The 55,566-nt window shown below is 68.4% G+C and carries 55 protein-coding genes, 1 tRNA gene and 1 riboswitch (2 of these 57 cut by a window edge); of the genes, 21 read left to right on the top strand and 35 right to left on the bottom strand.

The window, feature by feature from the left end; genetic code table 11:
* On the top strand, position 1 holds a 1-nt sliver of the coding sequence (gene dxs, locus ACFXN1_RS04070; RefSeq protein WP_379444803.1) for a 1-deoxy-D-xylulose-5-phosphate synthase. The gene continues 1,952 nt to the left of window position 1, outside the view; a 1-nt sliver of its 1,953-nt coding sequence is all that appears in the window; the start codon falls outside the window, past its left edge; its stop codon straddles the left edge of the window (only 1 of its three bases is visible, at position 1).
* Between the two features lie 127 nt (positions 2–128).
* Positions 129–932, top strand: coding sequence for an enoyl-CoA hydratase (locus ACFXN1_RS04065; RefSeq protein WP_379444802.1), 804 nt, complete (start codon positions 129–131; stop codon positions 930–932).
* A gap of 30 nt (positions 933–962) precedes the next feature.
* Here the strand turns inward: ACFXN1_RS04065 and ACFXN1_RS04060 are convergent, their stop codons facing one another.
* The 4 genes from ACFXN1_RS04060 to ACFXN1_RS04045 all read right to left on the bottom strand — a co-directional run bounded on the left by ACFXN1_RS04060 (position 963) and on the right by ACFXN1_RS04045 (position 4,186).
* Complete coding sequence (locus tag ACFXN1_RS04060) at positions 963–1,475, bottom strand: hypothetical protein (RefSeq protein ID WP_379463486.1); 513 nt, start codon at positions 1,473–1,475, stop codon at positions 963–965.
* A 28-nt stretch (positions 1,476–1,503) separates the two neighbouring features.
* The gene (locus tag ACFXN1_RS04055) at positions 1,504–1,989 is read right to left on the bottom strand and encodes a hypothetical protein (protein WP_379444358.1); all 486 of its coding nucleotides are present in this window, start codon (positions 1,987–1,989) and stop codon (positions 1,504–1,506) included.
* A 123-nt stretch (positions 1,990–2,112) separates the two neighbouring features.
* Positions 2,113–3,357, bottom strand: a complete 1,245-nt coding sequence (locus ACFXN1_RS04050; protein ID WP_379444357.1) for an HRDC domain-containing protein — start codon at positions 3,355–3,357, stop codon at positions 2,113–2,115.
* 202 nt (positions 3,358–3,559) lie between these two features.
* Positions 3,560–4,186 carry a DUF3000 domain-containing protein gene (locus ACFXN1_RS04045; RefSeq protein WP_379395596.1) on the bottom strand — a complete coding sequence of 209 codons (627 nt, stop codon included), beginning with the start codon at positions 4,184–4,186 and terminating at the stop codon, positions 3,560–3,562.
* A 74-nt stretch (positions 4,187–4,260) separates the two neighbouring features.
* On the opposite strand from ACFXN1_RS04045, the gene hemE reads away from it, so the two are divergent.
* The 3 genes from hemE to ACFXN1_RS04030 all read left to right on the top strand — a co-directional run bounded on the left by hemE (position 4,261) and on the right by ACFXN1_RS04030 (position 8,532).
* Positions 4,261–5,328 (top strand): uroporphyrinogen decarboxylase, encoded by a 1,068-nt coding sequence (hemE, locus tag ACFXN1_RS04040; protein WP_379444355.1) that lies wholly within the window; start codon positions 4,261–4,263, stop codon positions 5,326–5,328.
* Between the two features lie 439 nt (positions 5,329–5,767).
* Positions 5,768–7,114, top strand: coding sequence for a protoporphyrinogen oxidase (locus ACFXN1_RS04035; protein ID WP_379444354.1), 1,347 nt, complete (start codon positions 5,768–5,770; stop codon positions 7,112–7,114).
* Positions 7,115–7,275: 161 nt separating this feature from the next.
* The gene (locus ACFXN1_RS04030; protein WP_379444352.1) at positions 7,276–8,532 is read left to right on the top strand and encodes an NADH:flavin oxidoreductase/NADH oxidase family protein; all 1,257 of its coding nucleotides are present in this window, start codon (positions 7,276–7,278) and stop codon (positions 8,530–8,532) included.
* 17 nt (positions 8,533–8,549) lie between these two features.
* On the opposite strand, the gene ACFXN1_RS04025 is transcribed toward ACFXN1_RS04030, so the two are convergent.
* Complete coding sequence (locus tag ACFXN1_RS04025; protein WP_379444351.1) at positions 8,550–9,521, bottom strand: serine/threonine dehydratase; 972 nt, start codon at positions 9,519–9,521, stop codon at positions 8,550–8,552.
* Positions 9,522–9,591: 70 nt separating this feature from the next.
* Between ACFXN1_RS04025 and ACFXN1_RS04020 the strand changes: the two genes are divergently transcribed.
* Complete coding sequence (locus tag ACFXN1_RS04020) at positions 9,592–9,804, top strand: hypothetical protein (RefSeq protein WP_379444349.1); 213 nt, start codon at positions 9,592–9,594, stop codon at positions 9,802–9,804.
* 80 nt (positions 9,805–9,884) lie between these two features.
* Positions 9,885–10,580, top strand: a complete 696-nt coding sequence (hemQ, locus tag ACFXN1_RS04015; RefSeq protein WP_364618971.1) for a hydrogen peroxide-dependent heme synthase — start codon at positions 9,885–9,887, stop codon at positions 10,578–10,580.
* A 135-nt stretch (positions 10,581–10,715) separates the two neighbouring features.
* Here hemQ and msrB read toward each other — a convergent pair whose 3' ends face one another.
* The 4 genes from msrB to ACFXN1_RS03995 form a co-directional block, all read right to left on the bottom strand.
* A complete protein-coding gene (gene msrB / locus ACFXN1_RS04010) occupies positions 10,716–11,174 on the bottom strand; it encodes a peptide-methionine (R)-S-oxide reductase MsrB (RefSeq protein ID WP_379395584.1) in 459 nt (152 codons plus the stop codon).
* A 9-nt stretch (positions 11,175–11,183) separates the two neighbouring features.
* On the bottom strand, positions 11,184–12,470 hold the full coding sequence (locus tag ACFXN1_RS04005; RefSeq protein ID WP_379444348.1) for a glycosyltransferase family 87 protein: 1,287 nt from the start codon (positions 12,468–12,470) through the stop codon (positions 11,184–11,186).
* Between the two features lie 178 nt (positions 12,471–12,648).
* Positions 12,649–14,211 carry an alpha/beta fold hydrolase gene (locus ACFXN1_RS04000; RefSeq protein WP_379444347.1) on the bottom strand — a complete coding sequence of 521 codons (1,563 nt, stop codon included), beginning with the start codon at positions 14,209–14,211 and terminating at the stop codon, positions 12,649–12,651.
* A 32-nt stretch (positions 14,212–14,243) separates the two neighbouring features.
* Positions 14,244–15,017 (bottom strand): pyrimidine reductase family protein, encoded by a 774-nt coding sequence (locus ACFXN1_RS03995; RefSeq protein ID WP_379444345.1) that lies wholly within the window; start codon positions 15,015–15,017, stop codon positions 14,244–14,246.
* A gap of 35 nt (positions 15,018–15,052) precedes the next feature.
* Between ACFXN1_RS03995 and zapE the strand changes: the two genes are divergently transcribed.
* From zapE to ACFXN1_RS03980, 3 genes are all read left to right on the top strand, one after another.
* Complete coding sequence (gene zapE, locus ACFXN1_RS03990) at positions 15,053–16,075, top strand: cell division protein ZapE (protein ID WP_379395576.1); 1,023 nt, start codon at positions 15,053–15,055, stop codon at positions 16,073–16,075.
* A 153-nt stretch (positions 16,076–16,228) separates the two neighbouring features.
* On the top strand, positions 16,229–17,035 hold the full coding sequence (locus ACFXN1_RS03985; RefSeq protein ID WP_379444344.1) for a tyrosine-protein phosphatase: 807 nt from the start codon (positions 16,229–16,231) through the stop codon (positions 17,033–17,035).
* Positions 17,036–17,322: 287 nt separating this feature from the next.
* A complete protein-coding gene (locus ACFXN1_RS03980; RefSeq protein ID WP_379444361.1) occupies positions 17,323–18,525 on the top strand; it encodes an ATP-binding cassette domain-containing protein in 1,203 nt (400 codons plus the stop codon).
* Here the strand turns inward: ACFXN1_RS03980 and ACFXN1_RS03975 are convergent.
* Positions 18,501–19,037, bottom strand: a complete 537-nt coding sequence (locus tag ACFXN1_RS03975) for a GNAT family N-acetyltransferase (RefSeq protein WP_379444343.1) — start codon at positions 19,035–19,037, stop codon at positions 18,501–18,503. The two genes, ACFXN1_RS03980 and ACFXN1_RS03975, sit on opposite strands and share 25 nt — an antisense overlap.
* Positions 19,038–19,045: 8 nt before the next feature.
* Positions 19,046–20,278, bottom strand: coding sequence for an MFS transporter (locus tag ACFXN1_RS03970; protein WP_379444341.1), 1,233 nt, complete (start codon positions 20,276–20,278; stop codon positions 19,046–19,048).
* A 227-nt stretch (positions 20,279–20,505) separates the two neighbouring features.
* Here ACFXN1_RS03970 and ACFXN1_RS03965 point away from each other — a divergent pair, with 227 nt between their 5' ends.
* Positions 20,506–21,537, top strand: a complete 1,032-nt coding sequence (locus tag ACFXN1_RS03965) for a hypothetical protein (protein WP_379444340.1) — start codon at positions 20,506–20,508, stop codon at positions 21,535–21,537.
* Positions 21,538–21,671: 134 nt separating this feature from the next.
* Complete coding sequence (gene rox, locus ACFXN1_RS03960; protein WP_379444338.1) at positions 21,672–23,099, top strand: rifampin monooxygenase; 1,428 nt, start codon at positions 21,672–21,674, stop codon at positions 23,097–23,099.
* Positions 23,100–23,454: 355 nt separating this feature from the next.
* Here rox and ACFXN1_RS03955 read toward each other — a convergent pair whose 3' ends face one another.
* From ACFXN1_RS03955 to ACFXN1_RS03915, 9 genes are all read right to left on the bottom strand, one after another.
* Positions 23,455–24,639: a hypothetical protein gene (locus ACFXN1_RS03955; RefSeq protein WP_379444337.1), complete on the bottom strand. Its 1,185-nt coding sequence runs from the start codon at positions 24,637–24,639 to the stop codon at positions 23,455–23,457.
* A gap of 99 nt (positions 24,640–24,738) precedes the next feature.
* Positions 24,739–25,038, bottom strand: a complete 300-nt coding sequence (locus ACFXN1_RS03950; protein WP_354837076.1) for a hypothetical protein — start codon at positions 25,036–25,038, stop codon at positions 24,739–24,741.
* A gap of 116 nt (positions 25,039–25,154) precedes the next feature.
* Positions 25,155–25,227 (bottom strand) — tRNA-Gly (locus tag ACFXN1_RS03945).
* Positions 25,228–25,377: 150 nt separating this feature from the next.
* A complete protein-coding gene (locus tag ACFXN1_RS03940) occupies positions 25,378–26,574 on the bottom strand; it encodes a hypothetical protein (protein ID WP_379444336.1) in 1,197 nt (398 codons plus the stop codon).
* The gene (locus ACFXN1_RS03935) at positions 26,571–28,205 is read right to left on the bottom strand and encodes a cutinase family protein (protein ID WP_379463485.1); all 1,635 of its coding nucleotides are present in this window, start codon (positions 28,203–28,205) and stop codon (positions 26,571–26,573) included. Before ACFXN1_RS03935 ends, ACFXN1_RS03940 begins: the two co-directional genes overlap by 4 nt.
* A gap of 65 nt (positions 28,206–28,270) precedes the next feature.
* Entirely contained in the window at positions 28,271–29,167 is an 897-nt protein-coding gene (locus ACFXN1_RS03930; protein WP_379463484.1) for a hypothetical protein, read from the bottom strand.
* On the bottom strand, positions 29,164–30,141 hold the full coding sequence (locus ACFXN1_RS03925) for a MinD/ParA family protein (protein WP_379445605.1): 978 nt from the start codon (positions 30,139–30,141) through the stop codon (positions 29,164–29,166). Before ACFXN1_RS03925 ends, ACFXN1_RS03930 begins: the two co-directional genes overlap by 4 nt.
* A gap of 3 nt (positions 30,142–30,144) precedes the next feature.
* Positions 30,145–30,900 (bottom strand): hypothetical protein, encoded by a 756-nt coding sequence (locus ACFXN1_RS03920; RefSeq protein WP_379445604.1) that lies wholly within the window; start codon positions 30,898–30,900, stop codon positions 30,145–30,147.
* Between the two features lie 1,090 nt (positions 30,901–31,990).
* A complete protein-coding gene (locus ACFXN1_RS03915) occupies positions 31,991–33,310 on the bottom strand; it encodes a hypothetical protein (protein ID WP_379445603.1) in 1,320 nt (439 codons plus the stop codon).
* 362 nt (positions 33,311–33,672) lie between these two features.
* Between ACFXN1_RS03915 and ACFXN1_RS03910 the strand changes: the two genes are divergently transcribed.
* Positions 33,673–34,329 carry a hypothetical protein gene (locus ACFXN1_RS03910; protein WP_379445602.1) on the top strand — a complete coding sequence of 219 codons (657 nt, stop codon included), beginning with the start codon at positions 33,673–33,675 and terminating at the stop codon, positions 34,327–34,329.
* 3 nt (positions 34,330–34,332) lie between these two features.
* Here ACFXN1_RS03910 and ACFXN1_RS03905 read toward each other — a convergent pair whose 3' ends face one another.
* From ACFXN1_RS03905 to ACFXN1_RS03895, 3 genes are all read right to left on the bottom strand, one after another.
* Entirely contained in the window at positions 34,333–34,647 is a 315-nt protein-coding gene (locus tag ACFXN1_RS03905; protein ID WP_379385777.1) for a DMT family transporter, read from the bottom strand.
* 9 nt (positions 34,648–34,656) lie between these two features.
* Positions 34,657–34,719, bottom strand: a riboswitch (guanidine-III (ykkC-III) riboswitch).
* Between the two features lie 85 nt (positions 34,720–34,804).
* Entirely contained in the window at positions 34,805–35,002 is a 198-nt protein-coding gene (locus ACFXN1_RS03900; RefSeq protein ID WP_379385775.1) for a DUF397 domain-containing protein, read from the bottom strand.
* Positions 34,999–35,898 (bottom strand): helix-turn-helix domain-containing protein, encoded by a 900-nt coding sequence (locus tag ACFXN1_RS03895; RefSeq protein WP_379445601.1) that lies wholly within the window; start codon positions 35,896–35,898, stop codon positions 34,999–35,001. Before ACFXN1_RS03895 ends, ACFXN1_RS03900 begins: the two co-directional genes overlap by 4 nt.
* A gap of 142 nt (positions 35,899–36,040) precedes the next feature.
* On the opposite strand from ACFXN1_RS03895, the gene ACFXN1_RS03890 reads away from it, so the two are divergent.
* The 3 genes from ACFXN1_RS03890 (at position 36,041) to ACFXN1_RS03880 (ending at position 37,542) form a co-directional block, all read left to right on the top strand.
* A complete protein-coding gene (locus ACFXN1_RS03890; protein ID WP_379445600.1) occupies positions 36,041–36,244 on the top strand; it encodes a hypothetical protein in 204 nt (67 codons plus the stop codon).
* 4 nt (positions 36,245–36,248) lie between these two features.
* A complete protein-coding gene (locus ACFXN1_RS03885) occupies positions 36,249–36,473 on the top strand; it encodes a hypothetical protein (protein WP_379445599.1) in 225 nt (74 codons plus the stop codon).
* A 313-nt stretch (positions 36,474–36,786) separates the two neighbouring features.
* Positions 36,787–37,542, top strand: coding sequence for a type 1 glutamine amidotransferase domain-containing protein (locus ACFXN1_RS03880; protein WP_379445598.1), 756 nt, complete (start codon positions 36,787–36,789; stop codon positions 37,540–37,542).
* 107 nt (positions 37,543–37,649) lie between these two features.
* On the opposite strand, the gene ACFXN1_RS03875 is transcribed toward ACFXN1_RS03880, so the two are convergent.
* Genes ACFXN1_RS03875 through ACFXN1_RS03865 form a run of 3 tightly spaced genes read right to left on the bottom strand, consistent with a single transcriptional unit; the run spans position 37,650 to position 40,564 of the window.
* Positions 37,650–38,663 carry a hypothetical protein gene (locus tag ACFXN1_RS03875; RefSeq protein ID WP_379445597.1) on the bottom strand — a complete coding sequence of 338 codons (1,014 nt, stop codon included), beginning with the start codon at positions 38,661–38,663 and terminating at the stop codon, positions 37,650–37,652.
* Positions 38,660–39,994: a Dyp-type peroxidase gene (locus ACFXN1_RS03870; protein ID WP_379445596.1), complete on the bottom strand. Its 1,335-nt coding sequence runs from the start codon at positions 39,992–39,994 to the stop codon at positions 38,660–38,662. Before ACFXN1_RS03870 ends, ACFXN1_RS03875 begins: the two co-directional genes overlap by 4 nt.
* 9 nt (positions 39,995–40,003) lie before the next feature.
* Complete coding sequence (locus ACFXN1_RS03865) at positions 40,004–40,564, bottom strand: hypothetical protein (RefSeq protein ID WP_379395537.1); 561 nt, start codon at positions 40,562–40,564, stop codon at positions 40,004–40,006.
* Between the two features lie 199 nt (positions 40,565–40,763).
* On the opposite strand from ACFXN1_RS03865, the gene ACFXN1_RS03860 reads away from it, so the two are divergent.
* Both ACFXN1_RS03860 and ACFXN1_RS03855 read left to right on the top strand, forming a co-directional pair.
* On the top strand, positions 40,764–41,471 hold the full coding sequence (locus ACFXN1_RS03860; protein WP_379395720.1) for a hypothetical protein: 708 nt from the start codon (positions 40,764–40,766) through the stop codon (positions 41,469–41,471).
* Positions 41,468–41,941 carry a hypothetical protein gene (locus ACFXN1_RS03855; RefSeq protein WP_379395535.1) on the top strand — a complete coding sequence of 158 codons (474 nt, stop codon included), beginning with the start codon at positions 41,468–41,470 and terminating at the stop codon, positions 41,939–41,941. Before ACFXN1_RS03860 ends, ACFXN1_RS03855 begins: the two co-directional genes overlap by 4 nt.
* 764 nt (positions 41,942–42,705) lie before the next feature.
* Here the strand turns inward: ACFXN1_RS03855 and ACFXN1_RS03850 are convergent.
* The 3 genes from ACFXN1_RS03850 to ACFXN1_RS03840 are packed head-to-tail and all read right to left on the bottom strand — an operon-like array spanning position 42,706 to position 46,735.
* Entirely contained in the window at positions 42,706–43,527 is an 822-nt protein-coding gene (locus ACFXN1_RS03850; RefSeq protein ID WP_379445595.1) for a YceI family protein, read from the bottom strand.
* Entirely contained in the window at positions 43,524–46,214 is a 2,691-nt protein-coding gene (locus tag ACFXN1_RS03845) for an MFS transporter (RefSeq protein WP_379463483.1), read from the bottom strand. The genes ACFXN1_RS03850 and ACFXN1_RS03845 overlap by 4 nt, the downstream gene beginning before the upstream one ends.
* Positions 46,211–46,735 carry a MarR family transcriptional regulator gene (locus ACFXN1_RS03840; RefSeq protein ID WP_364619058.1) on the bottom strand — a complete coding sequence of 175 codons (525 nt, stop codon included), beginning with the start codon at positions 46,733–46,735 and terminating at the stop codon, positions 46,211–46,213. Before ACFXN1_RS03840 ends, ACFXN1_RS03845 begins: the two co-directional genes overlap by 4 nt.
* Before the next feature lie 189 nt (positions 46,736–46,924).
* Here ACFXN1_RS03840 and ACFXN1_RS03835 point away from each other — a divergent pair, with 189 nt between their 5' ends.
* Positions 46,925–47,239: a hypothetical protein gene (locus ACFXN1_RS03835; protein WP_379395529.1), complete on the top strand. Its 315-nt coding sequence runs from the start codon at positions 46,925–46,927 to the stop codon at positions 47,237–47,239.
* Between the two features lie 7 nt (positions 47,240–47,246).
* Here the strand turns inward: ACFXN1_RS03835 and ACFXN1_RS03830 are convergent, their stop codons facing one another.
* Positions 47,247–48,371: a PucR family transcriptional regulator gene (locus ACFXN1_RS03830; RefSeq protein WP_379445770.1), complete on the bottom strand. Its 1,125-nt coding sequence runs from the start codon at positions 48,369–48,371 to the stop codon at positions 47,247–47,249.
* A 141-nt stretch (positions 48,372–48,512) separates the two neighbouring features.
* Between ACFXN1_RS03830 and ACFXN1_RS03825 the strand changes: the two genes are divergently transcribed.
* On the top strand, positions 48,513–50,057 hold the full coding sequence (locus ACFXN1_RS03825; RefSeq protein WP_379445787.1) for a long-chain fatty acid--CoA ligase: 1,545 nt from the start codon (positions 48,513–48,515) through the stop codon (positions 50,055–50,057).
* A 12-nt stretch (positions 50,058–50,069) separates the two neighbouring features.
* Here ACFXN1_RS03825 and ACFXN1_RS03820 read toward each other — a convergent pair whose 3' ends face one another.
* The 4 genes from ACFXN1_RS03820 to ACFXN1_RS03805 all read right to left on the bottom strand — a co-directional run bounded on the left by ACFXN1_RS03820 (position 50,070) and on the right by ACFXN1_RS03805 (position 53,708).
* Positions 50,070–51,581 carry a serine hydrolase domain-containing protein gene (locus ACFXN1_RS03820; protein WP_379445771.1) on the bottom strand — a complete coding sequence of 504 codons (1,512 nt, stop codon included), beginning with the start codon at positions 51,579–51,581 and terminating at the stop codon, positions 50,070–50,072.
* A gap of 207 nt (positions 51,582–51,788) precedes the next feature.
* Entirely contained in the window at positions 51,789–52,100 is a 312-nt protein-coding gene (locus tag ACFXN1_RS03815; protein WP_379445772.1) for a hypothetical protein, read from the bottom strand.
* 68 nt (positions 52,101–52,168) lie between these two features.
* The gene (locus tag ACFXN1_RS03810; RefSeq protein WP_379445774.1) at positions 52,169–52,624 is read right to left on the bottom strand and encodes a hypothetical protein; all 456 of its coding nucleotides are present in this window, start codon (positions 52,622–52,624) and stop codon (positions 52,169–52,171) included.
* Positions 52,625–52,898: 274 nt separating this feature from the next.
* A complete protein-coding gene (locus tag ACFXN1_RS03805; RefSeq protein ID WP_379463482.1) occupies positions 52,899–53,708 on the bottom strand; it encodes a PIG-L family deacetylase in 810 nt (269 codons plus the stop codon).
* A gap of 294 nt (positions 53,709–54,002) precedes the next feature.
* Here ACFXN1_RS03805 and ACFXN1_RS03800 point away from each other — a divergent pair, with 294 nt between their 5' ends.
* A complete protein-coding gene (locus ACFXN1_RS03800) occupies positions 54,003–54,761 on the top strand; it encodes a dienelactone hydrolase family protein (RefSeq protein ID WP_379445776.1) in 759 nt (252 codons plus the stop codon).
* A 341-nt stretch (positions 54,762–55,102) separates the two neighbouring features.
* Here ACFXN1_RS03800 and ACFXN1_RS03795 read toward each other — a convergent pair whose 3' ends face one another.
* Positions 55,103–55,566, bottom strand: the 3' portion of a protein-coding gene (locus ACFXN1_RS03795; protein WP_379445777.1) for a hypothetical protein. Its footprint extends 163 nt past the window's final position; only the last 464 of its 627 coding nucleotides appear in the window; its start codon lies beyond the right edge, outside the window — the gene reads right to left on this strand; its stop codon occupies positions 55,103–55,105.

Raw genomic sequence — 55,566 nt, 5'->3', positions numbered from 1 at the left:
GTACCGCCGAGTGGCACTCCGCTCGTGACGGGCCCGCGATCATCCGATCGCGGGCCCTTCTTTCTATACGGAGCTGGGGTTCTCGCGTAGATTCTGAAACAGGTTACAGTTTCGGGACGGGAGTTCGGATGTCGTTTGTGCTTGTCGAGAAGCCGCGGCCGGGGATCGCGTTGGTCACGTTGAACCGGCCGGACCGGATGAACGCCATGGCGTTCGACGTGATGGTGCCGCTGCGGGAGACCCTCGAGAGCGTGGCGGCCGACAACGAGGTGCGCGTGGTGGTGCTCACGGGCGCCGGGCACGGGTTCTGCTCGGGCGCGGATCTGCAACACGCGGGCAAGGTGCCGGGGGTAGAGGGGTTGACGCGCACCAGCATTGCGCGGCGCTCGATGGAGCTGCTGAACAATGTGATGCTCACGATCAAGCGGATGCACCAGCCGGTGATCAGCGCCATCAACGGCGCGGCCATCGGCGGCGGGTTCTGCCTGGCCATGGGGACCGATATCCGAATCGCCTCGGAGGACGCGTATTTCCGTGCGGCGGGCATCAACAACGGCCTCACCTCCGCCGAACTCGGCATCAGCTACACGCTGCCGCGGGCCATCGGCTCCACCCGCGCCTTCGAGATCATGCTCACCGGCCGCGATGTGGATGCCGCGGAAGCCGAACGCATCGGCATCGTCTCCCGCGTCGTCCCCGGCGACAAACTCCTCGAGGCCGCCTACGACACCGCCGACCAGATCATCCGCTGGAGCCGGGTCGGCGGCGAGCTCACCAAGCGCCTGCTGTGGAGTGGCCTGGAGGCGGGCAGTTTCGAATCCCACATGCAGAACGAGGGCATGGCCCAGCTCTACGTCCGTCTCACCACCGACAACTTCGACGAGGCCATCCGCGCCCGCCGCGACCGCCGCCCACCCGAATTCCAGGACTGAGCGAACGGTCCGCCGCGCGCCCGGCGCGTGCTAACTGCCGGATCCGAGCAAGTTGGAACTGCCGGATCCGAGCAGGTTCGCGCTTCCGGATTGGGTGCAGGTGCCCTGCTGCGGGGGCTGCGGAGTGCCTGATCCCGGTGGCGCGGCGACCACCGACACCGTGAACGTATACGGCTGCATCACCACGAACGGGATCGTGGAGGAGGTCGCAACGGAGAGTTCGTGTGTTCCGGCGGTGGTCGGAACCCATGCGATGGCATTGCGGCCGGTGTGTGGGTACGAGATGCTGCCGATGCATTTCCCGTTGTCGTAGAAGCTCGTGGCGCTCACGTTCGTCAGAAATGGGCCCGCGTAGAACGAGTAGGTCTGTCCGGCGACGTAGGACGATGGCACCGTGCAGGTGCCGGTCGAACAATCGTCGACCTCGGGACCGTCGATGGAGGCAGTGACGGTGGGCGCGGACAGTGCGGCGATGGTCGCGGCCACCGCCAGAGTTGTTGCGCCCCAGCCGATGCGGTGTGTGGTGTGGTGGGTGATAGGCATTTCGTTGCCGTCTCTTCCGTATTCGTGATCAGCGTCCGGCGCTGCCGGATCCGTCGAGGGCGGCGCTGCCGGATCCGATGAGGTTGGCGCTGCCGCCACCGCCGCAGCCGGGTTGCTTCGGCGGCTGACCGCCGCGGCCGCGGTCGCCGCCGCCCTCCGAGATCTCCTTGACGCCGCCGACGATGGTGAGCGTGTGCGATCCGGCGGCGGTGGGAACCCAGGTGATCTGGAGTGCACCCGGACCCGATAGCGGGGCGCTTCCGATGCATTGCCCGTTGTCGTAGAAGTCCGCTGTGCTCGCGAACATGGGCTGGAAGTTGATGCCCGCGTAGTACGTGTATGCGTGTCCGACGACCGCGGACCCCACCTCCGCGCCGGTTGCGGCATCGACGAGCATGGGAAGCCCGAGGGAGGCGGAGGCGGTGGTCGTGGATAGGGCGGTGATGGTCGAGGCTAGTGCCAAAGTGGTTGCAGCCCAGCCGATGTAGTGCAGGGGGCGGCGGGTGACGTGCATTGGTGGACTCCTCTTTCGTGCCCCTTGGTTCGGGGTCGACAGAATCTAACTTTCACCAACTGTGAAATGAGTCCACTTCAGAAAACCCTTGTGCCCCAACTTTCCTGGGCGATATTTCCGGGGTCAGCTCTTCGGGTAGAGGGCTTCGCTCAGGCGCGGGACGGTCAGAGCGCGCTGCCACGGGCGGGCGCCGCCCGCGGCGAGGTAGCCCTCGATGAGGGTCGGGGCTTCGCCGTTGGCGACCGATTTGGGCAGCCCGTCCCAGCACATGCGGCGCAGCAGGTCCGGGGTGAGCAGGTTCTCGACCGGGACCGACACCTCGGTGGAGAGGTCGGTCATGGCCGCGCGGGCGCACTGCAGGCGGGCCGCGGCGGCCGGGTCGCGGCGCTCCCAGCGGTTGACCGGGGGCGGGCCGTCGAAGTGCTGGGTGAGCGGCGGGAGCTCGCTGTCGGGGAGGGTGCGGGCGCGTTCCACCGCGCCGAGCCATTCGCGCGAGTAGCGGCGCTGGCGGGGGCCGCCGAAGATCGGCAGGGTGCGCAGCTGGGCGATGGACTTGGGCTCGTTGGTGGCGGCGGCCACTATGGCCGAGTCCGGGAGGATGCGGGCGGGGGCCACGTCGCGCAGGCGGGCCAGGCGGTCGCGGGTCGTCCATAGTTCGCGGACGATGGCGAGCTGGCGGGTGCGGCGCAGGGTGTGGATGCCGGAGGTGCGCCGCCAGCGGTCGGCCTTGGGGCCGGCCGGCTCCGCGGTGCGGACATGCTCGAATTCCTCTGCGGCCCACTCGGATTTGCCCTGCTCGGCCAGGTCGGCGGCGACCGCGTCGCGCAGCTCGATGAGTAGCTCGACATCAAGGGCCGCGTAGTTCAGCCAGTCGTCGGGCAGCGGCCGGGTGGACCAGTCGGCCGCGCCGTGGCCCTTGCGCAGCTCGCGGCCGAGCAGCTTCTCCACCATGGCGGCCAAGCCCACGCGCTCGTAACCCGCGAGGCGGCCGCCGAGTTCGGTGTCGAAGAGCCGGGCCGGGTGCAGCCCGAGTTCGGCCAGCCCGGGCAGATCCTGATCCGCGGAGTGCAGCACCCACTCCAGATCGTTGATCGCCTCGGCCAGCGGCGTGAGCTCCCCGTCCACCGGGATCGGGTCGATGAGGAAGGTGCCCGCACCCTCGCGCCGCAGCTGGATCAGGTACGCGCGATTGGAGTAGCGGAAGCCGGAGGCGCGCTCGGCGTCGACCGCGAGCGGTCCACTGCCGGCGGCGAGCCGGCGGGCGGCTGCGGCCACCGCGGCGGCGGAGTCCAGTACCGGCGGCACACCGTCCACTGGCGCGAGCAACGGTACCGCGGCAGTGGCTTCGGGTTCATCTGGTACGGACATGGTCTTGAACTCTACGGGTTGGGCATTGGCGGGCCGCGTCACGTCGGTGAAACGACCGGCCGTGACACTGCGTCGGGCCATGGGGAATCGTACGTGGCGGCCGTCGATTTCGTTGCAGTACAGATGTTCTCGCAGGCGAGAGGGCATTTTCGGGCGACCGGCGCGGGAATTCGCGGATCGGCCGCCCCGATCTCGCGCCCAATTATTCGGTGCTCTCGCCCCGGCGCACGTCCAGCCGGGTTACCCCCGCGGGCGGCAGTCCGGCCGCGTAGGCGAGCACCTCGCAGAAGGCTTCCACGTGCGGCCGCATGACGGTGTCGGACACGGTCCAGGAGGCGCGCAGTTCGAGCTGGTGCGCGCGCGGCGGCCCCGCGATGTCTCCGTAGCGCACCGAGCTGGTGGCGGTGACCGTGCCGCCGAGGGCGGTGAAGGAGGTGCGCGAGTCCAGCGCGTCGACCAGCCAGCTCCACGCCACCTCCGGCAGCAGCGGGTCGGCGGCGAGCGCGGAGTCGATGTCGGCCTGGATGTAGGCGACCAGACGGAACACCCCGTGCCAGGCTTCCTGCCCGGCCGGGTCGTGCAGCAGGATCAGCCGGCCGAATGCGTCGCCCTCGGAGTCGACGGGCACCACGTTTGTATCTGGTCGCGTGACTTCCGCGCCTAGGGCGTACGAGTACGGGGCGAGGCGTTGCGGCGGGCGGATCGGTGCCAGCTCGATTCGAGGATGCACAGATACGGTTCCCATGGCCTCGACCGCGGCGCGGAACCGGGCTGGTTCTTCGGGCTCCGGGGTGGGGGCAGCGCCGTCGCGGAAGTCGAGCGGTGTCACGAAAGGCACCGTAGACCCCTCCGGTGCCGAGTAGTGCGAGGCGCGCCGCCGGGGCCCCTTTACGATGGGCGGTGATGAGTACTCACACCCGACGCCAGCTGACCGATGCCCCGTTCCTTGCCGCCGCCACCGGTGGCGTGCCGCATCGGCGTCCGGTGTGGTTCATGAGACAGGCTGGTCGGTCCCTTCCGGAGTATCGCGAGGTGCGTGCCGGAATCGGCATGCTGGAATCGTGTTTCGATCCGGAGCTGGTGTGCGAGATCACCATGCAGCCGGTCCGCCGCCACCAGGTGGACGCGGCAATCCTCTTCTCCGACATCGTGGTTCCGCTCAAGGCCGCCGGCATCGATCTCGACATCGTGGCCGGCGTCGGCCCGGTGGTCGCGAATCCGGTGCGCACCGTTGCCGATGTGCGCGCGCTGCCGCGCCTGCGCGCCGAGGAGGTGGGCGCGGTCACAGCCGGTGTGAAGCTGCTGCTGGATGCGCTCGGTGACACCCCGCTCATCGGATTCGCCGGTGCCCCGTTCACTTTGGCGTCGTACCTGGTCGAGGGCGGACCCAGCAAGAACCACGAGCGCACCAAGGCGATGATGCTCGCCGACCCCGAGACCTGGCACCAGTTGCTGGGCGTGCTCACCGACATCACCATCGAATTCCTGCGCGCCCAGATCGATGCCGGCGTGGACGCCGTGCAGCTGTTCGATTCCTGGGCGGGCGCGCTGAGCCTGGCCCAGTACCGGGAATACGTTCTGCCGCACTCGGAACGGGTCTTCACCGAGATCGCGTCCGCGGGCGTGCCGCGCATCCACTTCGGCGTCGGCACCGGAGAACTGCTGGGCGCCATGGGCGAAGCGGGCGCGGACGTGGTCGGCGTCGACTGGCGGATCCCGCTGAACGAGGCCGCGCGCCGGGTCGGCCCCGGAAAAGCGTTGCAGGGCAACCTCGATCCGGCCGTGCTCTTCGCGGGCCCGGCGGCGATCGACGCCCAGGTGCGCCGCATCGCCCGCGAGGCCGACGAGGCAATCACCTTGGGTGCCAAGGGTCACATCTTCAACCTCGGCCACGGCGTCCTCCCGAACACCGACCCCGGCGTCATCACCGAGACCGTCGCCCTGATCCACAGCCTCCCGCTCCCGCTCTGACCAGCACTTCCCGCCAGCGGTGCGCGCGGTGGGATCGAAGCTCCTGTGACGTGACCGGAGCGCTTCGGCTTCGCCCCCATCGAAGGCGCTGACCGCCGGGCCCGGCCGGGGCAGGTGAGCGAGGTCTCCGAAGCCGTCGGATGCCCAGCGGGTGCGCCGGCCCGGGTGAGGGGCGGGACTTCGGCCGGTGGGGTGTTCGCGGCGCGGTGTCAATCACGTTCCGGTGCGTGCCATTTCTGGGCGGGCGGTTCGAAAGCGCTGGTGAGCGTGGTTCAGGGCGGCCGGGCCGGCGTGGAACGGGGCCGCGATGGGCGGGCCCGGAGGCGGGGGTGGCGGGCGGCCGGAGTAGGTTGGCTCGGGGCGGCTCGAGGTCGAGGTGCGGGTCGCGGGCTGCGGGTTCGTGTGGTCGCGGCGTTCGACGAGTGGCGAGGAGTTGTCGATGCGGGTCGCGGTTGTCGGTGGCGGCATCAGCGGGCTGGTGGCCGCGTATCGGCTGCGGAAGGCGCTCGGGGAGTCGGCGGAACTGATCCTCGTGGAGCGGCGGGATCGGGTCGGGGGGATCCTGCGGACCGTCGAGATCGAGGGGGATCCGGTCGATTTGGGGGCCGAGGCATTCGTGGGCCGGCGTCCCGAGATTCCGGAACTGATGGGGGAGTTGGGGATTGCGGAGCAGCTCGTTCATCCGGCGGGCAAGCGGCCGCTGGTGTGGTCGGAAGGGGTGGGGCATCGGCTGCCGGAGCGGACGCTGATGGGCATCCCCGCCGCGCCGGAATCGGTTGCGGGGCTGGTGGATGCGCAGACCCTGGCCGCCGTTGCGGCGGAGCCGTCCAGGCCGCTGCGGTGGGAGCGGGGCGAGGACGTGTCGGTGGGGGAACTGGTGCGGGATCGCTTCGGGGAGCAGGTGGTCCGGCGCAGCGTGGACCCGCTGCTCGGGGGAGTGTATGCGGGACTTGCGGATTCGATCGGCGTGCGGGCCGCGCTGCCGACGCTGGCCGCCGCCCTGGATCGCGGCGCGGCCAGCCTGACCCGGGCCGTGTCCGAGGCCCTGCCCCCGCCCAGCACCACACCGGTGTTCGGCGGCATCCGCGACGGCTACCGCGCCCTGCTGGACGCGCTGCGTGCTGCCGCCGATGTGAAGGTCGAAACCGGTACGGCGGTCACCACTCTCGCCCGCACCGCACAGGGCTGGCGGCTCGACCCGGTCGGCGACGTCGACGCTGTGATCCTCGCGACCCCCGCCCCGGTCACCGCGGAACTCCTGCGCGCGGTGGCCCCGGAGGCCGCCGCGCTGGCCGCCGGAATCGACCTGGCCTCCTCGGCGGTGGTGGCCCTCGCCCTGCCGCCCGAGACCGCCCTGCCCGACAACTCCGGCATTCTGGTCGCCACCGGTGAACCGTTGCGCGCCAAGGCCTTCACCCTCTCCAGCCGCAAGTGGCCGCACCTGGCCGCCCGCGACGTGGCCCTGGTCCGCGCCTCCTTCGGCCGCTTCGGCGACCCTGCCCCGCTGTCCTGGTCCGACGACGACCTCATCACCGCCGCCGTCGAAGACCTCACCACGGTCACCGCCGCCGACATCCGCCCCCTGCGCGCCGTGGTCCAGCGCTGGCCCGGCGGTCTCCCGCAATACGCCCCTGGCCACACCACCCGCATCGCCGACCTGCGTTCCGCCACGGCCGGCCTCCCCGGTCTGGCCCTGGCCGGCGCCTACCTCGACGGCGTCGGCGTCCCCGCCTGCGCGGCGACCGGCACCAAGGCCGCCGCCCGCATCATCGCGCAGCTGTCCTGACCCACTCCCCGGGACCTCGCCCGTCGAGACCGTCCCGGTCGTCGTGATCGAGGTCGGCACGTCTTCGATCCAACAAGTGTTGACACTGCCTACATCCTTCCCCTATGTTAGCGCTGCGCACATTATGTAAGCACAGTCAACATTTGGAGGTGGATTGCCCGATGACGAGTGACTTGTTCTCGCCGCTGGTACTGCGATCGGGCGCGGTCCTGGCCAATCGGATCGTGAAAGCGGCCATGGAGGAGGGGATGGCCGGCTACGGGCAACTACCCGACGACCGTCTCGTGTCCCTCTACCGCCGGTGGGGAGCAGGCGGCTCGGGCGCCCTGATCACCGGCAATGTCATGGTGCACGCCGAGGCGCTCACCGGACCCGGCGGCATCGTGCTCGATGACGCCGCGCCGCTGGAACCGTTCGCGGAATGGGCGCGGGCGGGCAAGGCGGCGGGGGCGGCCATGTGGATGCAGATCAGTCACCCGGGCCGCCAGGTTGCGGCCAACCAGCCCGGCGTGGTGTGGGGTCCGTCGGATATCCCGGTCGATCTGGGCCGGCTCAGCAGCCGGTTCGGCCGTCCGGTCGCGATGACGAAGGCTCAGATCGAGGACACCATCGCCCGGTTCGCCACCACCGCGCGCCGCGCCGAACAGGCCGGGTTCGACGGGGTGGAAATCCATGCCGCACACGGCTATCTGCTGTCGCAGTTCCTGTCTCCGCTGGTCAACAACCGCACCGACGAGTGGGGTGGCTCCCTGGAGAACCGGGCGCGGCTCCTGCTCGAGGTGGTGCGCGCGGTCCGCGCGGTCGTGTCGCCCCGGTTCGTGGTCGCGGTGAAACTGAACTCCGCCGACTTCCAGCGCGGGGGCTTCGACGCCGACGACGCCCGCCGGGTGATCGCCCTGCTCACGCCCCTCGGCGTCGACCTGGTCGAAGTGTCGGGCGGCAGTTACGAAAGCCCCGCCATGACCGGCCGCCCCGCCGACAGCCGGACGCAGGCTCGCGAAGCCTATTTCCTGGACCTGGCGACGGAACTGGTTGCCACCAGCCCGATTCCGCTCATGCTCACCGGCGGCATCACCCGCCTCCAGACCGCCCAGGACGTCCTGGCGAGCGGCGTCGCGGTGATCGGCATGGGCACCGCCCTGTCCATCGCCCCGGACCTCCCCGCCCGCTGGCGCGACGATCTCGGGGCCGTCGCCACCCCGAAGCCCATCACCTGGTCGAACAAGGCCCTCGCGTCCGCCGCGGGTATGGCGGTGGTTCGGCATCACATGCGCCGCATGGCTCGCGGCCGAAACCCCCGTCCCGCAACCGGTCCCGTTCAGGCCCTGCTGTCCGACCAGATCGTGCAGGGGCGCGCCCTCCGCCGCTACCGTTCCTGGCTCCAGTCCCGTCCGGCCCCTGTCAACACCGGGCGCTGACCCTCGTCACCGCGGTATCAGCGGGGTACCAGGTCGATCGGATCGGTGTTCGCGCCGCAGACGACGACCGCCACCCGTTCACCGGGGGCGGGGACGTAGGCGCCCGACAGCAGGGCGGCCAGGGCAGTGGAACCGCCGTGCTCGACGGCGACACGGCGGCAGTCCCACAGGGTTTGGCGGGCGGCGATGATCTGCTTGTCACTGACCAGGACCGAGCGGACATCGCCCGCGTTCGCGGCGGACAGGGCCATGGCCGTGACGCGACGTGCGCCGAGGGAATCGGCTGCGACGGAGTCGATTTCGACGTCCACCGGTTCCCCGGCCTCGACCGCGGCATTGAAGGCGCGGCAGCGTTCGGGTTCGACCGCCACCACCCGCACGCCGTGATGATTGGCCGACACCGTGATTCCGGTCAGTAGCCCACCGCCGCCGACCGCGACCACCACGGTGTCGAGTTCCGGTACCTGCGCGACGATTTCGTCGAGCAGTGTCCCCGCACCCGCCGCGATATCGGGGTCGTCGTAAGCGTGTGAGCGCAGCGCCCCGCTGACCGCGGCGAAGCGCTCGCATTCGGCGGCCGCGTCGGCGTAGGCGTCGCCGCCGCACAGCACCTGCGCCCCAAGTGCCCGCAGCCGCGCCACTTTCACCGCGGGTGCGGAGTCGGGCAGGAACACGGTGGCGGCGGAGTCGACCAGCCGGGCGGCCCACGCGCATGCCACCCCGGCGTTCCCGCCGGACGCGATGGTGATCCCCACCTTGGGCAGCCGCCCCTGTTCCCGCTGTGCCAGTACGAAATTCGCCGCCCCGCGCGCCTTGAAGCTGCCGGTGTGCTGCATGTGCTCGAGCGCGAACCAGACCTCGCCGGCCACCGGGACGGTGTCGGCGTCCGCGCGGGCGAGGACCACCGGGCGGGTGTGGCCGGCGATTCGATCGGCAGCCGCTGTCACGTCCCCATATGTCGGATGCACTGGCGCTTCTTTCGTTTCCATCGCTGATTCTCTTCCCGCCGAGCGGCCGCGCGGCACGGCTCACGGAACACCCCCGAGCCGATGGACCCCCTTGTTCCACTGTAACTGTGCGGGCCTGGTCGGCCATCAGGACCGCAAACCGGGCCGGCTGCGCGCCCGGTCCAGCCTGGCCGCCCTCGACCCGGACGAATACCCGGTGCTGGCAACCCATCTGGATGCCATCAGCGAACTGTTCACCAGCGACGCCGTTTTCCACGACGGCCTGCGCCGCCTCATCGCCTCCTGGGCCGCCGGCGCGAGCTGAATCACCCAGCGCGAGCTGAATCACGCAGTCCACCGTGCCCCATTTCGAGCGGGTTCGGGCGCAGTGGCACGATGGAGGCCATGGCGCGACTCGACTACAAGGCCCTCAACGACACCATCCGCTACCTCATGTTCTCGGTGTTCCAGGTGGAGCCCGGCGTGCTCGGTGAGGATCGCCAGGCGGCGATCAAGGAGGCGCGGGCCTTCTTCGACTCGCTCGAGGAGCGCGGCGTGGTGGTGCGCGGTATCTACGATGTCGCCGGCCTGCGCGCCGACGCCGACTTCATGATCTGGTGGCACGCGGAGAAGATCGAGGATCTGCAGGCCGCCTACGCCGACTTCCGCCGCGTCACCGAGCTGGGCCAGATCTCCAACCCGGTCTGGAGCAACGCGGCCCTGCACCGCCCGGCCGAGTTCAACAAGTCCCACATCCCGGCCTTCCTCGCGGGCGAGGCGCCGGGCAACTACATCTGCGTCTACCCGTTCGTGCGCTCCTACGACTGGTACCTGCTGCCCGACGAGGAGCGCCGCAAGATGCTGGCCGACCACGGCAAGGAGGCCCGCGACTACCCGGACGTGCGCGCCAACACCGTGGCCTCGTTCGCCCTGGGCGACTACGAGTGGATTCTCGCCTTCGAGGCCCCCGAGCTGCACCGCATCGTGGATCTGATGCGCGATCTGCGCGCCACCGAGGCCCGTCGCCATGTGCGCGAGGAGGTTCCGTTCTTCACCGGTCCGCGCGTCGAGGTCGAGCAGCTCATCGCCGCACTCCCGTAGCGACCCGCACCGAGATCGGGCCCGGCCGCCCACCGCGGCCGGGCCCGATGTCGTTAGCGGGAAGGTCGCCGATGTGTTGCCCGCATAATTCGGGGCATGCGCGAAATCGCGCATGCCCCATAGTGTTTCTGCGACTCACTCAGCTGCGCTGTCCGAGGGGTGCAATCGGAGCGAGATCGAGTTGATGCAGTAGCGCTTGTCCGTGGGCGTGGGATATCCCTCGCCCTCGAACACGTGCCCCAGATGACTGTGGCAGTTCGCGCACAGCACCTCGACGCGCCGCATCCCCAGCGAGTTGTCCTCCACCAGCAGCACGGCCTCCGACTTCGCCGGATCGAAGAACGACGGCCACCCGCAGTGCGAGTGGAACTTCTCGTCGCTGCGGAACAATTCGGCCCCGCACGCCCGGCAGGAGTAGACGCCCTCGGTCTCGGTGTCGGTGTATTCGCCCGTGAAGGCCCGCTCGGTGCCCGCTTCGCGCAGTACCCGGTATTCGTCCGGGGTCAGCTTGGTCCGCCATTCCTGCGGGGTCAACTGGATGCGCGGGACGGGCAGCCCCTCGGTCCCTGTGGAGCTGTCAGCATCGGAACTCATGGCTCCACGCTAATACGAGGCGGTCGCCTTCGTCCGGGGCGCGACGGTGACCTCGGGTTCGTCGGCGACCCATTCCGGGTGCATCCACGCGGGATCCAGGGACTTGCCGACCTCGAGGCGGCCTTGGCGGCGGGCGGCGAGATAGCGGTCGCCCAGCACACAGAACACCACGATCAGCAGCAGCCCCCACCCGAAGGTCGTGCGCAGATACTCCAGATCGCGGCCGATGCTCTGCCAGCGGTCCGAGAGCCACTTGTCGTAGGACATGAATCCGAAGATGGCCACCCATGCGGGCCAGTTGCGCAGCAGCGAGTTGCGCAACACCACGGTCATCAGCATGGGGAACAGGAACATCGAGTAGTACATCTGGCCCAGCGGGCCCAGCAGCATGGCCGCGGTGATCAGGATGCCGGAGGTGTTGCAGATGTAGAACACCTCGTCCTCGCGGTAGTACCGGTACAGCAGCCACAGCGAGATCAACACCAGGACACCGACGGTGATACGCATGGTCCAGGTCAGCCACTCGGCGACACCGTAGTACCCGGCATTGCCGACGATGGCGCTGTTGAAGTAGTCCCGGGCCTCCGACAGGTACGGCAGCGTATGGGTCCAGAACTGCTTGTAGTCCACGATCAGCGGCCAGGCCAGCAGGTTCAGCGCCACCGGGATGCCCAGGGCGGTGATGAACACCTTCCACTGTCCGCGGACCAGCGGAATCAGCAGCAGCGGCGCCAGCAATGGACCCTTCACCGCGATGGTCAGCCCCAGTGCCACACCGGCCCACAGGTCCCTGCGCTTCAGGAGCAGGTGCATGAACACCAGCATGGCCATGAACAGGCAGCCGTTGATATTGGTGAAGGCCAGTGTGTTCGTCACCGTCTCGGAGACGAACATGGCCAGCAGCAGCGCGGGCGCGGCGACGGAGTTCAGCGTGTAGTTGAACAGCTTCAGCAGCAGGTACCAGGCCAGCAGCAGAGCCATCGCATTGACCAGGATGAAGGCCCACCGCGACTTTTCCGGATCGATGATGGCCAGCGGCGAGATGAGCAGCGTGCCGCTGGGGGGATACAGATAGGCCGGATCGGTCGAGCTGAAGTTCGCGTTGTACACGGGCCGGTGGTTGAGGAACGCGAGGGACGCGTTGTACACCGGTGTGAAGTCATTGGTGATGTGGTAGTTGACAGCGTTGATGAACACCCGGTGCAACACGGTGAGGATCGCGAGCGGCCACAATGCGAAGTTCAGTACCTCGGCGGTGGTGCGAGCGGTGCGGGGCTCGAGCTGTCGAAGGAACACTCGGGCACGGTACACCGAATCCCCGCGTCACACATGCGCCGACCCGCCTAATGCGTTGTGCGCGACACACCACAGCCGCCGGTCGGATGAAACCCCGGCCCGCCCCGAATGCTCAAGCCGGTCAAGCACACTCCGCGCTCCGTCGAGTAGTGACCGGCGTCACTTCACAGGTGTGTACTCAGGCCGGGCAGGCGGTGCCGTCGGCGGGCAGCGTGGCGTCCTTCAGGTAGTCGGCGAGGGACTGCTGGGCGCAGCCGGAGTGGGCGAAGGTCGGGTGCCCCCAGCCCTGCCAGACGACGGTGGCGGTGCGCGCACCCGCTGCGCCGAGTGCGCCGGTGACGGTGGGCCGGCCGTCCTGGCCGGTGACAGGGTCGGCGCTGCCGCCGAGGACCAGGACCGGCAGGTTCAGCTTGTCGGGCAGGGTCATGGGGGTGGCGGCGGGCCAGGCCGAGCAGGCCATCAGGTCGATGGCCGCGACCTTGCCGAACACCGGATACTGTGTGCCCCAGGTGGTTTCGAGCTCCTTGGCCTTGTCGGGGGTGGAGGGCTCGTGGTTGTCGCTGCAGCGGTTGACGAATTGACCGTCGGTGGCGATCCCCGCGGCGGCGCGCAGCAGGAACGGCGTGATCGGGACGTGGTCGCCCTTGCCGAGGGCACTGAGGGCGTCGGCGAATTCGGTGATCTGCGCGTTGCCGGTCGCCCGGGAGTCGCCGAGGAAGCCGCTCAGGGTGGTCACCAGCACCGAGGCCGACAGGTCGCCGAGCTGTCCGGCCCCGGCCCGGTTCACCAGATCGACGACGGCGGCCCGCGGGTCGCCCCCCAGCGAGCAGTTCAGCGACGCGCACCGCTGCCCGAATGCGGTGAGCGCGGCCTCCTGTCCCTTGACCCGCTGCTCGGCGCGCCCGTTGGCGTCCGTGCCGACTCCCTGCGGCGAGTCCAGCACCAGCCGGCCCAGGTGCTGTCCGTACTTCCGCGCGTAGTTCAACGCCACGTTCGTGCCGGTGCCGGTGCCCAGCAGCGCGAGGTGGTCCACCTGCAGCTGTTTGCGCAGCTGCTCGAGGTCGTCGGCGGCGTGCGGTGCGTCGAAGGTGGCCTGGGCCGGGGCCAGGAAGTCCAGGCAGGCGACGGTGGCGTCGCGCCCGGCGGTGCTCATGGTGTCCACGGCATCGGTTGCGCCCCGGGTGAATTGGGTCTGATCGGCGATGGCCTTGCGTTGCGGGTCGGTCATGCAGGTCACCGGCTGGGAGCTGCCGATGCCGCGCCGGTCGACCGCGATGATCGGCCGCGCGGCCAGCAGCGCGCTGGCGGGCCCGGCCGCGAGCCCGGCCAGGGTGGCCGTCGAGGACCGGTCGGAACCGGAGGTCAGGATGAGCGGCGCGGCGTCCTTGGGCGTCCGGTCGTAGCGGGCCCGCATGGCCGCATTGCGGAAGTTGCCCGCCACATTTCCGGCCACATCCACCTGCGAGGTGTATTCGGCGCATTCGAGCACCAGCCCCAGCGGCGGCGCGCCCAGCGACAGCAGGTTCAATGTCGGTGCGGTGCAGTCCTTCCAGGCCAGGTCGGCCTTGGGCACCTCGGGTGCGGGCGGGGTGGCGTCGGCGGGCGCGGTGGAGGTGGCGACTCCGGCCTGATGCGGCTGTTCCACGGCGACGGCGGGCCGGTCGGACGGCCCGGCCCCACAGGCGGTGGTCACCAATATCGACAGTGTCGACGCCAGCAGAGCGGCCCGAGTCCAGCGCATGCGCTACAGCCTGCCAGGTCCGGCACGCGGTTTCAGCCTCGGGTGTGCGCGCGTTCCCATCGGGTCAGGATCGTGCCGTCGGTGTCGAGCAGCAGGTGGCAGGGGTTCATCGGGGTTTGCAGGGCCTTGGGGGACACCGCGATTCGGCCCGCGGTCCCGCCCACCAGCTGCGGGGATACGGTCAGGCACAGCTCGTCCACGGCCCCGGCGGTGAGGAATTGGCCGAACAGTGAGGGCCCGCCCTCGCACAGCACCCGCCGCAGTCCGAGACGCTCTAGTGCGGTGCGGACGGCGGTCACGGTGGACTCGTTCGCGTCGGATTCGATCACCTCGGCCCCTGCGTCGAGGAGCCGCTTCTTGCGGTCGCCGGGCGCGGTGGTGGTGGTGAGGATGATCGGCCGCGCCCCGGTGTCGGTGAACAGCTTGCTCGCCGGATCCAGCGCCGCGGACCCGGTGACGACCGCGATGCGCGGCGGCGTCCCGTCCGGATCGCCGCCGAGCCCGTCCCGGTGCAGCCGCTTGCGCAGTTCCGGATCGGTGTGTGCCGCACCGTAGTTCTCCGCGCGCACCGTCCCGGCCCCGACCAGCACCACGTCGGCCAGATCCCGCAGCAGCCCGAAGACCCGCTTGTCGGCGGGCGTGCCCAGCGCGCCGGAGCGCCCGTCCACGCTGACCGCGCCGTCGATGCTGGTGACGAAGTTGACACGGACGTACGGTGCGGATGGCTCGACCGGATACGCGTACAACTCGACCAGGTCGTCGCGGGTGAGATCTGTGAGCTGAATCGCATTCGGCATACGCTGCATAAGGACCCATCCCACCACGCATCTACGCTGACGCCGTGCAACAACGCCTCGTCGATCGCCACCCGGAGGTTCCGGCAGACCAGCTCGTGGCCCAGATGGTTCCCCCGCCCACCTTCGACGAGGTGAGCTTCGGTTCCTACATCCCGGATCCGAAGGAACCGTCCCAGGCCGCGGCCGTGCTGAAGGCCGAGCTGTTCGCGGATCAGGTGACCAAGCTCCGCAAGGCCGCGGACAAGAAGGGCCTGTTCGGTAAGAAGAAGCCGGTGCACGGCATCGGCCTGTACCTGGACGGCGGCTTCGGTGTGGGCAAGACCCACCTGCTGGCCTCGATCTTCCACAGCGTGCCGGAGCCCAAGTCCTTCGGCACCTTCGGTGAGGTCACCAATCTGGTTGGCGCGCTGGGCTTCAACAATGCCGTCGAGCGGCTCGCGGCCAACAGCGTGCTGTGCATCGACGAGTTCGAGCTCGACGATCCGGGCGACACCATGCTGGTCTCGCGCCTGCTCACCGAGCTGACCGACCGCGGCGTCTCCGTGGTCGCCACCTCCAATACCCTGCCGGGCCAGCTGGGTGAGGGCCGCTTCGCCGCCCAGGACTTCCTGCGCGAGATCAAGAAGCTGGGCGCGCTGTTCGAGGCCGTCCGCGTCGACGGCCCCGACTACCGGCACCGCGATCTGCCGCCCGCCCCGGAGCCCACCGCTCCCGAGCTGCTGGCCGAGAAGGCCGCCGCCACACCGGGTTCCACGCTCGACGACTTCGACGCGCTGGTGAAGCACCTGAGCACGCTGCACCCGTCCCGCTACGGCGCCCTGATCCACGACGTCTCGGCCGTGTACATCTCGGATGTGCACCCGGTGACCGATCAGGCGGTCGCGCTGCGCATCGTGGTGCTCGCCGACCGTCTGTACGACGCGGGCATCCCGGTGACCATCTCGGGCGCGAAGCTGGATCAGATCTTCACCCAGGAGATGCTCGACGGCGGCTACCGCAAGAAGTACCTGCGCGCGATCTCGCGTCTGCTGGCGCTGTCGCGGTTCGAAGCCCCGGTTCACGCGTAACGAGGCACCGGCTCACGCGTGACCACCAATCTTGGCTCACGTGTAACCGGCAGGTAGGACCCGGTTTCTCTCATAGTTTCCTTAGGTAATAAATTCCGAGGGTCAGTGAAAGCCGGGCCGGATTCGGTTTTCGGCCCCGGAAGGAGATCTGCCTTGCGTAACCGTGCTGTCCAAGCTGCCGCGGTGGTCACCATCGCACTGTCCGCGAGCCTCGGGTCGGTGGCGACCGCCTTCGCCACCGACCCGCCCGCCGCCACCGGCAGCGTGCTCGTCAACACCGACAACCGTGCCCTCGGCCTGAACGGCGTGCTGAACGCCCGGGACGCCGGCGGCTACCGGACCGTCGACGGCCACACCGTGCGCACCGGTCTGGTCTTCCGCACCGGCGATCTGAGCAAGGCCACCGACGCCGACCTGGCCAAGCTGGCGTCGTCGAACGTGGCGTCCATCCACGATCTGCGCACCAGCTACGAGCAGCTGTTCATGGGCGTGGACAAGGTCCCCGCCGGCGCCGCCGAGCATCACGACGACATCATCGGCCAGGCTCCGCCGCAGGTGATGGTCTCGACCCTGTCCGCGGGCACCGACCTGTATCGCGCCTTCATCACCGCTCCGGGCGCGAACGAGGGCTTCGCGAACGTGTTGCGCGACATCGCCTACAACCCGGGCGGCGTCCTGTTCCACTGCACCGCGGGCAAGGACCGCACCGGCTGGACCTCGGCGGTGCTGCTGACCATCCTGGGCGTGGACAAGGACACGGTCTACTACGACTACCTGCTGTCCAACTACTACCGTGGCGCCAAGGACGGCGACATGATGAACGGCGTGACCGCCTCGGCGCTGGATTCGGCCTTCGACCAGGTGAACAAGAGCTACGGCAGCTTCGACACCTATGTGCGCGACGGTCTGAAGCTCTCGGACGCGGACGTGGCCGCGCTGAAGGCGAAACTGCTGGCCTGACAAGGTCTTTCACGATGTGATGGCGAACGCCGGGTGGTTCTTACCGCCCGGCGTTCTCCTTTGTGATCCACGACAAAGTGGTTGACGGCCCCGCGTCGCACCGTTAACGTTCCAGGCCTCATGGGTATCGGTTTCCTGTTCTTGTGATCGCTTCGCCGCGTTGAGCTTTGCTCCGCGTCGATCCCCTCCCACGCCTATCCGCCTGTCGGCGTTCGATTTTCGCGTGGGTTCCACCCATCCGGCTCGTGCCGAGCGGAGAACAGGAGATCCCTGTGCCTACCTCCCAACTGCCTGCCGTCTCCCAGCTGACCCTGTCCGGCGTCACCAAACGCTATGCCGACCGCATCGTGCTGGACGCGGTGAACCTGTCCATAAGGCCCGGTGAGAAGGCCGGCGTCGTCGGCGACAACGGTGCCGGCAAGTCGACCCTGCTGCGGCTCATCGCGGGTCGCGAAGTCCCCGACAACGGCGAGGTCGTCGTGCAGGCCCCGGGCGGCATCGGCTACCTGGCCCAGAGTCTGGAGCTGCCGCCCACCGCCACCGTCGGCGCGGCAATCGACCTGGCTCTCAGCGATATTCGCGATCTGGAGGCCCGGATGCGCACCGCCGAGGCCGAATTGGCCGCGCCCGGGCCGCTCGGCCGCCGCCTCGAGGCGTACACCGCTTTGGCGGCCCGGTTCGAGGCGCGCGGCGGGTACCATGCCGACGCCCGGGTGGACGCGGCCCTGCACGGGCTCGGGCTGACCGGCCTGGACCGGAATCGCCTGCTGGGCACGCTGTCCGGCGGTCAGCGCCGCCGCCTGGCGCTGGCGGCCACCCTGGCCTCCGCGCCGGAGTTGCTGCTGCTCGACGAGCCCACCAACGACCTCGACGACAATGCCGTCGAATGGCTCGAGGGGCAGTTGCGTGACCACCCCGGCACCGTGGTCGCCGTGACCCACGATCGCGTCTTCCTCGAACGGATCACCAGCACCGTGCTCGAGGTGGACGCGGGCGCGGTCGCCCGCCACGGCAACGGCTACCGCGGCTACCTCACCGCCAAGGCCGCCCAGCGGCACCGGCAGCAGCTCGAATACCAGCGCTGGCGCACCGAACTGGCCCGCAACGAGCGACTGGCCGAGTCGAATGTCGTCCGCCTGGAGGCGATTCCGCGCAAGCTCCCGCTCGCGGTCTTCGCCGCCGGTCCCTTCCGAACCCGCAGCCGCGGCCACGGCGCCCAGTCCCGCATCCGCAACGCCAAGGAGCGGGTCTCCCGCCTGACCGCGGATCCGATTGCGCCCCCACCGGATCCGCTCCGCTTCACCGCCGAGATATCCACACTGCTGCTCGACGAGCCGACCAACCACCTGTCCCCGGCCCTGGTGGAGGATCTGGAGCAGGCCCTGGACGGCTACCCCGGCGCGGTGGTGCTGGTGACCCACGATCGCCGGACGCGGCAGCGCTTCGCGGGTCGCCGCCTGGAGCTTCAGAATTCGTGCAGCATGACGTAGTCGTGGTGCAGCTGGTTGCCGACGGTGAAGGTCTTGGTGCCGGCGACGGTGAAGCCGTGTTTGCCGTAGAAGCGCTGGGCGCGCGCGTTCTGCTGGTTCACGCCCAGCCACACGGCTTTGCTGCTGTCGGCCCGGGAGTGCTCGAGCGCGCGCCGCATCAGCGCCGCCGAGACGCCGCTGCCGTGCTGGCCGGGCAGCACGTACATCTTGCTGAGCTCGGTCACCGGGCGCAGCGTGATGACCTCCGCCACGGCGGGATCGGCCGGTTCCATGGCATTGAGCAGTGCGTAGCCGACGATCTCGCCGCCGAGCACCGCCTTCAGAACCACACGGCCGGGATCGGCGAGGTACTCACGGAACCGGTCCGCGGACAGCACCTCCGCGATGAAGGCGGCCATGTCCTCGGGTGTGGATCCGGGCGGGCAGGCCAGCGGAAAGGTCGCGGCGGCGACGACGGCGAGTTCGCCGGCGTCGTCCGCGGTCGCCGGTGTGATGGCTACGGAATCGCTCACCGTTCCAGTCAAGCAGGCTCCGCGGCGGGCTCGGCGGCCGCGGGGGTGGCGTCGGTGCGGCGGTGGAAGACCCGGGCGCAGCCGATCAGCACCACCGCGAAGGCGAGCGGAATCGCGAATCCGGCACGCAGATTGGCGGCGTCGGCGACCGCGCCCACCACCGCGCCGCCGACCAGGGTGCCCGCGTAGTTGAACAGATTGAGCCGCGCGATGAGCGCATCCAGCTCGCGTCCGCTGGTGAGCTGCCCGGCCTCGCTGAAGCACAGCGGCGCGATCACCGGCAATCCGATTCCGGCGACCAGGAATCCGAGGATCGCGGCCACCGGTCCCGGGGCGGTGACCACGATCACCAGGCCGACCGACCCGACCGCCGCGGCCACCCGCACCACCATGCGTGGTCCGAACCGGCGTACCCACAGGTCGCCGGTGAGGCGGCCGAGCAGCGACGCGCCCTGGTAGGCGGCCAGCGCCAGCGCGGCGGTCGCGGAGGAGGACAGCAGTTCGTCCTTCAGGTACAGCGCCGACCAATTGCCCACCGCGAGGTCGATGGCGAAGGCGAGGGCGATCACCGCGCCGAAGATCCAGAAGATGCGCATCGGCACCGAGCCGGCCGGTTCGTGTTCGGCCGGACCGGCTTCGGCCTCGTCGGTGCCCAGCAGTCGCGGTCCCGCCGAAAGGCAGCCGATGGCCACCACCGCCGCGGCCACCAGGATCGACGCCTGCAACGGCACCTTCAGCGCCTCGAACGCCGAGACGAACAGCGCGCCGGTGATCGATCCCGCACTCCAGGCCGCGTAGAACGAGACCAGAATGAATCGGCCATAGCCATGTTGTATGAATACCGCCTGCATATTGGTCCCGGCGTCCACGATGCCGACGGCCACGCCGTACACGCCCAGGGCCACGAAAGCCGCAATGATGTTCGGCGACAGCGCGATCGCCACACCGGAGACCGCGATCAGCGCCAGCCCGATCCGCAGCGCGGTGCGGCTCGACCAGTGCAGCGCGATCCGCTCGGCGGTGATGCTGCCGGCGCCCGCGAGCAGGGAGATGAGCGCGACGATCGCCACGATCAGTCCGTCGGAGAGGGTGAATTTGTCCTTCAGCTGCGGGAGCTCGGTGAGAATCACGGCCAGGAAGAACCCCTGCAGCGCGAATGCCACCGAGTTCGCGGAGCGCGCCGCCCGCAGTGTCGGATGGAGAGCGCTGAGCTGCGGCTTCGGGGACTGACTCGGGGGCATTTCGAAAGAGTAGCGGCGGCGGGCCGGGCCGGCATCCCGGGCACGGGTTACGGTCCGCGGCGCGCTTGATCACACGCGGCTCGCGGTTGGGTAACGAATCTGGTCGCTTTCGTGTCTTCGGACGCATGCCCTGCGGCACTCTGGAAGTGACGGCTCGGGCTGGTGGTTTCCGATACGACGGAAGCGGTCCTTGCGGTGAGTGTGGTGGCTGGGGTGATCTTGTGAGCATGAGGCGAGTGGAAGTTCCGCCGGAGCGGTCGGTGGCCCTTGCCGACCCGGATCCGCGCACGAATCCGGCGACGGCCGTGGGGGATTCGGCGGTGGACAAGCCTGTGCTCGGAACGGTGGAGAAGTCTGTGCGGGGCGACGCGGACACGGCTGTCCGCAGTGCCGACGGGCGTGGCCATGCGGCGGGGGAGCGGTGCCGGGAACCCGGCTGCGCGGACTGCCGCTGGGATGTGCGGCGGCTCAAATTCTGGCTGCGCGGTCGGCTGCTGGCGGCCGGCGCCGAGGATGTCCAGCTGGATGTCGCTGTCGGTGCGCAGCTCTCGGATGTGCTGTGGCGCAAGGGTGATCGCAGCGGTGTCATCCAAGTTTCCAGCGCGCCACCCGAGTTGGCGCGCGCCCGCGTGGTCACCGCCCAGCTCCGGGCCGGCGGTGGTGGCGAAGTGCTGTGGATCTGCCCGCCGGGTTTCTGGACCGCGCAGCTGCCCGCGCTCGGCCTCGACGACTTCGCCGCCGAGGGCTGTGAGTACCGGGTGGTCGGCGGCCTGCTGTCCTCCGGCCCGGGCGGTGTGGTGTCGGCTCGCCAATCTGCCTGTGAACTCCGTGAATTCGTAACGGGCTGGGTGGCCGGGGAGATAGCTTTCGGCTGCCGCGACGAGCACACGGGAGGATGGGCGACGGTGACCGACTGGGAACGCCACACTCGGACACAGGCGGCCGTCATCGCACGGCAGCGCCAGGAACTCATGAATCAGCGCACGGCTCTGGCGCTGGCCCGCAAGGCCGCCCGCGACAAGACCAAGCAGCTGCTGCGCATGACCCACCGCCTGGAGCGCGCGGAGATCGCCGCCCAGCAGCAGGCCGACGATCTGGCCCAGACCCGCCGCAAGATCGCCGACCACAATCGGGTCGACGCCACGTTGCGGCTCACGGTGGCGAGTCAGAAGTCCGCAATCATGCACTGGCAGCTGATCACCTGGTTCGCGGTGATGGTGATCATCACCTTCATCGCCGCGGGCCTGATCCTGAAGTAGCCGCGAATCGCGACCTGAATCCCCTCCCCTTTCAACGTATATCGCAGTGGGGGGCTTGCGGCAAGGCCCGGGGGGTGCCGCAAAATCGTCGGCCGACAGGCGATTACCTGCGGAAATCAGGAGGATGGCGATTCATGGCCGATGTGATCATTGCGGGTGCCGGGCCGACGGGACTGATGCTGGCCGCGGAGTTGCGGTTGCACGGGGTGGAGGTGCTCGTGCTGGATCGGGACCCGGAGCCGACCAAGGTGGTGCGGGCGATGGGGATGCACGCACGCAGTGTCGAGGTGCTGGATCAGCGCGGTGTGGCGGATCGGTTCCTGGCGCTGGGCAAGCAGCACGATCCGAGCGCGTTCTTCGCCGGCATCGTGCCGGCGCGGCCGGTGCGTTTGGACACCACGTTTCCGTTCGTGCTGGGTCTGCTGCAGCCGATCACGGATCGCCTGCTGGCCGAGCGCGCGGTCGAGCTGGGCGCGGAGATCCGGCGCGGGTGTGCGGTGGCCGGGCTGAGCCAGGACGCGGACGGGGTGACGGTCGAGCTGGCCGACGGTTCGCGGCTGCGCTCGCGCTACCTGGTCGGCTGTGACGGCGGCCGGTCCACGGTGCGGAAATTGCTCGGCATCGGGTTCCCGGGCGAGCCCGCCCGGCTCGAGACGCTGATGGGCGAGGTGGAGCTGACCACACCGCAGGAGGAGGTGATGGCGCTGGTCACCGAACTGCACAAGACGCATCGGCGCTTCGGTGCGATGCCGCTGGGCAATGGCGTGTACCGGCTGGGCGCGCCGGCCGACGGCGTGGCCGAGGACAGTGATGTTCCGCCCACCCTCGACGAGCTCAAGCGTCAGGTGCGGGCCGTGGCCGGCACCGATTTCGGTGCCCACTCACCCCGCTGGCTCTCCCGCTTCGGCGACGCCACCCGTCTCGCCGACGCGTACCGGTCGGGCCGCGTCTTCCTGGCGGGCGACGCGGCGCACATCCACCCGCCCAATGGCGGTCAGGGCCTCAACCTCGGCGTCCAGGACGCGTTCAACCTGGGCTGGAAGCTCGCCGCGGCCGTGAACGGCTGGGCCCCGGCCGATCTCCTCGACACCTACGAATCCGAACGCCGCCCGGTGGCCGCCGACGTCCTCGACACCGCCCGCGCCATGAGCGAACTCACCTCTCTCGAACCCGGCCCCCAGGCCCTGCGCCGCCTGCTCACCCAACTGATGGAGTTCGAAGAGGTCCACCGGTTCCTGATCGAGCGCGTCACCGCCCTCGGCGTCCGCTACGACTTCGGCCCGGGCGACGACCTCCGCGGTCGCCGCCAGCGCGACGTAGCCCTGAAGCGTGGCCGCCTCTACGAGCTCATGCACCAGGGCCGCGGCCTACTCCTCGACCAGACCGGCCGGCTGTCGGTCCAGGGCTGGTTCGACCGCGTCGACCACGTAGTCGACGTCAGCGAGGAACTCACCACCCCGGCCCTCCTGCTCCGCCCGGACGGCCACATCGCCTGGTCCGGCTCCGACCAGGAGGACCTCCTCGAAGTCCTGCCCCGCTGGTTCGGCACCGCCACAAGCTGATTCGGCGCCATCATGAGTTGATGCTGCACCGCCGAGTGCTGGTTCAGCACCGCGCCGAGCTGATTCGGCACCGCCGCGAGTTGATTCGGCCCGCGGTGTGCCGATATGGCAACCATGACGGTCTGATTCGGCAGCGCCCGACAGTCCGATCGGGCACTGCGAGAGGCTGATCGGGCACTCTTACCGCGGATTGGTCACCAGCGCACGTTGATTCGGCGTGTATAACGCGTTTGCCGTTTCGCAATGTCGGCATCGCAGGCCATGCGTGTCCCACAGGGTTTTCAAGATGCGGGAGCTCGCAGAGCGGGGAATCGGGCGAAATTCCTCCGTGAGTGCTCCCTGATCTTGGAAGGGGTCAGCGGGTGAGGCGGAAGGGGGCGCGGTGCCAGTGCCAGTCGTGGCGCAGGACGAGGGCGGCGAGGTCGAGGAGGTCGATGCCGGTCTCGGTGCGGTAGGCATCGAGGGCGGGCCAGGTCATCGGCCCCGAAGAAAGGCGGCTCGTCAGGGTGGACTCGTGGTGGGGGTTCACGCTGCGCGACAGCAGTTCCGGGATGCCGTCGCGGCTGCCGGTCCAGGTGAGCCAGCCCCAGCCGCGGGAGAAGGCGTGGGCACGAGAGGCTGCTGCGCGGGCGCGCTGGGGGTGCAGGGCGGTATGGGCGAGGGGGAGGACGTCGATGAGGACGGTGCGGCCATCGGTGAATCGTGCTGCGGCGGTGGGGTAGTGGACGCGGTCGGCGCCGTCGAGTTCGTAGATGACGGCGGCGGGCAGCTCGCGGAAGGATTCCACGCGCGGGCTGGCGTCCAGCAGGCGGAGCAGGCGAGCCTGCAGGGCGGTGTCGAAAGTGACTTCGCGGCCGAGCTTTTCGGAGTACATGCGCCCGCGGCCGTCATCGTCGTAGTCCAGACGTCCGGCCGGCAGGACCGGGAGTTCCTCGGGACTGCCGTCGCCCCATTCGACGCGCCGCAGCCACGTATTCCACATGTCGTCGGGTGTGTCATCGGATTGCGCCGCGGGCAGCAGATGCCAGCGCCCCTTCTGCTGCCACCCTGCGATGCGCTGAAAGACGAAGCCCGCCAGTCGTTTCGAGTCCTGCAGATCGTGGCCGGCGAGCCGCAGCTTCAGATACGCCCAGTCCTGGGCCGCGATATCGCCGTCGGTGGCATAGGTTTCCGCGAGCAGTGTCCGCACCAGTCGCTCGTCACCCCACCCCACGGGATACCGTTCCGCGAACACCGCCAGATCGTGCTGCCCGGTGGCCAGTGTCTGCCGCAGCATGGTGCCCACGGCCCGCGTGTACAGCTGCCGCGCCCGATCGCGCGACACCTCGAATCGCGCGCCCAGCAGCATGAGCGTCTCCGGACCCTCCCCGTCCAGTCCGAGCCGGCAGGTGATCAGCTCGGCATCGCGTGGCCGATCGGCCACCACGTCGCCGGCCATGGCGGCCAGCACCTCATTGACGTGCTCCAGCCCGAAGTCGACTCCCTCGGCCGGGTCGTCGCGCGGTGTGGTGCGCGCGGTGCGTGCATCGCTCGTCGTCAAGGCCCCTACCCGTCTTCGCCAGTCGGTTCGACGAGCCTAACGGTGCCCACCGACACACGGCGCACCACGCGCTGAACGGCCGGAATTGCCGTGGAACGGTCAGGATCCGATGACGGCATTCATGATGGTGCCCGCGCTGGTGGCGATGATTCCGCCGATCATCGCTCCGGCCACCATCTTCGGGGAGGCGAGCCCGCCGCCCGACCACTTCTCCCAGGCGAAGCGGCCACCGGCGTAGGTGATGCCCAGGACACCCGACAGCAACACGAACCAGGTGAAGTACCGGACGAGCTTCATGAGCTTGTCCGCCACCGGCGGTGTCTCCGGTGTCGGATTGCCGAGCTGGGCGAGCACGGCGTGTTGGGAAAGCACAGTGTCGTGGAAGGCGCTGAGCAACATGGTCACTCTGACAAGGTTACCGCGAAATCGGGCCGATATGGCTGCGAATGTGCTCGGGATCTACTGCGTAAGAACAACTTTCGCGGCTCAGGCGCTGCGTCTCGTTGTCTGTGTTGAGCGGATGACGGGATTCGAACCCGCGACCCTCACCTTGGCAAGGTGATGCGCTACCAGCTGCGCTACATCCGCATCGCTTCCATCCGGCCCGTTTGGGCCCGTCCGGCTGCGAGAGAGAACATTAGCCCACCGGCCCCGCATTTCCAAAACGCCTGGCAAACCCTGAGTTGCCCCGGCGTGCCGCCGTGGCGGGGTGGCGGTGTTCCGGTTGTGGCGCGGCGGCTATTTGGGGGTGTCCTCGTTCATGGGCACGATGGCGGAGATGAGGGTCGCGTCTCCGATCTTGGTGGTGATGACCAGCTGCGGGGACCAGGTGCGTTTGGTGGCGTCGGGGTGCTGTTCGGTGACGACCATGATGTGCTGGCCGTCGAAGGGGCCGGGCATGATCTGCACGCAGTAGGTGGTGCCCACCGGGATGCTGTCGATGCCGGCCTGGATCTGGTCGACGGTCGGCGTGGGTGCGTCGGGCGCGAACATCTCACGGACCGCTTTGCCGGAGCGGTCGACGTAGTAGCGGTTCTGCAGCGCGAGAATGGCGTCCGGGCCGGACTTGGTGCTGCCGGGCCCATTACCGCGGACATTGCCGCCCTTCACCTCATTGGGGCAGAGGGTGGCGGGCAGACCCGACGCCGGTTGGTCGGTGGGTGAGGCTGCGGCGGGCGTGGATGCGGCGGGTGCGGCCTGAGGCGTGGCGACATGGGGTTTCGCGGGTGCGTCGCCACCGGTGACCTTGGCGATCTGGACCGCGATCGCGGCCGTCACCGCGAGGACGGCGAGCAGGCCGAGCAGGGGGACGGCCCACTGGCCGCCGTTCAGCGTGGGGAGTGCGAATCTCGGTCGCTGCCTGGTCGGCCGCGCGGCCCGCTTCAAGGGGCGGCGGGCGGTCGGGTAGCCCGGCGGGGGACCGTCGGTGCCCGCGGCATGCCGGGCGGGGTCGTAGGCCGTGAGCGCTCGTGGCGGATCGCCCGCGCGGGCGCGGCCCAGCCGGGCATGGGCCGCGCTCGCCTGCCGGGGGCCCGGCGGGTCGTCGATCGACCGAGCGTGGGACGAGCCGGAGGCCGGTCGGGTGCTCGGCCCGCTGTTTTCCGAAGCGGCGGCGGCCCAGCCGATCGACTGCTGAGGATTCGATTCCGCGGACCGCGGCTCGTAGTACTCGTCCTCGTCGAAATCGTCGTACTCGTCGTCGAATTCGTCGGCTTCGTACTCGTCACGGCCGGCCGCGTAGCTCCCGTGGCGCGCCGGGCTGACCCTGCGGTCGCCGGACTGCTCCGGGTACTCGCCGTATCCGGTGCGTCCCGGCCCGGCCGCCGCGCCGGTGATCCAGTCCGACCAGCTGCCCGTGTACGCCTGCGCGCCCTCGTGCAGCGGGGTGGGCGGCTCCGATTCCGTTGTCCGCGACTCCGATTCGGTGGTGCTCATGGCGTCGCCCGCGGGCTGAGGTCGGGGATCAGTGGCGCCCCGCTGGTGGTGGGTGTGGTCGGGGCGGGGGAGAAGCTCAGTACCGGGACGCCGCTGCTGGGCGTGCCGGTGTCGGTGCCGCCGCCGAGCGGGAACTGCCCGTTGGGCGCGACGCTGGTGGGCGTCGTCGATGTGCCCACGAAATCCATTCCCAGCGTTGGTTTGTCGCTGCCACCGCTCGGGATGGCGCCCGGGGTGGCGGCCCCGGACAGGTCGTGGGCGACGGCCGCGAACCATTGGCCGACCCAGTCGGTCGGGCTCTCGCCGAATCCCGCGCCCTGGGCGTGGGTGTAGTCGTGTTTCTGAGCGGTGTCCCAGTACCGCACCCAGGTGGTGATGTCGAGCAGATCCTTGTTGTCGGTGACGTTCTGGGTGACGGCCGTGAATGCTTGGGTGGTGAGCCGGCTGATGGTGGTCGGCGGCACCAGGTTGGTGACCGCGCCGACCAGTTTGGCCCCGAACACCGCGAGCCCGGCGAGGGGGTTGGCCAGTCCGGCGGTGGCGATCTCGGTGATATTGGCCGGGGTCAGGATGTCCTTCACCACGGCCACAATGGAATTGATGGCGATGGTGCCGACCTTGAGCAGCGCCTGGAACGCGCCCGGGACGTCGACCTGGTTGTTCGGGTTGGAGGCGTCGGCGATGCGCTGCGAGATCGACTTCTGCGGCTGGTACGACAGGTCCGTCAGCGAGTTGCCGGACACGTCGTTGTTCACCACCGAGGTGGCGGTCTTGATCGAGGTGTAGGCCAGCGCCTCCGCGATGGATTTCAGTGACCCGATCGGGTCACCGGCCGAAATCTCCACCTGCCCAGCAATATTGGCGACGGTCCGCACCAGCGGCGCGCCCACCGGAGTATCGCAGGCCAGATCGCCCTCGGTGCAGAATTCGGCGACCCGCCCGACCAGGGTCCCGAAGTTCTCCAGGGTGGCGCTGTCGGGGGCGATGCCCGCCCCCGATGCGGTCTTGGTGGCGGGCGGATCCCCCAGTGCCGCCACTGATTTGCCGTCGGTGCCGGGTGCGGCGGTGGGCAGCTTCTGATCCGGCTTGCCCGGGAACAGCGGCGCGTTGGCATTGCGGTTGGGATCGCCGAAGAGCGCGACGGCCGCGATCCGGTCGGCCGGGACGGTGCCCTGGCCCGCGCCGACCTCCTGCGCGAACTGCGAGGCCACATGCGCGCCCTGCGAATAGCCGGCGATGGCGAGTTTCGTGCTGGGGCAGCGGTCGGTGACCTGTTTGGCCATGGACCGCAGCCGGTCCAGGCCGCCGGTGACGGACTGGCTGTAGGTGGTGGTGGACACCGACACCGCGCCGCCGAAGGACGCCTCGTAGGGCACGTAGGCGCGGTCCACCAGACCGGCGTCGCTGGCGGCGGCCATCATGGGCCGGAAGACTTCCGACAGCATGCCGGTGTCGGTGGTGACGGCGGCGTCGGGGGAGGATTCGCCGGTGCCCTGGACGCCGAGCGCGAACAGTGCCGGGCATTTGTCGATGGGGACCGTGGTGTCCGGCGGCCCGCCCCGGGCTTCCGCCGTATTCAGCACAGCAGGCCCGACGGCGGCCGTCGCCACGATGCAGACGGCCGCGGTCAAGAGTGCCGAACTCCGAAACCCCACGCTGGGCAGCAGTTTTCGATGCACGTCGCACCTCGTTCAGGTTATGGACTGGCTGATTCCGCGCCGTGCTGCGCGCGTTCGGTGATCCGCGCCCCGGCAATGCGCGCCGCGGTGAGGATCTGCTCGGCCAGAAGCCGAACCGGTTGCGGGGGAGTGCGAGTGGGATCCCCGTCGTCCACCGGTGAGCCACCGGCGGCGGGATCCCATTCCGCCATTTCGTAGGGTTCGAGGGCGCGCCACTGTTCGAGCCAGCCCAGCCGCCAGGTGCGGGCGCCGAGCGCGACGGCCAGGCCCTCCATCTCCTCGCGCCGCTGCGCGACCGGAATCGGCAGCGGCCGAGCCGAATCCGACACGGTCACCACGCCGACCACCTGGCTGCCGGCGGGCGTGGCCCGGGCCTGATGTGCCAGCAGCGCCCGATGCAGGGCATTCACCCCGCGCAGATGACTGCGCCCGACGAGCACCACCAGCGGCGAATCCAGATCTCCCGCCAGCCCGATCCGCGCGGGCCACCGCTGCCCCGCGTCGCCTGCCCAGCTGAGACTGGCCGCGAGACTGCTGACCCCCGCGCCGCCGTGCACGCCCACCAGCCACACCAGTGGCGGCCGCGGCGGTCGATTCGGCACCGCGCGATGCCACATCGGCACGGGAGGAGCCGTGGGCGCGGGCTGACTCGGTGGAGGCGCATCGGAATATGCTGTGCCGCTGCGCCATTCGCCGCCGCCCAGTGGTTGCCATGCGGTGCTCGGCATGGACGGCCGACCAGGGGCCGTCTCGTCGGCATCGAAGGGACTGTGGGCGGTGTGCGGTACTTGATCTGTGTTGTCGGTGGCGCACGGTGCCGGGATGGGGGCGTCGTGCGATGCCGGGGTGTGAGCGGCGTGCGGTGTCGGGTCTGGTGGTGGCGCGGCGCGGCGCGGGTCGTCGAGCGTGGTCATCGCAGCGCTCCCAGAAGGGTGAGGTAGGCGTCGCGGGTGGGTGCGGTGAGATGGTGCCAGGTGATGGGGCCGCCGGTGGCGAGGTGGAGGTCGAAGGGGATCGGGACCACGGCGCGGACCCAGGAGCCGAGGTGGGTGCGCACATGGTCGAGAACCGCTGCGGCCGAGCCGGGTACCTGTTCGGTGAGGACGATGACCGCGTCGCCGACGACGAATTCGCTGAAGTTCTCGTCCAGCCAGGTGAGGGCGGGCTGAAGGCGGTTGATGGCGTCGGGTCGCGCGGCCACGGTGATCACCAGCCCGACCCGGGGGTCCGCCAGCAGCGGGGCCGCCAACCGGCTGGTGACCGGTGCGCCCGCATCGAAAACCCCCAGCAGTCCGGCATTTTCGAGATGACGCGCGACGGACACCAGGGATTCCCTGCGCGGCAACGGATCCGGCGTCCGGCCCAGCACCCGTACCCCGGTCGACGTCTGCCCCGAGCACGCCCCCACACTCGATGCCAGCCCCGGATACGGTGTGCCGAGCCACTTCTGCAAGCTCCCCACCGGAGCCGCCGCATCACACCCGCGCAGCGCCACGTCCCCGCCCCCGAGCGTGGCGTCCACCACCACCGGCCACACCTCGCCGTCACTGTCCACGGCCGCCGCCGCGGCCAGCCCCAGCGCCGTCGTACTGGCCCCCGACGCCCCCGACCCACCCAGCACCAGCACCGGCGGCACGGCGGCCCGCACCAGCCGCCCCTGCCCACCCCGCAATGGCACGCCATCGGTGGGCGAACCGGCGGGCCCGGGCTGCATCAGCTCACTGAGCCCCGAATCCCCCTCGCCCCCAGCCGCACTCGCCCGCACGGCCTCTGCCAGCCGCGCCTCCACCTCCGGACTCGTGTTCGGGTGTTCGAGACCGGGCCGGGGTGTGGGGGTTGCGGGGGGACCGGAAGGAGTGGAGCGGAGCCGGTCGTCGATGTCGACCATGGCTCACCGGCTTCCGGCGACGATGGAGGTGATGCGGACCTGGCCGTCACGGGCGGCGGTGGTGATGACCTGCTGCCAGGAGGTCTGGGTGCCGTCGGGGTGTTTCTCGTCGACTGTGACGCTCCAGCGGTCGGCGTCCGCGCCGGTAATGGTGACGCAGTGCTTGGTGCCGGCCGGGGTGGCCGAAATCGCGTCGCGGGTGGCCTGTTCCGGGGCGACGCGGGCGTCCGGGGTGAGCAGGGCGCGCACCGCGCCCACGTCGCGCAGCACGTACCAGGCGTATTCGAGGTGCATGATGACGCCGGGCCCACTGAGGAGGTCGCCGGCGGTGTCGCCGCTCACCCGCTGCGGCGTGCTGACCTCCTGGCACCAGGCGACCAGCCCCGGCTGATTCCCGCCGGACGTGCTCGTGCCCGCCGCGTTGGTCGCCGGAACCGCCTGCGGCGCCTGCGAGTTACGCGGCGTGAGCGCCAGCCACCCGACCACCGCCATCAGCACCAGCGCCAGCGAAACTCCGGCAATCGCGAGCGCCCGATTGCGGATCCGCAACCGCCGTTGCGTCTGCGCCGCCCGCCGCCGCGCCTCGGACACCAGCGCCGCCATCGGATCCTCGGCCCGCAACTCGTCCGCCCGGACCGACTGCCGCCCCGCCTCACTCGCCGCCGGCACCGCCCCCTCCGTCAGCCACGAGGCCCACCCCGGCGCCTCCGCCTCCACCGCCCCCACCGGCTCCCCACCGCCCGGAGCCAGCACCGGCATCACCGGCCGCCCCCCACTCGCCCCCGAACCCCCAACGCCCCCGCTCATATTCCCGCCGTCCCCATCCCGGTCCGCCGAGAACCCTTCCCAACCTTCCGCAGCTTGATGCCGCCCCGCCCCACCTCGACCGTCCATACCTTCACTCCCAACCCGACCCAAGCCACCCTCGCCCAAGCTCACGTCGACCCCACCGGCAGTACCTCGACCGCCCCCGCTGCCAGCCGAAGCAACTCCCGAATGCCCCGCGCCGATTACCCGCTCGGCCGCACCCCGCCCCGGCCGGCCCCTGTCGGGTTCCCACCGACCTGTATCGGGTTCGCGTTCACCAGTGCCGGTTCGGCGCTGAGCTGTAGCGGATTCGCTTCGAGCTGTGCCGGATTCAGGCCGGGCCGTGTCGGGTCCGTTTCGAGCCGAGCCGGGTTCGTGCTGAGCCGTGCCGGGGCCGATTCGAACCGAAACGGTTCGAACCGAAACGGGTTTGCGCTGCATAGTGCCGGGCTCGAGCTGAGCCGTAGCGGATTCGTCTTGTGCTGTGCCGTGTTCGCGCGCTGTGGCGGACTCGCGCTGAGCCGTGCCGGGTTTTCGGTGTGCCGGGTCGGCTGCGCGTGGAGTGGTACTGCTTTCGGCCCTCGCTACGCCACTTTCGACCCGGGGTGTGCCGTGTTCGGTCCTGCGGGTGCCGCTTTGGGTCTGGGCTGTGGTGCCGTTGGAATGGGGTGTGGCGCTGCTGGCCGGGGCCGTGCTGCCTTCGGTTCGATGTGTGGCGCTATCGGGCCGGGCTGTGCCGTTTCCGACTCGGGGCGTGCCCCTGTCGGGCTGCGGTGTGCCGCTTTGGGTCTGGGCTGCGCCGTTCTTGCCTTGGGGCGCGGCGCTTTCGGCCTGGGCCGCGTGACCTTCGGTCCGGGCCATGGCAGATGCCTGGACGGCGGGATCGGGGTCGAGGGCGAGGAAGTCGTGGGTGCGGTCGCTATGGGTCAGGTCGGGGTACGGGGGTGTGGAGGTGGGGTCGGGGGTGGCGGGAGGTAAGTGGCCTGGGGTGGAGTCGGCGGCGTTGGTGTCTGGAGTCACGGCGGTGCCCGTGCCGTTCCGGTCACGCACCCGGCTGGGCGGGTTGCAGGGCGGCCATGAAGGCTTCGGGGGTGAGCGGGGGCATCTGCGCCACGGCGGTGCGGAACGAGTCGACCTGCGCGTTCACGCCGTCCACCACTTGCTCGACGACGGGTCCGGCCTGCGGCGCCACCGCGGCCACCTGCTGCCCGACCCCGGTAGCCGCCTGCTCCACCACCGGTGCAACCTGTTGCTCAACTGTGGTGGCGACCTGTTGTGTGACGGGCGCGACCTGCTGTTCAACCGTGGTGGCAACTTGCTGCGCGACCGGTGCGACTTGTTGCTCGACCGTGGTGGCAACTTGCTGCGCCACCGGCATGACCTGCTGCTCGACGGTCGTGGCGACCTGCTGCATCACGGGCGCGGCCACCTGCGCGATCGGGGCGGGCAATCCGGCGATCACCGAAACCGGCTGCACCCCGGGAAAACCCGTCATCGGATCCGAAACCGGCACCTGCGCAGCGGTATCGATCAGCGGCGGCGGCGCAGCTGGCTCGGGCTGCTTCGCGTTCCCTCCGCCGAGAGCACCAGCGACGATCGCGCCCAACGTCCCGACAACTCCGACCGCCGGAATTCCAACTATGGCAGCGCCGGTGAGGCAGCCGGTCACACCACCGACCAACGCGCCGGCAGGCGCGCCAACACCCGCTGTTGGGACGCCGCCGATAACACCGCCTGCGACCGCGCCGACTACTGCTCCGACAGCACAACCTGCCGGAACCAGGGCGACGGTTGCCGCGCCACCGGCGGCCAAACCGAGTCCAGCACCCACGACGCTGGACCCGGCCAGTCGATCGGATTCATCCTCCGAGTAACCAAGACGGTCGAATGCGGCGGCAATCTGCCACTCGGCCATGTCGGCGTACGCCTGGGCTTTGTTGCGAGTCTTGGTGTCGACCCAGTCCGGCAGTTGAATCGTGTTGTTTCCCAGCCGGAGCTGATGCGGGTCCGCAGGCATCACTTCGGGCGCATTCGCGGTGGGCTGACCAGGCTGGGTGTCCTGCGGTTCAGTCGGCTGGACCTGTGGCTGGGTCTGCGGCTGAATGATGGTGTCCTGCTGCGGCGTTGTCTGTTGCTTCGGCCGGGGACGGTTCGGGGGTGCGATGGGCGGATCCGGGATGTAATCCGCAGGGCTGGGTGAGGAATTCGCGGGCGGCTGTTGCGGCTGGGTGCTCAGGCCCGGTTGCCCGTCGCCGGGTACGGCGAGGCCCGGCTGGCCCGGGGCCGCGGCGGCGACGCCCTGCCCGGCCACCAGCGCGATGGGCAGCATCGACAACAGGATCGAAGTTCGTGTGGTCTTCATGTCCCCAATTCCCCTTCCCCGAATGGACAGCACCGGGCGCACGGCCCGAATCCCCCGGATGCCATGGCATTCCGCACCCCTGGCCGACTACACAGGTGGCCCACCGGAACCAGGTCCCGATGATCCCTCATGAACCCCACCACCTGCGATGATCATGTTGCGGCCCTGATCTTACCCGGATCGTGAGCCCCCACAACCGGTTCCGTTACAGGAGTGACGAATTGTTAAACCGAGCCGAGCAACACTCGTAGATCAGCGCCCGGCACTCGTAGGATCACGACACGTCGCCCGCCCGCGCGTCATCCGAACCGGCTTCACCGCAACACTTCTCGACCACCCCAGGTCCACCCGGAGGAATCCTCATGCGCGCCAAGTCAGCACACCACGCGCAAACTTTCGCCGCCGCGGCCGCGACCCTGCTCGCCTCCGCGGCCGTCCTCAGCGTCGCTGCCTGCGGAGTCAGTGATCAGAGCGCCGCGAAAACGACTACCACACCGGTTGATCCGGCCCGCGCGCCTGCCGACGTGCACTGGGAGAACTACCAGGGAGTCCAACTCCCCATCGGTAGTCACGACGGTCCCAGCAAACTCGGCACCACCGCCGCGGGCTTCTCGCACACCCCGCAGGGCGCGGCCTTGGCGGCCATCAATCACAGCACTCGGCTATCACTGGCCCCGGACGGCGCATGGCCGCAGGTGGCGGCCATTTCGTTGATTCCCGGTCCGGCCAAGGACTCCTGGGTACTGGCCCGCGCGCAGGTCTCGATCACCGCCCCCGCCAATCCGGTGGTGGCCCCGCGCATCACGGCCTACAAGCTCACCGCCTACACCCCCGACCGCGCCGATCTCACCGTCTATGCCACTTACTCCGACGCCAGCATCACCGCGACCGCCGAGACCGTGCTCTGGGCGTCCGAGGATTGGCGGCTGCTGCTCGCGGACCCCGCCGCCAAAACCCAGACCGTGCAATCGGTTCCCAGCGTCCCCGCGGACGCGGTCGGACTGGAACCCCCGAAATAGCGGCTACCCGACCAGCTTCAACCCGATCACGCACGCCACGATCCCGCCCAGGAACAGCAGCTTGACCGCACTGACCGCGTCCCCGCCGGTAGCCATGGAATAGACGACGGTCAACACCGCTCCGATCCCCACCCACACCGCGTACGCCGTCCCCACGGGCAGCCCCCGCATGGCGTAGGCCAGCCCCGCCATACTCACCACGAGCGCCACCCCGAACACCGCGGTCGGCCCGAGCCGGGTGAACCCCTCCGACTTCCCGAGCGCGGTGGCCCACACGGCCTCGAACACCCCGGACACGACCAACACCAGCCACGACATGACAACCTCCGAAGGCCGTCTTGTCGCACACCGGGTACGGCTCCCTCGTCCGGGCCCCCAACCGGGGACTACCTACACGATGGCAAACATTCAGCGACCAGGGCAAATTCTCCGCTGGTGATCTCCGCCTCCATCCGCCGAGATCACCAGCTGCATCTCATCCCCAGATCCCACTACCGAGGAATCGATCCCACTGCTCACCGGAGAACACGAGCACCGGCCCGCCCGGATCCTTCGAGTCACGCACCCCGACGACGCGCGCGCCCTCACCGATGAACGCGATCTCGACACACTCGTTGGCGTCGGCTGATCTCGACGACTTGAACCACCTGGCATTCGACTGATCGGTTATCACGCCGTGTACTCCTTCGCGATGTCCGACATCAGATCTCTGGTGTCATTCTCGCTCAACGCTACTCGCCGAATACTCGAGATCGCCTTCTTGAACCGATCGATCACTCGGTCGCTCTCTAGGTAGAGCGCCCCTTCCGCTCCATCGATGTAGACGCAGGGCGGTTCCATCAAATGGCATGAGAGGGGTGGAAATTCGAGCATCGTGAACGACAGGATGACGAGACCCTCGTGCGTGTTCTCGTTGAACGGCACGACTCGGATCGAAACGTTGTTCCGCGTGCCGGCCTCACAGAGGTAGCGCAGTTGGGCGGCCATCACCGCTGGCCCCCCGGGCCTGTGGCGCAGGACGGCCTCCGACAGTAGAGCATCCATGCGGTAGTCCGGTTCTGCGATGCGTTCCTGCCGCCGTGCGGCGAGTTCCAACCGGCGTTCAACATCGATTTCCGAGAGGTCCGGGTGAGTGGCGCGAATAATCGCTCGGCGATACCCGGACGTCTGCAACAGGCCCGGTACAAGGACGAGTTGGTGACTGACCCAGTGGTTACTCGTCGCTTCGAGTCGCAGGTAGTGGTCGAAATGCGGCGCGTACTGGTCGGCGTAGGCCTGCCACCACCCCTTGTACGAACCTTGGAGCTTGGCGGCCTTGTCTTGCTGCCGGACCTCATTCCACATCTCCAGTGCCTCTTGCCGGACGTCTGGGCTGACCTCGTACAGATCGAGCAGCGACTTCAGCTGTGGCGTAGTGACCTTTGTGGGTAACCCGTCCTCCAAGCGCACCAATGTTTGCTTGGAGGTGTCTATTTGCAAGCTGGCCGTTAGCAGCGACGCTCCGACATGCTCGCGGAGCCCGCGAAGAAATCGACCGAATGCCCGTTTGGGAATGGTGGATCCGACCATTTCGTTAGCCTCGCTATCTGGGGAGTGCCTTTCGTGGGGTGGTCCATCGTGGAACGCCAACGTAATTCGTTGAAGCTCTTCCGCAAGGGTGGCTGTGCAATCACAGTGGAGTCAACCGAAAATTCGCTACGAGGAGGTCGAAATGCCCTGGGACGCATGGGCGCTGCTGTCCATCATCGTGGTCTGCACCGCCATTACCGCCCGCACCGCGTGGGACTCGTACCGCCTCGGCCGAGAGTCCCGCCACACCACCCTCCGTCTGTCCCTGACCACCGGCGGCCACCTCGACATCCCCTGCCCGCCAGGCCATCCCACCGGCCGCCATCGCCCCCACACCCTGAGGTGACCCGATGACTCCCGCCGAAGTAGCGGTGCTTACCACCCTCCACCCGGATCGCACTCTGACCGCCCCGCAAATCCAGCAGTCCGCAGCCCTGACCAGCTGGCGCACCCGAAATGCCCTCTCCTGCCTGGAATCCCGGGGACTCATCACTCCTAGTCGCCCGCGTGGCCGCTACCGCATCACCCCGCGCGGCCGAGCTGCCCTCGTCGCCAAGGCCCGCCGCTTCGCCTGACCCGGCTCGTCTGGGGCGAGGCGGGAAGGGGTGAGTCGATTTCCCCGGGCCGAGTGGCAGCGTCGGCCCGGCGGGGCGGCCAGGGTCTGTTTGGTCACCGATCGCAGTGCTGTGAACGAACAGCGGCGGTGCCGAGGTCGAAGACCTGCGAAGCGCATAGTGGCTGTGCCGTATCGGGCGATGTCGAATATTGGGCTGGTCGAAAGATGCCCTGTGCCGTAGTGCACTCGGCGGCAGCCCGGCGTTGAGAGCTATCTCGGCAGCGTAGGTTGCTCGATCCGGCCACGGAGACGAAGCCTGTAATAATGCCGTCATGCGCGTACTGATGCCGCTCCCCGACAGTGATTTCGATGTCACCGAGGTGGCGGTGCCCTGGCGGATTCTTACCGACGCCGGACACCAGGTGGTGTTCGCGACCGAGCGTGCCGGCACCGTTCCCCACGCCGATCCACGGCTGCTGTCCGGAGTGCTGTTCGGGCAGCTGGGGGCCGAGGACGAGCCGAAGCAGTACTACCGGCAACTCACCGAATCTCCCGAATTTCGGGCGACTGTGTCCTGGTCCGACCTCGAGGTCGAGGAATACGACGGGCTCATGCTGCCCGGTGGCCACGCACCCTGCATGCGGCAGTACCTCGGTTCCGAGCTGCTACAACAACAGGTCGCCCGGTTCTGGGCGCTGGAGCGTCCGGTCGGCGCGATCTGCCACGGAGTACTGGTGCTGGCCCGCGCCAACGACCCGTCTACCGGCCGTAGTGTGCTGGCCGACCGCAGTACCACCTGCCTACCGAAATATATGGAACGAACCGCCTACTTTCTCACCGCTTGGCGCTTGGGCCGCTATTACCGCACCTACCCCGCCTACGTCGAGGACGAGGTTCGCGACGCCCTCGTCCATCCCGACAGCCAATTCCGAAGGGGGCCAATCGAACTCGTTCGACGCGGCACTGCCACCGACGACAACCCCGCGTTCGTGGTCCTGGATGGCAACTACCTGTCCGCCCGATGGCCGGGCGACGCCTACCTTTTCGCTCGCCGCTTCCTCGACCTGCTCGCCGCGACTGCACCTTAACCAACCCGAGCGTCGTAGGCGGTGCAGATCGTGTGGTCGTCACGGCGCGGCGCTCGGGATATCGAGCATGTGGGGTCGGCGCACGACGAGTGTGGTTGTGCCCCAGGTCATTTCATGGTGGCGAGGTTGTGCCAGAGGTGTCTGAGGCTGTCGGTGCCGCCGAAGAGCGTGGTGAAGTTGGTGGAGTCGATGAGCAGGATGTCGCCCGCGCGCCGGCCGGCGGGCGGCATCCAGATCAAGGTGTTGAATTCGGTGTTTCCGGCGGTGGTGAAGGGGTGCGGTCGATTGGGGTCGACGCGCTGGCTGGCCAGCACGCGGAGCGAGTCGCTTTCGGGCGCGGTGAGTTCGTAGTGCGGCAGATGAGGGTGGAAGTTGAATGTGGTGACCTGGTCGAGCAGCCGGGGTGTGTCCAGGTCGCGGAACGCGGTGACGGGGGCGATCTGATCGGTGCCTTCGACGACTGCCGGGCGTAGGCCCCAGATGTTGTGCACCGGTACGTCGAGCGCTTTCATCAGCGAGCGCGTGTACTGACCGAATCGCTGCTGGCGGGGCACGAGCGGATCGCCGTGATGCTCGTATTCGATCTGTCGCTGCGCGTTGTCGTCGGTGAAGCCGACGTCGTGGTGTGGCGCCAGCAGCAGGCAGGTGCCCTCCCGTTGCAGCCACTCGCGGATGGCGTCGATCTCCTCGGGGGCGGCCTGCTGTTCGGCGAGGACATGGTCGAGCCCGAACACCATCAGGGTGTCGGTGTCGGCCAGGATGCGTTCGTCGATGGGCAGGAAGTAGCCGGCCTGGTCGATGCGCTGGAAGACCGCGACGGGATGACCGGTGGCCTGCCCCGCCAGCTGTTGGAAATCCAGTGTCGAGCGGTGGAACAGCTCGAGGGTGCCGGCGATACCCTGCAGGAAATGGTCCTTGTCGTAGTCGGCGGTCTCGTAGGCCGGCCAGGTGACGTTGCGGACCTCGGTCATCGTGGAGAAGCGGTTGTAGATTTCGGCAGGGTCTCGCTGGGCTTCCCAGGGGTAGCTCCACGTCCAGTAGATGCTGACCCGCCGCCGCCCGTCGGCCGCGCGCGGAATGTGGCTCTGGTTGTAGGTGCGTGCCGTCGGCAGGCTGCTCATGAGGTCACCTCTCGGTTCTCGAGCGTGGCCAGGTAGCGCAGGGCGCTGATACCGGGCAGGAAGAAGTACGCTCCGCCTTTGAGAGTGGTGAAGGCGGGCAGGCCCGTGAACACCTTTCGGATCGGGCGCTTGGGGATGGTGAATTCCAGGGTGCCGTCCTGGGCGCCGCAAATGGGGTCGTGCTCATTGCCGAGTTCGTGGAATGCCTTGTCGTTGATCCAGACGTTCTGGGCGAACTCGAACTGGCGAACCAGGCTGGCGCAGATGATGAAGGCGGCGATGCCCCGGTCCGCACCGTCGTCGGGCGCATCCTCGGGCAGCGCCGGTCCATAGGTGGCGCCGCGGCGAATCATCCTGCGCCGGTTCATATTCACCGCGGTGTCGCGCGGATTGAGTCGGCGCGCATGCGAGCCGAGCGGCACCGCATAACCGTGCGGGTCCATCTCTTTGTAATTGAAGTCGTTGTTGCGCAGAGGATCTGCACCGAGCTGGGGATCGTCGTGGTCCGGTGACAGCACCAGCGGCGCGCCGCTGCGCCACCGGCCCATGAGTTTGGCGGCGAGGAGTTCCTGCCCGTCCGGAGTGTCGGCGTTCTCCCGCAGGAAGTCCCGAAATGCACCCACATGTTCCTGCAGCCGCCGGTAGGCCATGTAGCTGCCGTTGCGGGACAAGACCTCCGGCTGCGGCAGCCCGTGGGGTGGCCCGTCCTCGTCGGGGTACCCCAGGATGAATTCACCGGGTTGCAGCGGCGCGCCCGAGCCCGGGGTCGGTTCTTCCCCGGATCCTTCGATCACGGGCTGGGACAAGCGATCTCGAAACCCGAAGTGGTCGTGGGCGTAGTTGAACGGCGGTGTCGCGTTCAAATCCAGGAACGACAACACGCGCACACCCGGACAGCCGGCCACCAGTTTCTCGTGTTCGGCCGTGCAGCGCTGGCGTTCTTCCTCGGTGCGGGCGAACAGGATTGCGATGGCGTGCAGGTCGGCACCGGCCAGTCCGCCCACCCAGTTGTCGGGATGATTGGCGCCGGTGTCACCCAGGATGTCGGCCCGGGCGGCCATGCCCTCGCGGAATTCGTCGGGAAAGGTGGCAAGCGCTTCGTCTGGAACCCCGAGCGCCCGCAACCCATTCCAGGTGAAGGCCAGTGTGACCCAGCGCTGCGAACTGTCCATCGTGGCGCGCACGTCCGCGGCCGACTGCACCCGGTCCACCAGCGGCGTCAACCAGGCTCGGCCCCCGGCGGGGTCGTCGAAGGACAGGAACTCATACCGGCCGGTCACCGCCGGGGTGCGGGTCAGCAGGATGTGCTGAATATCCTCGAGTTCGAGCATGGCGGCGGGCTACTGCATCTGATCGAGCATGTCGGAGAACGCCGCCTTCACCCGCAACGCCTTCTTGATCTCGTCGGAGGTGGCGTAGGGGTACTCGCCGTACTCGAGGAAGCTCGGAAACTGGTGTTTACGAACGAATTCCACGAATGACTCCGGATTTTCCTTCCAGTCCTCCGGGAATCCCTCGAGGTTCGTGAAAACGGTGTCGATACCGGTCTGTGAGAACAGCGTCACGGCGTCTTCGGTGTACTTGTCGAAATCGGTATCGAAGATGCCCTGATACTGGAAGTACAGTCCGAATCCGACGTCGAACAGCAGCCACCGCAGATAGTGCAGCCGGAGCGGTGCCAATACGTCCGGGCTTGCTGCCACCGCGTCCTGGATCCGCTGGCCGTGGGCGCGGATGGCCTCTTCCCGGCCGGGTTTCACCTTGGCGATGATCGAGAACCCGTAACAGGCCGGGGTTCGTGGATAGGTGGCACCGTATCTGCCGCGTTGCAGTTCGAAGTAGCCCTCCTTGGGAATGGCAAGCGCTGCTGGTTTACTCCAGTCCTGATCGGCGGATGGCATGTTGTCCACACCTTTCGCAGTAAGCCACCTATTGAGACCGTGTCGTAACCTGCATTCGGCACCGAATACGGATGCCGTGAATCGGCTGAGGCCAGGGCTGGAAATTGTTGTCGATTTGTTAGGCTGCCTGACCGTGATAGGCGGTGGCGATACCGCCGAATTCCCGGGGCAGGCAACCCATTCTGGCAGGATGACCCTTATGCCGACTCCGTCGCAACAGAGCAAGCCTGCGCCACCTCTGGGTCAGCTGTCAACGCCGCGAGCCGCCGCACTGGCCGGGGTGCTCTTCGCGATATTGCTCGGTACAACGCTGGTCCTGATTCGCATCCAAATGCCCGACCACGTCGAAGATTCGGCCCAATGGCTGCAGAGCCGGCGCGCCGCACTCACCACGGCGACCGTGCTGATGCCATTCGCCGGAATCAGCTTCCTGTGGTTCATCGGCGTCGTCCGCGACGGGTTCGGACGCCACGAAGACCGGTTCTTCCTGACGGTATTCCTGTGCAGCGGACTGCTCTTCGTCGCGATGATGTTCGTCGCGACCGCCGGTATCGCTGGTCTTGTGGCGAGTAACAACAGCGTCACCGATCCGGCCGCCCGCACCGAGGTGATCAACTTCGCCAGGATGATGGTGATCTCGGCGAGCCAAACCTACGCACTGCGGATGGCCGCGGTGTTCATGATCTCGCTCGCGACGATTTGGTTGAAGACCAGGCTGATGCCCCGCTGGCTCGTCGCGCTCAGCTACCTGGCCGCCCTGGTGCTGCTGATCGGCAGCGAGATGAGCCGGTGGCTGACCCTGGTGTTTCCGGTCTGGGTGCTCGTGGTCAGCTGCTTGCTCCTGGCCCGCGCCGGACTGATCGGCGAGCGGCGCGACGAGGGCGATCAGTCTCGGAGGCCTTCGTGAACGAGCCACCTTCGCCGCGTTCGCCTGATTTGGAGCTGGTCTACTTGGCGGTGGCGGACCGGCACCTGCAATACGAGACTCTGCTCTGGCAGGTGCCGGCGCTCAGTCTGACCGCTCAGGCCTTCCTGTTCAGTATCGCGATGGGAGCAGGCAACGACCCCGTCGCGCGGATCGCCTCCTCGCTCCTCGCATTGATCGTCTCGATCATCTCGATCATGTTGATGGCAAGCCATCGCCTCGCCGTCCGCAAGGATGAACTCTGGCTGGAGCGTTTCGAACAGAATGAACTCGACGTGGGAACCTGGGGTGCACACGGCACGGCATTCGCGAGGCAACAGGACATCGCCGACCTGGACGCGGGGCTTGCGGGCAAGCTGATACCGATGCGGCAGATGTTCAAGGTATGGGTCGTCGGACTCGGTTGCTTCGGCATAACCGCCGTCTTCATGATCCTGCGGACACTGATCTGATCGGTCTCGGCCGTTGAGCAGTCTCAGCTGGTCGGCATGCTGGACCCACGAATGAAGACTTCTGGCCCCTAGCGGATGCTGGCCGATCGCGGTTAGCCTGAATGACGTCCTTTCTCCAAAACTGTGAAAAGGACGTTGCTTCGGTCGACACAGCTACCGGAGCCGCCAGGTCGACGCGGACGTGACAGTGCCTGGCACCGGACCATTCCGTACAGGATCTGGTTCGGCAACTTCATCGTGGCTATCGCTCGTCATCTAGGACCATGACAACCGGTCGGGGTCGAGAACGGACGAAGGGCGTCATGAGCCGCTTCCGAGAGCGGCGAAGCGAGCGACAGCAGTCGTACCACTGTCTGCTTCGGCAGACTTCGCCGCTCAATCACCAGCGCAGCGGCTCGGCGGCAATCACTGAGTTGCCCGGCTGCACTGGACAAGTCACTCGACATCGAGGAACAGATATGTCCAGCAAAATGATCAAGTTCGTGGCCGCAATCGCTATTGCCCTGCCTCTGGGCGCTATCGCAGCTCCGGCAGCTTCGGCCGCGACGCCTGGTTCGACATCGACCGCGGTTACCCCCGCTGATGGATCAATTGCTATCTGCTTCCCCCTGGGCAGTGTGGTCTGGTGCATCTGAGACCACGGGGCTGACGCCTCCGCATAGTTGGAAGGAGCTGCGAGGTTACTGTGGCATCCCCGGATTCCGGCTTCCCGGGGCCGGGGATGTCCCCATACTCACCGGACAGACACATCGAACGCGTCCACGCTACATCGCGGGTAACCGGTCTCCCTGGACGAGCTCTATGTCCAGTTCGATACGCACGGTGGTGCCCACCGCGGCGATGCCCGCCTGCACCATGACGTTGTAGTCGAGCGCGAAATCCTCCCGGTGCAAGAGGGTTTCGGCGTGGAAGGCCGCGCGGACGCCGCCCCACGGGTCGGGGCCGTAGCCCCCGTAGGTGACCGTGAGTTCGGTGGGGCGGGTGCGGCCGTGCAGGGTCAGGGCGCCCGGCATCGACCAGCCGGTAGGGCCGGTGCGGTGTAATCCGGTGCCACGGAAGGTGATAAGCGGATAACGCTCGACATCGAGGAAGTCCGCCGACCGCAGGTGGTCGTCGCGCATGGCGATGCCGGTGTCGACGGTGGCGGCCTTGATTTCCGCGTATCCGGTAGTGCGCTCGAAGATCTCGGCAATGTCGAGTCGGCCGCCGACCTCGGCGAAGCGGGCCTTGATGCCGGCGATACCGAGGTGGCGAGCGGTGACCAGGACGGTGGAGTGCGCCGGGTCGATGGTCCAGGGCCCCGGGGGCGGGGTGGTGACCGCGTCGGCGGAGCGTTCTAGGCGGATTTCGCCGAGAGTGCCCGCGCCGGTGGCCGAGATGCGGGCGATCAGCGCGACCGGCTGGTGGCCGGGTGCGGTGACGACCGCGGTGTGCGTGCCCGGGGGCAGCGGCGCGGTGGCCGCCGCCCCGGTCGCATCGGCCGTGGCCCGGGCGAGCTGGTGGCCGTCGAGGTCGGTGACGGTGAGTACCGCCTCGGCGACCGGCCAGCCCTCCGGATTGCGGATCTCGGCGGTCAGGCCGGTCACGACAACTCCGCGGCCGGATCGGAACTCGTTGCGTCGAGCTCGGTTTCGCCCTGTTCTGCCGGAACCCGTTCGGGCTCGGTGCTTTCCAGGTCGTAGCCGAGTTCCACGGAGTGCTCGACCTCGCCGCCGAGCACGGTCACCCGGCTGGTCACCGGCGGATAGCCGCGGGCGACGACGGTGTACGCGCCCGCGTCCAGATCGGTGAGCGTGTAGTGGCCGTCCGCGTCGGTGCGGGTGGTCCCGACCGGCGTGCCCGCCGCGTCCAGCACGGTGACCTCAGCGTTCGCCACCGCCCGGCCGTCGCCCCGGACCGTGCCGGTGAGCGCCGCCGTCGGGGTCAGTTCGAGGTCGTAGCGCAGCAGGCCACCGGCGGGCACCACCAGTGCCGTGGCTGTCGGGCGCAGGCGTTCGGCCGCAGCCACCAGGGTGTACGTACCGGATCCGACGCCGTGACAGACATAACCACCGTCGTCACCGGAGATGGCCGCGCCGACCACCTCGCCGTGCAGATCGGTCACCGTAATGGTCACGCCCGCAAGCAGTTCGCCGCTCGCGGTGCGCACGGTACCGGACAGTTCGCCCGAACCCTCCAGTGTGAGGTCCAGTTCCGGCGCCCGCCCGTTGATCGACACGTTCACCGCGGTCGGCATGTGCCCGTTCGCCGAAGCGATGAGCACATAGCTGCCGGTAGCGGGCGAGTCGATGCGATAGCGGCCGTCGTCACCGCCGGTGGCGCGCGAAACCTGATGCCCGCGTTGATCGATCAGGGTGAGCGCCGCAGCGGGGACGGGGCTGCCGTCCGTCCGCTGGATCCGGCCGCCGATCGACGAGCCGTCCGCCCCGCCGAGTGCGGCGGTCGCGATCCGCTGCGCCATCGGGTCGTCGGCCGTCGCAGCCTGCTCACCGGCGAGCAGAGCGTGACCGTTCGCGATGACGCTGTGCCCATTGGCAATCGAGCTGTGCGCTGCCGCGGCCGCGGCCAGCACCGGCTCGGGCTGGGAGATCGCCTGGGCCGCACCCTCCCACACCTGGTCCTCGGCCCACTCGGCCTCGGCCTGCTGCGCCGCGACCGCCGGATCGGACTGCGCGGCCAGGGGATCGGTGGCCGGGGCCGGAGCGGCCGGGGCCTCCTGGAGTGGGATCTCCTTCATGAACAGCAGCACTATGCACGCCACCAGGGCCACTCCCGCCGCGGCCCAGAACACACCGTGCATCGAGTTGGTGAACCCGATCAGAATGGGGTCGCGCACCTGCGCCGGCAGCGCCGCGATGCCCGCGGTATTGGACTGCACGCTGGAGAGCTTGTCGGCCGAGAATCCGGGCGGCAGGTGTCCGCCGAACGCGTCGGTGATCTTGTGCGGCAACAGGTTGAACAGGATCGTCAGGAAGACCGCGACGCCCAGCGTGCCGCCGACCTGACGGAAGAAGGTCGCCGCCGCGGTCGACACACCCATATCCGAACGCGGCCCGGCATTCTGCACCGCGATGATCAGCGTCTGCATGCAGCCACCCAGGCCGAGACCGATGATGCCGCCGTAGACCAGCGGCTGCCACAGCGCGCTGTCGTACTGCACCGTCGCGTACAGCGCACCGCCGCAGGCGATGATGAACGTGCCCAGCACCGGCAGGATCTTGTACCGCCCGGTGCGCTTGGTGACCTGACCGGAGACCAGCGATCCGATCATGATGCCCGCCACCAGCGGCAGCATCAGCAGACCCGCCTTGGTGGGCGAGAAGCCGCGCACCACCTGCATGTACAGCGGGACCATGGAGATCGCGCCGAACATGGCGATACCGACGATGAAACCGCCCACGATGCACACCGTGAAGGTGGAATTCTTGAACAGCCGCAAGGGAATCAGCGCGGCGTCCGCCATCAGATGCTCGACGACGAGGAACAACACGAGGCCGACGAGCCCGATGGCGTAGCAGACCAGCGCCCTGCCCGAACCCCAGCCCCAGCCGCGGCCCTGTTCGGCGACGATGAGCAACGGCACCACGCAGATGGCCAGCGCCACCGCGCCGCCCCAGTCCACACGCAGGTCACGCCGCTGGTGCGGCACGTTCAGCACCCGCGCCACCACACCGAGCGCGAGCACACCGATCGGCACGTTCACCAGGAACACCCAGCGCCAGCCCTCGATCCCCCACAGGTGGTCGAAGCCGGAGAACCAGCCGCCCAGCACCGGCCCGAGCACGGTGGCGATACCGAAGGTCATCATGAAATAGCCCTGGTAGCGGGCTCTTTCGCGGGGTGGAACGATATCGCCGATGATCGTCATGGCCAGCGACATGAGCCCGCCCGCGCCCAGGCCCTGGAAGGCTCGGTACCCCGCCAGCTCGTACATGGAGGTGGCGAAGGTGCAGGCCGCGGAGCCGATGACGAACAGCCCGATCGCGGTGAGGTAGAAGGACTTTCGCCCGTAGATGTCGGCCAGCTTGCCGTAGAGCGGGGTGCTGATGGTGGCCGTGATCAGGTAGGCGGTGGTGGCCCAGGCCTGCTGGTCGAACCCGTGCAGGCTGTTGGCGATCTTGACGATCGCCACGCTGACGATGTTCTGGTCCAGCGCGGCCAGGAACATGCCCAGCAGCAGGCCGGACAGGATGGTGAGGATCTGCCGATGCGACAGTTGGGGTGGAGCGCCTGCCGGTGCGCCTGCGTGCGCGTCGGTCGTCGCTGTTGTCATGTGTCGATGCCCTGTTTCGAATCGATTGTTGCGGTGGTCTTTTCGATGCCGTCCACGAGCCGCGCCAGCAGACCGGTCAACGCTGCCCGGTCGGCGGTGGACCAGTCGGCCACCATTTCGGCGATCCAGAGATTGCGCAGCCGCCGGTTCTCGGCGAAGACGCGCTCCCCGTCGGCGGTGGCCTTGAGCACGCACGCGCGTCCGTCGATCGGATCGGCGCCGCGCTCGACCAGCCCGTGGCGCACCAGGTTCCGGCTCTGCCGGCTGATGGTGGAGATCTCGGCGTGCAGCAGCTCGGCGAGTTTCCCGGTGCGTTGCGGCCCGTCGTGGACCAGGGTGAACAGCATGGCGTAGGCCAGCTGTTCGAGTCCTTCGGGACCGTGTTTGATCACCCGATGCTTGGCCCGGCCGACGGCTCGGAGGAGCCGAACCAGTTGCGCCCCCAGCGCGTCGGCATCCCCCAGAGCCCCGGCGTCCGACAGGTCGGTGCTGGTATCAGGATCGTGGGTGGTGTGAGCCATTTTCGGTTCCTTCTCACACTTACTTAGCACGTGCAACTACTTGCGTGTGCCAACTATACCCACGTTCGCCCGCCGGATTCCAGTCCCGAGTTCGACTGCCATGGCTCCGGACCAGAAGCACGGCCGGAAAATTCGTGCGGTCGCAAACCCGTCAGGTGGAAACCGCCGGGTAGTGACAGACTTCCGATCATGAGTGCACAGGACGATTTCGAGCGGGTTGCGGCGGGGCTCGCCGACCGGGGCGTGACAGTCGCAAAGGTCTTCGGAAAGCCCGCCTACAAGGACGTCAACGGCAAGGCGTTCGCATGCCTTTTCCTGGATGCTCTGGCCTGCCGCCTGCTCGAAGGGACCGCCGAGCACAAGGAGGCGTTGGAGTTGCCCGGTGCCGAGCTGTTCGATCCGTCGTCGCGGCATCGGCCGATGAAGGACTGGGTGTGCGTGCCGCACGCGAACGCTGGTCGCTGGCTGGAATTCGCCGAGGCCGCCTACGGTCGTCCGCGCTGAGTAAGGCTCAACCGGTCGCGCGGCGGTGCTGGATCGCCCACCAGACCTGTAGTGCGGTGCCCGCGCCGCGCAGATCGGTCGCGGCGAGTTCCTCGAAACGGGACAGGCGGTAGCGAACGGTGTTGGGGTGCACGATGAGTCGCTCGGCGGTGGCGTCGACCCGCATGCCGGTGTCGAGGAAGCACTCGGCGGTGTCGATCAGGGTGCGGGCGGCCTCGCCGGGACCGAGCGGGTCGAGGTAGCGGCGCACGAGCTCGGCGCCCAGCTCGGTGTCGGCGGCGATGGCGGGCAGCAGTCCGACGCGATCGAGGTCCAGCGGGCCGGTGAGGTCGAACAGCTGGGCGGTGGCGAGGACCCGGGTGGCCAGGCGGAAGGAGCGGTCCAGGTCCGCGATGCGCGTGGCGGGGCCGTAGGCGATCAGGCGGGACCCCTCGAGCCTGCTGGAGTTTTCCACAAAGCCCGCGAGATCGCCGTCCACCGTGGTGGCGAACCCACGCACGGTCGAGATCCCTTGCAGGGCAGGCACTGTCGGTCCCTCATCCGGGCGGGACCGGTACGCGCGGTACTCACCGTCGGCGTCGAGACCGAGCTGCTGGGCGCGAATCTGCAGCTCCGCGGGGCCGATCGTGCCCAGCAGCAGGGCGCGGGTGACCTCGGCGCGGAACTGCTCGTCATGGCGGGCCAGCGCGATCTCGACCTCGCGATGGGCCGAACTGAAGGCGATGGAGGCCTGGTCGACGAGGTCGAGGAGATCGGTGATGGACTCCAGCAGCACGCGGTCGGGAACCTTGCCGGCATGGGCGGCCGCGGTCAGCTCGGCCAGGATCTCGCGCACCGCGATGCGCCAGCCGCTCTGCACATCGGCCAGTGAAACGCCCTGGCGGGCACGGGTTTCGCCGAAATCCCGCAGGGCGTCGAGATCGTCCGCCAGCAGCGGGCGGGAGTCGAGCAGTGCCCGGGCCAGCCGCTCCAGGATGGTTTCGGTGCTGCGTACCACGGTCGTCGCGGACAGGCGGGCGTAGACCGGCATCTCGGCGCGGGCGCGGGCGACCACGCGCTCGGACGCCTCGGGGACTCGGTCCAGGACTCCGGTGATCATCCGTTGTTTCGCGCTCACGCGACTCGAACTCATGGTGTCCCGACCCTACGACCGGTGTCTTGGAGAAATCAACAATCCGGCGACCTGGAATTGAACCCCATCTCCATGGCGCACGTCACAGTGCCCGCGAATACTCGTGACACCGACCACAGTTGTTCGACGAAGGGTTACCCGATGTACCTGACCCAGGGGCTGCACCGCGCCGCCCAGCAGCGGCCCGACGGCGTCATGACCATCTGCGGCGAGCGGACGCGCACCAATCGGGAGGTGCTGGATCGCGTGTCCCGGCTCGCCGGGGCCCTGCGCGGGCTGGGGGTCGCGCCGGGGGACCGGGTGGCCATGCTGTCGCTGAACTCGGACCGGTACCACGAGTACCTGCTCGCGGTGCCCTGGGCGGACGCGGTGCTCAACCCGGTCAATATCCGCTGGAGCGCCGCCGAAATCGCCTACAGCCTCGCCGATTCCGACAGCCGCGTCCTTCTGGTGGACGACGCCTTCGCGGCCCTGGTGCCCGCGCTGCGGGAGCGGTACGACGGACTGGCCACGGTGATCCACTGCGGTGACGGCGCGACGCCCGAGGGCATGGAGTCCTACGAGACGCTGATCGCCGCGGCCGAGCCCATCGCCGACGCCCGCCGCGGCGGTGACGCGCTGGCCGGAATCTTCTATACCGGCGGCACCACCGGATTCCCCAAGGGCGTCATGCTCAGCCACGCGAATCTGATGACCTCCGCGCTCGGCGGCGTCGCCACCGGCTACCTGATGTCCCAGGACACGGTGTTCCTGCACGCCGCGCCCATGTTCCACCTGGCGGATCTGGCCGGTTGGCTGGGTGTGCTCATCGTCGGCGGCACCCACGTGACGGTTCCGGCCTTCGACCCCGTGGCCGTGCTGAGTTCCATTCGGCAGCACCGGGTCACCTCGAGCGTGCTGGTGCCGGTCATGATCCAGCTGCTGGCCGATCACCCACAGGCGGCCGAATTCGACCTGTCCAGCGTCGAGCACCTCATGTACGGCGCGTCCCCGATCTCGGAGGCGGTGCTGGAGCGGGCCATGCGGCTGTTCCCGCGCGCCGGATTCACCCAGGCCTACGGCCAGACCGAGGCCTCGCCCATCATCACCCTGCTCGGCCCCGGCGAGCACCGGGCCGGCCGATTGCGTTCGGCGGGAAAGGCGGTGCCGCACAGCGAAATCCGCATTGTCGACGGCGACGGGCAGGACGTGCCGGCGGGTGCGGTCGGCGAGGTGGTGACCCGCGGCGGCCACGTCATGCTCGGCTACTGGAACAAGCCCGACGAGACCGCCGCCGCGCTCCGCGCGGGCTGGCTGCACACCGGCGACGGCGGTTACCTCGACGCCGAGGGCTTCCTCCACATCGTCGACCGGTTGAAGGACATGATCGTGTCCGGCGGTGAGAACGTCTACTCCGCCGAGGTGGAGAACGCCGTCGCCGCGCACCCGGCCGTGGCCGCGGTCGCCGTCATCGGCGTCCCCGATGATGAATGGGGGGAACGAGTCCACGCGGTCATCGTCTGCAAGCCCGGCCACGCCGTGACCCCGGCCGAGATCCGCGATTACACCAGGCAGCTCATCGCCGGTTACAAGGCCCCGCGCAGCGTCGAGATCGTCGACGCCATGCCGGTGTCGGGAGCCGGAAAGATCCTGAAACGCGACCTGCGCGAACGGTATTGGGGAGACCACGCGCGCCTGGTCAACTGACGAGCCGAAACTCTAGTGGGTCGGTGATGCATCGCAGGCCGCGGGGCGGTCGGCGGCGGCGGTGAAGAACTGGCAGATCCAGCTCGGAACGATCTGCCAGGCACCGTCTTCGGGAACGAGCGGAATCTCGAGTGGCAACGCGTGCGAACCGAAACTCATGACGCCGGTCGCCGCCAGCAGGCCGTGACGCAGGCGGTGGACATCGTGGATCTGGTAACGGGTCGGTTGGATCGAGTTGTCGTTCGCCCACGCTTTCCTGATGTCGCCGTTCTTGTCCCCGGCGATGCGCAGTGTGGGCGTTCCCGCGGCAGGATCGGTCCGCGCGGTGTCGCTCAGTTCCTGGTCGAGCTCCGCGGCCGTCGGGGCCGGTGGTTCAACGGCTTTGGGATCGGCGACCGGCACCGGTCCCGTGCCCGGGTAGAGCGCGTCGACGAGGTCGAACCACAGCAGGGCGGCATCGACCGGCAACAGCTGCCAAGTACCGGGACCAAATTGATCGATCGCGACCGCCACGGTGGCGTGCTTGTCCGGTAGGTAGCCCAGCTGGTCGGTGAATCCGAGGACCGCTCCGTTGTGCCCCAGCCACTGGCCCATTCGGGCGATGCCGAGGCCGTAGCCGATGTCCCCGCCGTCCAGCTGCGTGAATCGTGTTCGGGCCTGGAAGGTTTCGGGTTTCAGCAGCGTGCCGGTCGCGAGCTGGGGGCCGTAGGCGGCCAGATCCGAGATCGTGGAAACCATCGATCCGGCCGCGCCGTACAGCGACGGCGGCACCCGGTCGGTGACGTCGACGGCGGTGTTCTCGTCGAAGGAGTACCCGTCCAAGTGCGGTTCGGGGACGGTTGTATCCCGGGTATAGCTGGTCTCGCGCAGTGCGAAATCCTGTGCGGTGCTGTCGAGTACCTCCGCGACCGGTTTGCCGGTGACCTTCTCCAGGACCAGGCCCAGCAGGTAGAACTCCGAATTCGAGTAGCTGGTCTGCTGATTCGGCGGTTTCGCGCGTTCCGGATGCGCGATGAGCGCGCGCAGGGTGTCACCGTCGTTCCACGCCTTGTCCGGCGTGTGCGCCAAAGCCTGGATGCCGAAATCCGTGTCGCCGTCGAGCTTCCAGACCCCGCCCCGCATCCCCAGCAGATCGGCGAGGGTAATGGTCGTCCCGTTCGGCACGCCCGGGACATACTGCTCGAGGGTGTCGGTGAGCCGCAGCCGCCCCGCGTCGGCCAGCCGCAGCACGGCCGCGGCCGTGAACGTCTTGGTGATGCTCCCGATCCGGAAATGGTCCCGCACCTGCGCCGTGCGGCCCGTCGCGGTGTCGGCGACACCGTACGCGTGGATATAGGTGCCCTTCGCCGGATCGACGATGGCGACCTCCGCGCCCGGAATCAGCCCCGCCGCCATATGCGTGGCCACGATCTCGTCGATGGTGCGCACCAGATCCGCATCCAGCGCCCGCTCTCCGCCCCGGGTGGGCGAGGTGCACGCCGCAGCCGTCGACACCAGGCACACCGACAGAATCGCGACCGCCATCCGCACCGCTCCGCGCCGCTGTGAAAACCCGATCCGCACGTTCGACCTCCCCTTCGACCGAAGGTTCAAACGTAGCGCGGAGGTGTATTGGGAGCCAAGAGAATTCGAGCCTTCAACGGGCAGTGCATCGTTGCCGGCCGACCCGCACACTTCGGGCCGGGACACCCTGCGTGTCCCGGCCCGAAGTGTGCTGCGAAGCAGAAAGAACTACTGGCCGGTCTGGCAGACGCCGTTCAGGATCGCCGCGTTGTTGCCGACCAGCGCGACATCGCCCTTGGCGAGCGCGTCTGCGTAGTTGTCGATCGCCCACCGCTCCTGGCCGCTGGCGTCGATGGCGTGCAGGCGGTCGGCGACCTCCTGCTTCTGCTGCGGGCTCGGGCCGAGCGAGCCGTAGCCGGCGAGGATGTCGTTGGCGGCCTGGCAGGCCGGGGTGAGGGCGTTGGCGGTGCCGGCGGGCAGCACCAGCAGGGCGCCCACGGCGCTGGCGGCCAGCAGGGCGGAAGGCAGGATCTTGCGCATTCATTCACTCCCAAGAGATCGTGTGCGGTTGGCGCCTCCGAGTTTGCCCGATGCCCGCCGAAAATCGATCATCGACATCTGCTCAACGACACACCATCGGGGCTGATTAGGGAGAAATCCCCCAATGGTGTGCAGTTTGCACCGGGGCGGATCGTCTCGAGGCGGCGGGTGCGGCACGGTCCCGCGGTGTTCCCCGGCGGACCGTCAGCCCCGTCCGTTCCCGTCTGCTGCTGCCGATCCCGTTCGGCGATCCGTGCGAACAGCCGCACCACGACCTCCTCGAGCCGCAGGCCGAGCGATTCGGCCCGCAGTGCGGCCATCTCCAACGCGAAATCCCGGTCGGCGGGTGACGGGTCGCTCAGGATCTCGTCCAGCGCCATCCCGTCGATGGCCTGCTCCCGGGTCAGATCCCACCCCGGCAGCCAGCTCAACACCCACGTACCACCGCCGGAACCGAACACCAGATGCGCGGTCTCGGGCGTCACATCGCTGGTAATCGCGCGACCGGATATACGGAGCGCCATAGCCTTTCACCCTCTCGATCCCCTCGAAATCTACGGGTGCAGCCTTGAAGATCTCTATCGAATTGCTTGCCCCGCATTACAACCGAAGGTGTCCTCCGGCCCTGCGGTGGCGTGCGTTCCCCAAGATCAAGACTACTTGCCGTGGGCCGATGCGTAAAAGGCGCAATGATGTGAGGCGGGTACGGGGCACAGCGTCGGCATATGTTGCCGAGTCCACCAGGTCACGACGGCCGGAACAACCCGCCGTGACGGTGTGGAGCAGGGACTATGCCGGTCATCGGAGGCCGGCGAAGAGGTCGGTTTCCCGGGTGGGTACGGCGACGCGGTTGAAGTGGCGGACGAAGGATTCGGTGGCGAAGATCGTGTGCTGTAATTCGGCGGGCAGCTGCAGGAATGGCACGCTGTCGGTCTGACTGGCGTGGGCCTCGAGCGCCTTGATCTTGCGCCGGGTATAGGGGGCCACGTCCACGACGGTGGTGATCTGATCCATGGGCGTGCCGAAGTTGTCCGGCGGTTCGAAGTCGATCAGGCCTCTCACCCGCAGATCCGCGAACATTTCGCGAGAGGATTCGCGCGGAAGCGCCGTGTAGTAGAGCTTGTCCGGGATATCGGTTGCCGCTGCCGCCGCCACTGCGACACGGTTGGCCTGGATGTGGTCAGGGTGGCCATAGTTGCCGTTTTCGTCATAGGTGACGACCATCTGGGGGCGGTAGTGCCGCATGAGGTCCGCGAGTCGTGCGGCCGCCTGCTCGACCGGAATATTCCAAAAGGCCTCGGGGTCGTGGTTGGCGTCCCAGCCGTCCATCCCCGAATCGCGGTAGCCGAGCAGCTCGACGTGCTGGATGTCCAGCAGCGCAGCCGACTCCTGAAGTTCGGAAAGTCGTTGCGCCCGTACGGCATTCGGATCGTGGCCCGGCAGGTCCGGCTTGATCCCGCCGGGCGCATCGCCCTGCTCGCCATTGGTGCAGGTCACCAGGACCGTCCGGATTCCTTCGGCGGCATACTGCGCGAAAACCCCACCGGTGCTGAGGACTTCGTCGTCCGGATGGGCATGTACGGCCATGATCGTCAGTTGGTCGGTCATGAGTCCCCATCCGTGTGTGCTCGGCGATTCGGTGCATTCACTCTACGAAGCAACACCGCGACTCGGAGCGGCGATTCCCGTGCCTCGAGATCGAACGGCGACCAGCGCTGTGATCGGCACGTGTACCCCGCGGTATCACCGGATGCTCGACGTCGTGAGTTGGTACCGAGGCGGGGGACGGGTGCTTGTTGTCGATGTGCGCGCCGCGTCATTCGCGTCTGTCCGCCGCCGAGTCGAATCGGCCGATCTTGCATGAGGTACGTTCGAAAGGGGCACGCGACAGGAGGATTCAACGTGACTGCTGTGCACGGGATGTCGGTCGACATTCGGACACCGGACGGTGTCGCGGACGCGTACGTCGTCCATCCCGATGATGGCGCACCCCATCCGGGAGTGCTGGTGATCCAGGACGGGTTCGGGCTGCGGCCGAGCCTGCGGGCGCTGGCCGATCGTATTGCCGCCCACGGCTACACCGTCCTGCTGCCCAACGCCTTCTACCGGCACGGGCGCGCACCGGTGATCGAGCTGCCGGACTTCATCGACCCGTCGGAGCGGCCGGAGATCTTCCAGCAGGTCTTCCCGATGATCCGCGAGCTGACACCGGAGCGAATGCGTTCCGATGCGGGCGCCTACCTCGACTGGCTGGCAGCGTCACCGCAGGTCGCCCCGAGCAAGGTAGGTCTCACCGGCTACTGCATGGGTGCCCGGCTGGCGGTGATCATCGCCGCCATGTTCCCCGATCGGGTCGCGGCGGTGGCCGGATTCCACGGCGGACCACTCGTCACCGACAGTCCGGAAAGTCCGCACCTGACCGTCGGAAACATCACGGGGGAGCTGTATTTCGCCCACGCCGGCGAGGATCACCACATGACTCCGGAGCACATTGCCCAGTTCGACAAGGCACTCGATGCCGCCGGTGTCCGCCACCGCACCGAGGTCTACGAAGGCGCGCAACACGGCTACACCCAGGCCGACACCTCCGCCCACGATGCCGAGGCCGACGAACGCCACTACCGCGAACTACTGGACCTGTTCGACCGCAACCTGCACTGACACCCGATTCAGCTGAGCCCCAAGACCCTCGGTCCTATACGCGCGCCGCGTCCCACGATCCGCCACACAAGGAAGGTCATCGCTGTCGCGGATATTGCCGAACGCTTCCACCGTGACCAGCCCAGTTCCGCATGACGTTCTCGCTTCGCTGACGGCCGGTGGATGCCGAGCACGTCCGTCCCCAGCGATTCTCACAGGCGCACAAGCACTTCCGGGCCGTTCCGGCTCCAGCAGTCGTGCTCGGCGCGGCGGCGATCGAGGATATTGGCAGGATGCCGGGTCTCCGACGGCCCGGCCGCTCGGACGGGCGGCGCCGGAGTGCCGGCGCCCCCCGGTGCGGGTTAACCCACCAACTCGGGGACGCGCAGGTGTGCGAGCGCGAGTTCGAACTCACCGACGTCGGTCACCTCCACGCCGGCCTGCTGGGTCGTGGATGCCCGGAGATCCGCGGCCTCCATGCTGTTGCGAGCCATGGCCTCGGCGCTGTCGAACGAGGCACTCGAGACAGTGGTCCCGGTTGCCCGATTGACCATGAGACTGGCACTGCAGAAGCCTTCCAGCCCTTCCATGCCCGGCAGGGCAGCAGATCGGTAGACGTTGATGGCCGAGTCGAGCCGATCCGGGGTGGTTCGGGTCCAGATCGCACGCACGCAGGCACCCTCCTGTGCGAGGTGGTCCCGATGCAGAACGGCGATATCCCATTCCTCGACCAGCGGGCCGCCACCCCCGAACATTTCGACCGCGCGATCGCGAATCGGGCGAACCCGACCCTGACTGTCACGCATCGCCTCTTCCGTTTCCCACG

This window comes from Nocardia sp. NPDC059154 (assembly GCF_042755705.1).
Taxonomy (GTDB): Bacteria; Actinomycetota; Actinomycetes; order Mycobacteriales; family Mycobacteriaceae; genus Nocardia.
This window is presented reverse-complemented; position numbering and strand designations above follow the sequence as displayed.

Coding starts and splice junctions, on each gene's coding strand:
- ACFXN1_RS04065 (WP_379444802.1), top strand. CDS start 129: ATGTCGTTTGTGCTTGTCGAGAAGCCGCGGCCGGGGATCGCGTTGGTC.
- ACFXN1_RS04060 (WP_379463486.1), bottom strand. CDS start 1,475: ATGCCTATCACCCACCACACCACACACCGCATCGGCTGGGGCGCAACA.
- ACFXN1_RS04055 (WP_379444358.1), bottom strand. CDS start 1,989: ATGCACGTCACCCGCCGCCCCCTGCACTACATCGGCTGGGCTGCAACC.
- ACFXN1_RS04050 (WP_379444357.1), bottom strand. CDS start 3,357: ATGTCCGTACCAGATGAACCCGAAGCCACTGCCGCGGTACCGTTGCTC.
- hemE (WP_379444355.1), top strand. CDS start 4,261: ATGAGTACTCACACCCGACGCCAGCTGACCGATGCCCCGTTCCTTGCC.
- ACFXN1_RS04035 (WP_379444354.1), top strand. CDS start 5,768: ATGCGGGTCGCGGTTGTCGGTGGCGGCATCAGCGGGCTGGTGGCCGCG.
- ACFXN1_RS04030 (WP_379444352.1), top strand. CDS start 7,276: ATGACGAGTGACTTGTTCTCGCCGCTGGTACTGCGATCGGGCGCGGTC.
- ACFXN1_RS04025 (WP_379444351.1), bottom strand. CDS start 9,521: ATGGAAACGAAAGAAGCGCCAGTGCATCCGACATATGGGGACGTGACA.
- hemQ (WP_364618971.1), top strand. CDS start 9,885: ATGGCGCGACTCGACTACAAGGCCCTCAACGACACCATCCGCTACCTC.
- msrB (WP_379395584.1), bottom strand. CDS start 11,174: ATGAGTTCCGATGCTGACAGCTCCACAGGGACCGAGGGGCTGCCCGTC.
- ACFXN1_RS04000 (WP_379444347.1), bottom strand. CDS start 14,211: ATGCGCTGGACTCGGGCCGCTCTGCTGGCGTCGACACTGTCGATATTG.
- ACFXN1_RS03995 (WP_379444345.1), bottom strand. CDS start 15,017: ATGCAGCGTATGCCGAATGCGATTCAGCTCACAGATCTCACCCGCGAC.
- ACFXN1_RS03970 (WP_379444341.1), bottom strand. CDS start 20,278: ATGCCCCCGAGTCAGTCCCCGAAGCCGCAGCTCAGCGCTCTCCATCCG.
- ACFXN1_RS03965 (WP_379444340.1), top strand. CDS start 20,506: ATGAGGCGAGTGGAAGTTCCGCCGGAGCGGTCGGTGGCCCTTGCCGAC.
- rox (WP_379444338.1), top strand. CDS start 21,672: ATGGCCGATGTGATCATTGCGGGTGCCGGGCCGACGGGACTGATGCTG.
- ACFXN1_RS03950 (WP_354837076.1), bottom strand. CDS start 25,038: ATGTTGCTCAGCGCCTTCCACGACACTGTGCTTTCCCAACACGCCGTG.
- ACFXN1_RS03940 (WP_379444336.1), bottom strand. CDS start 26,574: ATGAGCACCACCGAATCGGAGTCGCGGACAACGGAATCGGAGCCGCCC.
- ACFXN1_RS03930 (WP_379463484.1), bottom strand. CDS start 29,167: ATGACCACGCTCGACGACCCGCGCCGCGCCGCGCCACCACCAGACCCG.
- ACFXN1_RS03925 (WP_379445605.1), bottom strand. CDS start 30,141: ATGGTCGACATCGACGACCGGCTCCGCTCCACTCCTTCCGGTCCCCCC.
- ACFXN1_RS03920 (WP_379445604.1), bottom strand. CDS start 30,900: ATGCCGGTGCTGGCTCCGGGCGGTGGGGAGCCGGTGGGGGCGGTGGAG.
- ACFXN1_RS03915 (WP_379445603.1), bottom strand. CDS start 33,310: ATGAAGACCACACGAACTTCGATCCTGTTGTCGATGCTGCCCATCGCG.
- ACFXN1_RS03910 (WP_379445602.1), top strand. CDS start 33,673: ATGCGCGCCAAGTCAGCACACCACGCGCAAACTTTCGCCGCCGCGGCC.
- ACFXN1_RS03905 (WP_379385777.1), bottom strand. CDS start 34,647: ATGTCGTGGCTGGTGTTGGTCGTGTCCGGGGTGTTCGAGGCCGTGTGG.
- ACFXN1_RS03895 (WP_379445601.1), bottom strand. CDS start 35,898: ATGGTCGGATCCACCATTCCCAAACGGGCATTCGGTCGATTTCTTCGC.
- ACFXN1_RS03890 (WP_379445600.1), top strand. CDS start 36,041: ATGCCCTGGGACGCATGGGCGCTGCTGTCCATCATCGTGGTCTGCACC.
- ACFXN1_RS03885 (WP_379445599.1), top strand. CDS start 36,249: ATGACTCCCGCCGAAGTAGCGGTGCTTACCACCCTCCACCCGGATCGC.
- ACFXN1_RS03880 (WP_379445598.1), top strand. CDS start 36,787: ATGCGCGTACTGATGCCGCTCCCCGACAGTGATTTCGATGTCACCGAG.
- ACFXN1_RS03875 (WP_379445597.1), bottom strand. CDS start 38,663: ATGAGCAGCCTGCCGACGGCACGCACCTACAACCAGAGCCACATTCCG.
- ACFXN1_RS03870 (WP_379445596.1), bottom strand. CDS start 39,994: ATGCTCGAACTCGAGGATATTCAGCACATCCTGCTGACCCGCACCCCG.
- ACFXN1_RS03865 (WP_379395537.1), bottom strand. CDS start 40,564: ATGCCATCCGCCGATCAGGACTGGAGTAAACCAGCAGCGCTTGCCATT.
- ACFXN1_RS03860 (WP_379395720.1), top strand. CDS start 40,764: ATGCCGACTCCGTCGCAACAGAGCAAGCCTGCGCCACCTCTGGGTCAG.
- ACFXN1_RS03845 (WP_379463483.1), bottom strand. CDS start 46,214: ATGACAACAGCGACGACCGACGCGCACGCAGGCGCACCGGCAGGCGCT.
- ACFXN1_RS03840 (WP_364619058.1), bottom strand. CDS start 46,735: ATGGCTCACACCACCCACGATCCTGATACCAGCACCGACCTGTCGGAC.
- ACFXN1_RS03835 (WP_379395529.1), top strand. CDS start 46,925: ATGAGTGCACAGGACGATTTCGAGCGGGTTGCGGCGGGGCTCGCCGAC.
- ACFXN1_RS03830 (WP_379445770.1), bottom strand. CDS start 48,371: ATGAGTTCGAGTCGCGTGAGCGCGAAACAACGGATGATCACCGGAGTC.
- ACFXN1_RS03825 (WP_379445787.1), top strand. CDS start 48,513: ATGTACCTGACCCAGGGGCTGCACCGCGCCGCCCAGCAGCGGCCCGAC.
- ACFXN1_RS03820 (WP_379445771.1), bottom strand. CDS start 51,581: ATGGCGGTCGCGATTCTGTCGGTGTGCCTGGTGTCGACGGCTGCGGCG.
- ACFXN1_RS03815 (WP_379445772.1), bottom strand. CDS start 52,100: ATGCGCAAGATCCTGCCTTCCGCCCTGCTGGCCGCCAGCGCCGTGGGC.
- ACFXN1_RS03810 (WP_379445774.1), bottom strand. CDS start 52,624: ATGGCGCTCCGTATATCCGGTCGCGCGATTACCAGCGATGTGACGCCC.
- ACFXN1_RS03805 (WP_379463482.1), bottom strand. CDS start 53,708: ATGACCGACCAACTGACGATCATGGCCGTACATGCCCATCCGGACGAC.